Genomic DNA, 54,812 nt, shown 5'->3' with positions numbered 1-54,812 from the left:
GCTCATATTATGGCAAAATTCCAATGCATCGCGTTCAGTTGCTTATTTATTTTTTATCATATACCAGAAGTCTATAGTGTGGATAATTCACAAGATTGAAAATCTGCGTATTGCCACCGGTTTCTTATAAATATTTCTTGTTATCTTATTTCCGTCACATATACGAAAGCCTATCAAATCAGAAATTTAAGAATGCATCTTCGCATGCTCATCCCGAAGATTCTCATACAATTTCCGAGAATCCCACTTCTGATTCTCTTCTGTTAAAATCGCTTTCAAAGGAATTCCAGCAATGCGCTTCTTATGAAATCCTTTAATTATCTGATCGATCTCAAAACTGGTCAATCCAACTATGATCATCATCTCATCATCAAAAGAAAAATCACCAGAGAGATCTTCGCAGAATTCGAATCCATCAATATCTGCCAGGTATCCAATGGGCTGTCCAAAGTCAGATTCATTAATCTGTTTGATACGAATCTTTAAAGGCATTAAAACCCTGCGGATATCCAGTGCACGTTTTTTGTCTTTGATATTATATAATAAAATCTGTTTTTTCATCACTTAAAAACCTTTCTATCATATTGTTAGAGATTACAGCATAACAACTGTTACACCAAGATCGCCTTCACCATATTCACCATCACGATAACCAGAGATACGTTTCTGTTTCTTTAACTGCTTAAAGTAATTATGCAATCCCTTACGCAGTGCACCAGTACCTTTTCCATGAACAACAGTAATCTGTGCCAGGTTAGCAAGACAGGCATCATCAATATATTTATCAAGCTGTGCGATCGCTTCATCAACTGTCATACCCATTACATTAATTTCAGGACGGATGGAAGCGGATTTGTTGATCGCAGTACGTCCACGGTTGCGGCTTTCATTTCTTTGGTTTTCGCGTTTGACATCTTTTGCAGTCTTTGTGATCTCAAGATCTTTGATATTAACAAGAGAACGCATCATACCCATCTGAACATATAAATCCCCTTTTGCATTTGGAAGGGTGGAGACAGTTCCTGCAAGGGAAAGACTTGTTACATAAACTTCATCTCCTACATGGAAATCGCTTGCTTCATGGCGTTTCTTGCTCTGCTTCTTGGATTTATAAGCCATCTGGCCTTCTAGTTTTGTCATGCGGCCACGAAGATCGCTTCGCATATGTTCCATTTTCTTATTAGCATTTGGATTCTTATTTTGTTTCTTTAACTTGTTATATTCACGGATCGTAGAGTCTGCAACCTCTTTCGCCTCGGAAATGATGTTGTGAGCTTCCTCACGAGCTTCACGAAGCATCTTATCACGTTTTTCTTTGATATTGTCCTGACGGGATTTGAGACTCTTACGAAGTGTTTCAATTTCCTTGCGGTATTCAAGAATCTCTTCTTGTTCTTTCTCAATCGTCTGTTTACTCTTCTCAAGATCAGCTAAGATCGTTTCAAAGTCTTTGACAGATTCATCAATCTGTTCTGCCGCTCCTTCAATGATATGTTCATCTAATCCTAATTTTCTAGAAATTGCAAACGCATTACTCTTTCCAGGAATACCGATCATCAGACGGTAGGTTGGAGAAAGAGTTTCCACATCAAATTCACAGGAAGCATTTTCAATATCATCGGTAGAAAGTGCAAACATCTTAAGTTCACTGTAATGGGTTGTTGCCATTGTCTTGATTCCTCGATCGTGCAGATCACTTAAAATAGAAATCGCAAGTGCGGCACCTTCGATTGGGTCTGTACCACCACATAACTCATCAAGTAAGACTAAAGAATCTCTGTGAGCCTGCTGAACGATGGATACGATATTTGTCATATGAGAGGAGAACGTACTTAAATTTTGTTCAATACTCTGTTCATCCCCGATATCTGCAAAAATCTCACGGAAGATACCAAGAGAAGAACCCTGGAATGCAGGAATATGAAGCCCAGCCTGTCCCATTAAAGATAATAATCCAACGGTTTTTAAAGATACCGTTTTACCACCAGTGTTTGGTCCGGTAACGATCAGCATGGAAAAATCTTTTCCAAGAGAAACGTTGATCGGGACAACTTTTTTACGATCTAATAAAGGATGACATCCCTGTTTGATATTGATGATTCCATCTTCACGGAAAATAGGTTTGGATGCATCAAGATCCTTGGCATATTTGGCTTTCGCGAAAATAAAATCTAACAGGACAAGTGTTTTCTGATCATGTGCAAGATCGTCAACAACATAAGAAGCCTGTTCACTTAGCATAGAAAGGATATGTTCAATTTCAGACTGTTCTTTTCCTTCTAATTCTTTTAATTCATTATTTAATGTTACAACAGACATCGGTTCGATAAATAATGTATTTCCAGAAGCAGACTGATCATGGATCATTCCTTGGAAAGAACTTCTGTATTCCTGTTTGACAGGGATACAATAACGACCATTTCTCATCGTAACGATCGCATCCTGCAGTTTATCCTGATTGGAAGCAGAACTTACCAAAGCAGTTAACTGTGTATGAATCTTCTGATTTGTCTGTTTCATAGCACGGCGGATGTGCTTTAAAGTAGAAGAAGCATCGTCACTGATCTCTTCCTCGGAAATGATACAGCGGCGGATTTCGTGTAATAGATCATCTAAAGGCACTAGACTTTCAAAAAGTTCATCGAGAGAATCAGCCTCAATATCATCCTCCGTGCGGACCCCGTAAGAAACAGCGTTCTTTACAGATTCCAGAACACGGGCGATATCAAGAAGTTCTCCGGTTCCAAGAGTACCTCTCATCTTTAATCGTGCAAGAGAAGGGGAAAGATCACTTACCCCAAAAAAAGATACATTTCCACGTTTGTAGATACGTGTCAATGCATCCTGTGTCTGATCCTGAGCATTTAAGATATCAGCTTCTTCAGTCATCGGTTTTAAGTTGGCACACATCAACTTCCCAAGCTCGGTTGTCGCGTATCCGGTTAAAATATTTATGATCTTATCAAATTCAAGTGTTTGTAATACTTTTTGATTCATGAAAAATTCCTCATTTACATTAAATTATTGCAACTCATTTTACATATATAAAATAAGTTTATCATAGATTGTTTTTGCTGTAAACATAAGGAAAATGGGAAAGATATGGTTAATTTACAAGAACTTAACATAACAAGATATTTGATTTTACATTGAACCAGTACAATGAAAATGTATATAAAATAATTGGAGGAAAAGATGAAAACACAGCAAAAGATTTTTATGAACCGGGAACTATCCTGGCTCAAATTTAATGAAAGAGTATTAGAAGAAGCTGAGAATAAAGAAGTACCACTGTGTGAGAGACTGACATTCGCATCTATTTACCAGAGCAATTTAGACGAATTTTTCATGGTAAGGGTTGGATCACTGATCGATCAGATCCTGCTAGATAAAAATATGAAAGAAAACAAGACAAAAATGACACCAAAAGAGCAGCTGGATGCGATCATGCCGCAGGTTCGAAAGCTTAATAGAAGAAAAGATAATGTATATGAGGAGATGATGGATTCTCTCAAAGAACATAATATTCATTTTGTCAATTTTCAGAAAATATCCAAAAAAGAAAGTGAATATTTAAGAGCTTATTTTCAGGCAGAAATCGCACCATTGATTTCTCCAACGATCATCGGAAAGAGACAGCCATTTCCATTTTTAAAAAATAAAGAAATTTACGCAGTAGCTGTATTAGAAACTAAAAATGGAAAAGAAAAATTAGGAATTATTCCATGTGGAAATGAAGTGTTTGAGCGTCTGATCAATATTCCAGGAAAAGATGCCTATATGTTATCTGAAGAAATGATCCTTCACTATGTGCCAAGAATCTTTAAAGGATATCATGTCAAAGCAAAAACATTAATCCGCATTACAAGAAATGCAGATATTGATGCAGATGCTATGTATGATGAAGATCTTGATTATCGTGACTTTATGGTAGAATTGATTAAGAAACGAAAAAAATTAGCACCTGTAAGAATGGAACTTTCAAAAGAAATGGATGGAGAGATCATTGATCTTTTATGCGGGTATCTAGACCTTGATCCAGAATATGTATTTTATAATTACACACCATTAGATCTTTCTTTCATATTTACGATTCAGGATATTTTAAGAAGAGAGACAGATCTTTTCTTTGACAAAAGAGTTCCGCAGAGATCGCCTCAATTTAATGAAGATGAATCGATCATGGATCAGATTGCGAAGAAAGACAAACTATTGTCTTATCCATATGAAAGTATGCGTCCGTTTTTAAAATTACTTCAGGAAGCTGCAGAAGATAAAGATGTAGTATCAATTAAAATGACATTATATCGTGTAGCAAAACAAAGTAAGATCATCGCATCTTTGATCGAAGCGGCTGAAAATGGAAAAGATGTCACAATTCTTGTGGAGTTAAAAGCAAGATTTGATGAGGAAAATAATATCGAATGGTCCAGACAGTTAGAAGATGCAGGGTGTAGGGTTATTTATGGATTGGACGGTTATAAGGTACATTCAAAACTTTGTCTGATCACAAGAAAGAAACAGGGAAAAGTTGGATACATAACACAGATCGGAACTGGAAACTATAATGAAAAAACAAGCCGTCTGTATACAGATTTATCTCTGATGACAGCGAATGTTGATATTGCGATGGAGGCAGCAGAAGTATTTCAGGCGCTATCTATGGGAGAGACTGTGGAATCCGTGGATCACTTGCTTGTTGCACCACATTGTCTGCAAAATAAAGTGATTCATATGATCGATCGGGAAATTGAACATGCGAAGATCGGAGAGTCAGCCTACATTGGATTAAAAATGAATTCTCTGACAGATAAAAAGATCATGCAAAAATTAGTGGAAGCTTCAAAAGCGGGAGTTAAAATTGATATGGTGATCAGAGGAATCTGTTGTCTGATTCCTGAAATCAAAGGAGAGACAGAGAACATCCATGTAAGAAGTATTGTTGGAAGATATTTAGAGCATTCAAGAATCTATATTTTTGGAACACGAGGAAGAGAAAAAGTATATATTGCGTCCGCCGATTTTATGACGAGAAATACACTGAGAAGAGTGGAGGTGGCAACTCCGATTTATGATCCAGATATTAAAATGCAGTTGATCGAAATGTTCATAACAATGCTTTCTGATAATCAAAAAGCAAGGGAAGAAGACAACAAAGGGAATTATAAAATTCCGAAAAATCAGGATACACCATTAAATTCACAGGAGTTCTTTTATGAACAGGCATATAGAAGTGCTGGGAATGTAAATCTTTAAAATATTGAAAGACTGCCTAGAATCTAAATGAAATTCCCCTAGATTTTACAAGCAAACTATGGCATAATAACATAGGTAAAAAAACAGAGGATTTAAAAACGCCAGAAAAGAAGTTGGCGGAAACGAATTAGAAAGGCACAATAACATGAGATATATTAGTGATTTACATGAAGGAGATCAGGTTTCCGAGATTTATTTATGCAAGACAAAATCCCCGGGAACATCCAAATTTGGAAAATCATATTATTCCCTGACATTACAGGACAAGACAGGAATGATCGATGGAAAGGTATGGGAACTTACCAATGCGATCGGACATTTTGAAGCGATGGATTACATTTTAGTCAGAGGACAGGTAACAAGCTATCAGGGTTCTAACCAGTTAAACATCCAGCAGATCAGAAAAGCTCAGGAAGGTGAATTTGACATGGCAGATTATATGCCAAGTACGAAGAAAGATATTGATGGGATGTTTAAAGAACTTCTTGCAATGATCAATAAGACAAAGAACCAGTATTTAAAACAGTTAGCAGAAAAGATTTTTATTGAAGACAAAAATTTTGCAAGAGAATTCAAAGTACATTCAGCAGCAAAAAGCGTACATCATGGATATATCGGAGGACTGTTAGAGCACAGTTTATCTGTAGCAAAGATCTGTGAAAGCTATGCAAGTCTGTATCCACAGTTAAACAGAGATCTGATCGTGATGTGTGCATTATGGCATGATATGGGAAAAGTCGAAGAATTATCAAGTTTCCCAGAGAACGATTATACAGATGAAGGACAGTTAGTTGGACACATCGTAATGGGAGCGATCAAATTAGATCGTCTGATCCGCGAGATTCCAGGTTTCCCACCAAAACTTGCGAATGAAGTAAAACATTGCATGTTGGCACATCACGGAGAATTAGAATTCGGATCTCCAAAGAAACCTGCATTATTAGAAGCAATCGCTTTGAGCCAGGCTGATAACTTAGATGCCAAGATGGAAACATTTGCAGAGATCATGGAGAAACAGAAAGAAGATCAGGAATGGTCAGGATTCCAGCGTCTCCTAGACACAAGAATCCGTAAAACATCAATCTAATAAACAGACATCAGTTAACCGATCACAAAGATACAGAGGTGCGTATGGAATTTAAGAAAAATCAGATCGTAGAACTCTATATCGATGACATTGGAAACGAAGGAGAGGGCATCGGCCATATAGATGGTTATGCCCTCTTTTTAAAAGATGCGGTCATCGGAGACAAAGTTCGAGCAAAGATCATCAAAACAAAGAAAAATTACGGCTTCGCAAGAGTGGAAGAAGTCTTAGAAGCATCCAAAGACAGAGTAACTCCACGATGCCCAAAGGCAAGACAATGCGGAGGCTGCACATTACAGCATTTAGCTTATGAAAAGCAGTTAGAATATAAATTTAACAAAGTAAAAAACTGTTTAGAAAGAATCGGAGGTTTAGAAAACATCGAAGAAAAAATGGAACCGATCCTTGGAATGGAAGAACCATTTTACTATCGAAATAAAGCCCAGTTTCCAGTCGGATATGACAAAGAAGGAAATCTGATCACAGGATTTTATGCAGGAAGAACACATCATATTATTGACTGTACACATTGTATGATCCAGCATCCAGTTAACGAACAGATTTTACTAAAGGTCTTAGACTACATGAAGAAGAATAACATTACAGCCTATGATGAAAAGACTCATAAAGGCCTTGTTCGCCATATCGTAACAAGAGTCGGATTCAAAACAGGCCAGATCATGGTCTGTCTTGTTGTAAATGGAAGTAAAAAGAATTTAAAAAATTTAGATAAGCTCGTCGATTCCTTGACTGAAATCAAAGGAATGACAAGCATCTGTGTAAATATCAATAAAGAAAAGACAAACAGAATTCTGGGAAGCAGGATTGAAGAAGTCTATGGTAAACCATATATTTACGATTACATCGGTAATGTAAAATATCAGATCGGACCATTATCCTTCTTCCAGGTTAATCCAACACAGACAAAAGTGCTATATGAAAAAGCAATGGAATATGCAGACTTAAAAGGCGAAGAAACGGTATGGGATCTTTACTGCGGAATCGGAACAATCTCATTATTCCTAGCTCAGAGAGCAAAGAAAGTCTACGGAGTAGAAATCGTCAAAGAAGCCATCGACGATGCAAAATTAAATGCCAAGATGAATGGCTTTGACAATGCAGAATTTTTCGTAGGAAAAGCAGAAGAAGTACTACCAAGAGAATACGAGAAAAATGGAGTTTATGCAGACACGATTGTTGTCGATCCTCCAAGAAAAGGATGCGATGGGAAGCTGTTAGAGACAATGGTGAAAATGGCACCAAAACGCATTGTATATGTAAGCTGCGATCCGGCAACTTTGGCAAGAGATCTGAAGGTATTGTCAGGGGAAGGATATGAAGTTGAGAAGGTTTGTGCAGTGGATCAGTTTAGCCATAGTTCACATGTTGAGACGGTTGTTCTTTTGTCCCAACAAAAGCCGGATGACACGATAGAGATCGACTTAGACTTGGACGAGCTGGATGCTACAAGTGCCGAGTTGAAAGCAACCTATCAGGAAATCAAAGATTATGTGCTGAAAGAATTTGGCTTGAAGGTTTCAAATTTATATATTTCTCAAATCAAAAGGAAATGTGGAATCGAAGTAGGAGAGAACTATAATCTGCCAAAGACAGAAAATCCAAAAGTGCCACAGTGTCCGAAAGAGAAAGAAGAAGCAATTAAGGCTGCCCTGAAATATTTTGCGATGATCTAAGGACATTGCTGATTTCAAGGAGGAATAACACATGAAAAGCACATTTGAAAAAATGGGTGGAACCTACACACTTGGCGCAGACGGAATTTACTATCCGAATCTTGTCAGTACAGATGAAGAACCGCATTATGGGAAATATGGAATGATGCGAAAAACGTATCTGAAAGAGCATCGTCCGGCAATGTATTCACTGTATATGTTGGAAGACAGACTGACAGAACATCTGAATACTGTGGACGATGAAGCACAGGAGAGAATGGATATTCTGGTGCGTCAGATGATGGAGAGGCAGGGCATTACGGAAGAATTGAAAGCTTGTGACCAGATGGAATGGGTCAGAGCGGTAAATGGTATTCGTAATATGGTAGAAGAGATTGTGTTAAAAGAATTGGTCTATATTTAAAGTGTGGAAAGCTCCTTCGGGAGCTTTTTGCTGTTTATAAAATAAATTCTGTCGGAGATTTTGATTTAATGATTTGATTTATAAAACTGGCAATGATACAATTAGCGTAATTTGTAAGAAAGCAGAGAAAATATGAGTGAAAAGTTACTGATTGTTGAAGATGACAAAAAATTAAATGATGGAATCCGTCTGGCTTTAAAGAATGATGCTTATTTCTTTTATCAGTGCAGAACTTTGCAGGAAGCGAGAGCGATTCTAAACAGGGAAGACATTACATTAGTTTTATTAGATGTGAACTTGCCGGATGGGAATGGGATTGATTTTGTAAGAGAAATAAGGAAAAACAGTCAGGTGCCGATTATTCTGCTTACAGTAAATAACATGGAAGTGGATATTGTGACAGGATTGGAAGCAGGGGCAAATGATTATATTACGAAACCGTTTAGTTTGATGGTTTTGCGTGCAAGAGTGTCTGTGCAGCTTAGAAATAAAGAGGCAGCAGCTAAGAATTCTATGGAGCTTGATGGATTTGAGTTCTATTTCGATAAAATGGAATTTTTCAAAGATGGAGAACCTATTGAACTTAGTAAGACAGAACAAAAGCTCCTTAGAGTGCTGTGTGAAAACAGAGGAAAAGTATTGAAACGGGAATATCTGATTGACGAGGTATGGCAGGGAGATACAGAGTTTGTGGATGCCCATGCCTTGACTGTTGCAATCAAACGCCTCAGAGACAAATTAGAAGATGATACGCAGAAGCCTGAATATATCAAGACGGTTTATGGAATTGGTTATACATGGGCGGTGAATGGATGATAGAAACAATTATGTTGATTGTAGTTATATTTGTCCTGAGCGGAGTTTTTTGGTACAGCTTTTTTTATCAGAAAGAAAAAAAGCTTTTGAACCGGCTGCAGCAAATGCTGGACTGTGCAATAGATGGAGAACTGGAACGGACAGAAATATCAGAAGAAAAGTATTCTGCTCTTGAAAACAGCATGAAACAATATATAGACAGTAGCTTTCTGGCAGGAAAAAATCAACAGGAACAGAAAGAAGTGATACAAAAACTTATTTCAGATATTGCGCATCAGACACTGACTCCTATTTCAAATCTGAAAATCTATGGAGAAATACTCTCTGAAGTGAGTAATGAAAATCAGGAGGAAATAGCTACCATTTTGGAGCAAACAGAGAAATTAGATTTTTTGATACAATCATTGGTCAAATTATCACGGATGGAGAGTGGAATTATCGCAGTACATTCGGAGGATACTACTATTAAGCAGATGCTTGAATCTATACAGCAACAGTTTAACGTAAAAGTAAGGGAGAAGAATATTACTCTGAGCCTATGTGACACGGATTTGCATATTCGATGTGATTCAAAATGGACTGTGGAGGCACTCGGAAATATTGTAGACAATGCGATTAAATACACAGCATGTGGGGGAAATGTTCAGATAAAAGTCGAGCAGTATTCTTTTTTTGTAAAGATTGATATCATTGATGATGGCATTGGAATAGAAAAAGAAGAAATACCAAAGATATTTGGAAGGTTTTATCGGAGTCTGTCAGTGGCAGACCAGCCAGGAGTAGGAATTGGCTTATTCCTTGCAAGAGAGATCATTCAGGCACAAAAGGGGTATATAAAAGTGACATCAAAGAGAGGAAAGGGTTCTACATTTTCTGTGTTTCTTCCGATAGCAAAGAAGGAATAGTATCAAAACTGTGATATTTCAGAAACCAGATGGAGACATTGTTATGATAAAGTCTGTATTGTAAAGATCAATACAGGCTTTTTTGACGGGAGGATGGCATGAATATATTAAAAGCAGTAAATTTACGAAAAATATATGGGCAGGGAGAAACAGAAGTCAGGGCTCTTGATGGTATAAACCTGGAAGTAGAAAAAGGGGAGTTTGTAGCGATTGTTGGAACCTCTGGAAGTGGAAAGTCTACATTGCTTCATATCATTGGTGGTTTGGATAATCCAACATCCGGTCAGGTCATTGTTGACGGACAGAATTTAAGCCATATGACAGATGAAGAGCTTACTATTTTTAGGCGTAGAAATATTGGATTTGTATTTCAACAGTATAATCTGGTTCCGATGCTGAATGTATGGGAAAATATTGTTCTTCCTGTAAAACTGGATGGAAAAAAGATTGAAAAAGGCTATGTAAATGAAATCATAGATACACTGGGCATTCGGACAAAACTGGAAAATCTTCCAAGTGCACTGTCAGGGGGTCAGCAGCAAAGGGTGGCAATCGCAAGAGCATTAGCGGCAAAACCTGCTATTTTGCTGGCAGATGAACCGACAGGCAATCTGGACTCAAAAACGAGTCAGGATGTATTGGGACTTTTAAAAGTCACCAGTAAGCGTTTTCATCAAACGATTGTAATGATTACTCACAATGAGGAGATTGCCCAGATGGCTGACAGGATTTTACAGATTGAAGACGGAAAAATTGTTTCAGACAGTGGTTTGGTATAGTGAGGGCGTTTATATGGTAAAAGTAGAGAATAAAGAAACGTTACGATTATTGACGAAACGTTTTATGAAAATGAACCGAGCAAGAAATATTATTGCTGTTATTGCAATCATGTTGACATCACTGTTATTTACAAGCCTCTTTGTGGGGAGCGTATCCATGATACTTTCCAAAAGAGCAACGGAAATTAAGCAATTTATGGATTCATCCCATGCTATTGCGCAGAATTTGTCAGAAGAAGATGCGGAGAGATTGCAAAAAACAATAGAACAAAGTGATGAGGTGGAACGATATGGAACAGGCATTTTTCTGGGAGCAGGAAGAGATAAACATTTTGGCTTTTCAGTAGAAGTTAGATATGCAGATAAAAATATGGCAGAAAGCTTTAATTGTCTGCCAACTACAGGAAGACTGCCAGAGAAGGAAAATGAAGTAGCAGTCAGCAGCTTGGTACTGGAAGCATTGGGAGTTACACCAAAGATTGGGGAAGAAGTCACGCTGACGTGGGAAGTAAATCCAATGCTGAAACAATACAAAACAGATACATTCCAGATATGTGGATTTTGGCAGGGTGATAAGGCTGTTTTAGGTCAGATGGTCTGGGTATCTGAAGCCTATGCGAAGGAGAATTGTTATCCTGTTACACAGAAAGAATTAGAAAATGGTATCTATAATGGGGGAAAGGAGTATTCTGTCTGGTACAAGAATCTTTGGAATCTGGAAAAGAAAACAGAAAATATATCTAAGACAGCAGGATTTACGAAAGCAGGGACAGGATTGGAGATCAATCCGGCATATAATCTTTTTGAAGAAGATTCATTTTCATTCACTTCCCTTATTGTAATGGTACTGTTTGTGATATTGGCTGGTTACTTAATTATTTATAATATTTTTAATATATCCGTGAAAACGGATATTAGAGCCTATGGATTATTGAAGAACGTGGGAACAACAGGAAAACAATTGAAAAAAATTGTACGTATGCAGGCATGGAAATTGTCAGCAGTGGGGATTCCAATCGGATTGATTTTCGGTTATCTTGCAGGTTTTTGTATGTCGCCGTCTCTGACAGCAGATGCCCAAATCAGTGCACAGGCAGGAAAGACTGCACAGACAGTAGTATCAACTAATCCTTTGATTTTTTTTGCAGCAGCACTTCTGACACTTTTAACGGTGTATTTATCCAGTCTACAGGCTTGTAAAATGGTGGAAAGAGTTTCGCCTGTGGAAGCCCTACATTTGGCAGAAGGAGAGCAGTCACAGAAGAAAATAAAAAAGAATACTTCTGTAACCTGGTGGGGAATGGCAGTTCAAAATGTGTTCCATAACTGGAAAAAGGGATTGATTGTTATGTTTTCTATCGCTCTTTCTATGGTAGTGGTCAACTGTATTGTGATGTTGGTGCAGGGATATGATTTTGAGTCTTACCGGAATATATTTTTAGCATCTGATTTTCAACTGGATCAGATGACCGACACTTTATCGAATACAAATTTCAATGGTATTACACCTGAAATCAAAGAGATTCTGAATAAGTGTCCGGAAAGTGAGAAAACAGGATATGTGTATTATTCGGAAGAAAGACATAAGATGGAACCGGCACTTTTGAAAACGTGGGAGACATTGGCAGAAAAAAACAAAGAAAACTGGACAGATTATGAAAAGCAAATCTGGGAGGAAACAAAAGCGGATAATACTGTAAAGGTTCATTTCCTCGGAATTAGTGAAGCGGTGTTTGATATGTTAGAATGGAAAGGGGAAAAATGTTCCTGGGATACGTTTAAAAGTGGGGATTATGTGATTGTGGACTATAGTGATAAATATACAGAACAACCAGTTTCTTATTATCAGTCTGGCGAAACTTTTAAAATGGAGTACGGAAACGGAAAACAGAAAGATTATGGGGTGATCGGAGAAGCTATGATGCCATATTCCCTGGATTATCCGTATGCAGATTCTGTTTATGTTACAGTAATGGTCCCAGAAGAAGAGTATATCACCCAGACAGAAAATCAATCAGCAATGTATGCTACTATTGATGCCAAGAAGGGCGAGGATAAGCAAGTAAAAGAATACATTGATAAAAATGTTTTGAAAGAAAATGATATGATAAATGTTTTTTCTGTATTGGATATGAAGGCGAGCTTTAGGCGGTTTGTCAGTAAATATTATATGATCGGTAGTTTTCTTGTCGTTATTTTAGCCTTTATTGGCATTATGAATTTCTTTAATACAACAGCAACTTCTGTAATTAGCAGAAAAAAAGAACTGGCACTTTTGGAAGTTGTTGGAATGACGAAAAAACAGATATCGAAAATGCTAGTGGCTGAGGGATTCCTATATTTGGGAGGCGCATTTATGATTGCAGTATTGTTAGTTGTGGTTGGAGCAAAGCAGATTTTAATAAATACGCTCGGTACGGCATTTTTCTTCCGGCTACATCTTACGATAGTGCCATGTGTGCTTATGATTCCAATTTTGGTTGGGATTGCGTATGTGATACCAAAGTATCAGTTTGAAAAGATGAGTCGGGAAAGTGTTGTTGAAAGAATTCGCAAGGAATAGAAACAAGGTATCAATTAGGCGTATGGATTTGCTGATCCATGCGCCTCTTTTTAAAGGAAATTATAATTCCATATCATATGACCTTTTCTTAGATCGAACAGGCTGATTTCGTCGCATCTCTTGTTTCCTCTGATATTCAAGTTCCCATGCACGATGGGAGAAAACATCAGGATCTTCCACATTGAGATAATCCACCTCATTGGCTGCAATATCACGACGGTGATAGTCGTAATATTTACCGAAAGTACCTTTGAGTTGTTCAATCAGCTTATCCCGGAAATCAGGACGTATCTGGATTCTGGTATCCAGTAATTTGGTATATTGTTCTGGCTCAGGACGAAATTTTTCTTCCCGGAAAGCAGTGGCGTCTTTTTCAAGCTGTTTTTTGAGCGAGGTGTCCTGAGAATCCAGGACATCCAGATTTTTATTCATCTGGTCGTATTTCTTGGATAGATTCATCATATCTTTATCGGTAGTGCATTGTGCCTGGAAGATTAGCTGCTCTTTCCGTGATTTCAGTTCTTCAATTTCTTCGGTAACAGTGGTAAGCTGTTGATTCAATTTTATATGCTGGATGGGATTCAAAATACTGGTTTTATCCTTTTGCACATTCAGTTCTTTCCGTTCCGAAACTTTCGCTTTGAGTTTCTTCTTAACAGCATTATATTTATTCAGTATTGGATTAAAATGATTCATCCAATCATGAATTACTTCTTTTTGCATCTCATTATGAAGTAAATGATATTGTGTAAAAATCATATGATTTCGGATAGTTTCCATTGTTTCTGCAATTACAGGAATAGAATTTTTGACAGCTTGAGCCAGTTTCGATATCTGAGTTTTTAATTCCCGGAGCATTTGATTATCTGCACGAATCTGACGGTTGATTTCACAGCGGTCAGCTATCATTCCTTTCTTTTCCATATTCTGGGCAATGTAGCCTTCGTGGATGGTCGGCTGTTCGGTGATTCCCTGATCTGCAAAGCTGCGGTGATCAATGGATGCATTTATCTGATTGCGGGCAAGCATTTCATTTACAGTATCTGCCCAGTTTGCTCTCCAGATACAGAGTTGTTCATCACTGTTCCATTGTTCAGAAATAGGATTCTGCCTGCCGTAGCGGCTACTTTTAGGATGTTTGTCGATGCGGTCATAGCCCTTTTCCTGTGCGTCAGATGCGGTCATATAAATCTTCTTTTTTCCAACTTTATATCTGTATTGCTTTTCCCAGCCATCTTTTTGTGCAGTTTTGAATTCAGTAGCTGTAAATCCTTTTTCTTCCCCATTTTTTATACAGAGATATTCTTTTTCTGTTTTATACTGCCATGTTCCATTTTCATTCAGTGGACGGACGGTAAGCAGAATGTGTGCATGAGGATTGTGTCCATCTGTATCGTGAATAGCAAAGTCAGCACACATGCCCATATCCACAAAATTCTTTTGAATAAAATCCTGAAGAAGAGAAATATTGCTGTTTTTATCTAACTCGACGGGGAGTGCGACAACAAATTCTCTTGCCAGTCGGCTGTCTTTGGTCTTTTCGGTTTCTTCCACAGCATTCCAGAGTTGTTCCCGGTCATTCCATTCCGATGGAGCCATTGGAGGAAGCATCACTTCCTGATAGATCAGACCCTGCTTTCTAGTATAGTCATGCTGAATGCCGTCATAATCATTGTACATGCGGCTACAGCTCATATAAGCAGAAGCAGCAACAGCAGACCGACCGGAACCACGGCTGACGACTTTGGCTTGCATATGATAAATTGCCATATCTGGCACCTCCTTTCGATGTTGCCTGCAACAGCGGATAAAGCCCTCGGCAGAGCGCACGAGCCCCGAAGGGGATACCACTGCCTGATTTATCAGGTGGTGAGTAAGTGCGCCCTTCGGGAGTAGAACTTGTGCGTTTACATTCCCCGTAGCCGGATCATCAGCTCCCGTTTCAGGGAATCTAAATCCATTTCTTTAATATGGGGAACAATACTTTCCAGAATGGCTCCTTCCTGGACTAATCGGTGTGTTCTGGCATCACGTTCTTTTTTGCGATTTCTTGCTTCGGCTTCTTCCTGGCGGTGTCTTGCCTGTAAAAGTGCTTTTTCTTCCGGTGTCATGATTCTTTTATCTGCCATATCTGGCACCTCCTTTTTATGCCCGTATCCGGGCAGTTTTGGTTTTAAAATCTTTTGGTTTGGTACTATGGTTTTAGATAACTGACAGTGGCATATTTCTGGTAATAAATGAGGAAAGAAAGTAGTACCACTGTCAGTGAAAAGTAATCATTGTGTTATACTTCTTCGAGTCAATTCTGGTTCGGAGCATGATTGTTCAACAGGATTTTTTTCGCCTGTTTTAAATTAGCTGTTGCATTGTCCTGACGGATATTCCGGTTATTGATACGGACAGGAATACATCTCTCCAGAATACGGTCATAAATTCGTTTGTGTGCGATATCAGCTGCGTTATTCAGCTCTGATAAAGTGAGATTGGTCGTTATGATCAGGGGCTTTTTACTGCGGTAACGACTGTCGATCACATTGAATACCTGTTCCAGTGCAAAGTCAGAGTTCCGCTCAATTCCGAGATCATCAATAATCAGAAGACTGTAGCGGTTTAAGCTGTTGATGAACTGGTTTCTGTCTTCAAAATGCATTCCGGTAAGGGTATTTAGAATCCGGGAAAAGTTGGTCATCAGTACAGGAACGCCTTTTTCCAGAAGGGCATTGGCAATGCAGCCTGCAAAAAAAGATTTTCCAGTACCGACATCACCCCAGATGAGAAGTCCGGAAGCGTTTGCTTTCATCTCTTCCCAGTTGCTTACATAATTGTGTGCCAGTTTTATTTCCGGATTGATGCCGTTATCCCTGGCAAAAGTGTAGTCATAGAGTGCTTTGTCCTGTAAGCCGCTGGTTTTAAGATGCTCTATTTCCATTTGTTTTTCATGAAGTTTTCTCTGGGCCTCTTCCTGCTCAAAGATTTCCTGCTGGCATTTACAGCGGATGGAAGGAATAAGAACCTTTCCCTGTAATTCATGCCGGCATTGTCTTGGCGTATTGCATTTGGAACAGTAGATCAGGTGGTCTGTTTCGTTAAAATATTCATCAGGCTGAAGTTCTCTGTTTGGTGTTATAGCATTTGCTTTTTCTGTAAATCTTGTCATAGTGTTTCGTATTCCTCACTTTCGTAATTCCTTTGCCGGGAAGCAGGATGATCCTGTCTTGCCCAACTGATGATGGTAGCTGCATGGTTCTGGTATTGCTTTCCGGTAGAAGCCATATAACCGGATAAGCGTTCAATATAATCCTGCCAGTCAGGGATTGTCTGCCGGATATCTTCCAGCTCTTTTTCCGACAGAAAAACATTTTGAAATTTTCCATAGGGTGAGAGTAGATCCTTACTCCCTCTTTTTTTTAAATTGTTCTTTTTTATCTCTTTCTTATTACCAGACAGTTTTCTGTCTGTATCAGGGAAAGAATCCTGTCTGTCAATAGGACAGTTTTCTGTCTGTCTTAGGGAAAGAAATCTGTCTGTATAGTGGATGGTTTCTTTTGGGAGTTTTACATAAATCCGATTAGGTTGTCCGGGTCCCTGCCGTTTTCGGAAGATAAGCTCCTGTTTTTCCAGTACTGCCAGAGCAGTTTTAACAGTCATCTGGCTTTTGTGGAGAACTTCTGCCAGTGCTTCAATCGTAAAGTAAATGAACACATGACCATCTGTATCTGACCAGCCCTCATTTTTCTGGGAAAGCCTTGCCCGGTCGAGCAGGATAATATAAAGCATTTTGGCAGTTTCGTTTATTTTCATATCCAGAAGAAAACGAGGAAACATCATATAAGATGGCAGGTTGGTGTCTGCTGTCAGAAAGTCCGTCATGTGTTCACCTCCAATCAGTTATTCGCCAAGAAAATCCCAGTCTACATCACTATCTGGCTGTGAATTTTCAGGTGTTGGAAAGGACGCCCTGATTTGGGGCTCCCTTTGCACCATGCCTGCAGTCAGTCCGGAAAGAAAAAGTGGCAATGCCTGTTTCAGATTGTTTTCCACTGCATCTACAATCTGTTTCACAAAAAGTTCTTCCCGTTCTCTTGTTTCCAGATAAGGATCAGCCTGTGTGCGGTAGTAGCGGTCAAAATAATCTACCAGTGCAAGAGAGATTACCTGACTGTAAGATTTAAAATCCTGTCTGTCCATCGTCTGTAAATATTCCCAGGCTTTCCGCTGTTGAGCTTTGTCCAGATTAAATCGCAGGTTTGTGTTGCGGATATTGTTCTGCATGGTTTATCCCCTCCTTTTCAGGCTCATATAAGCCAGAGATTCGTAACCTTTGGCAGTGGCGCAGATGTCATCAATGATGGTGACTCGTGATTTGTCATAAGTTCCGAAGTTACGGATCAGGCATCCACCGCCGCCAACCACATACAGGCGCATCAGGTCAGGATTGTATTCATATTTGCGGAGCGTGGAAAAAAGTTCTGCCACATACTGTCTGGCAATAGAACTGATACAATCCAGATATGGCGCTGAAATGTCAGCTGTTCTAAACCGCAGAATCTGTTCTACCGTGGATTCTTCAATCTTCACTCCAAATTTGTCCAGAACAGCGTTCTTTGCAGCAATCATGCATTGGTTTACACCAAGTTTTTCTGTCCAGCATTGGTTTTCCTGTGCTTTCTTATTGTTGATATACAGAATGTTCATGGTTCCGTTTCCGATATCTGCAAGGAGATTGGTTCCCTTGAAATCTCTAATCTGGTTTACGATAGCAGGATATCCCTGTGGGTAAAGGCTGCATCCCACAAAGCGGAGATGATACTCTTTGCTGTTAAAACGGTAATGGACTTCTGGATTCTGGAGCAGATAGGAACGAAAAGCTTCTCTTTGATTTCTGATCCATGTCAGAGGAAGTCCGGCAGCCAGATGAACATCTGCTTCACGGATGGAAAAGACATTCAGTTCCCTTGCAATAGCCATTAGCGTCAGAAGATAATATTCTTCGTCCATAGCCTTATCCGGAATAAATTCTTTGTGTCCTTCGCCAATCCGGTAGTAAATGCCGTTATATTCCAGAATATTCCCGGTGAAGATTGGTTCTGTTTCATAGGCTTTGATTCCAGTTGGTGTGACGGTGTTTGCTGTTTTCATATTGCCGTAGCCATGATCTACAGCAATGATTTTTGTGTTTCTGAGTTCTCGCATAAAAAATACCTCCGTTTTCGTATTGATTGATTCAGCAGGTCGTACCGGTGTGGTACTGCTCTGCTGTGGGATAAGCATACGAAAATCGGAGGAAAAAGGCATTGAGGGGAAATTGAGCTGGAATTGAGAAAAAATAAACTTTTTATTGATAAATAAGTTTAGATACTAACTCTTTTGTCGTTTTGGTTGTTAATTATATTAAAAGTAGAAATATTTTGATAATGAAAGTGTGGGAGAGAAAATGAACAAAAGAAGATACAGCAATCGTAGAAGAAAGAATATTTTACGAGTATTCATTCTTTTAATGACTATCATAATAACCGTTGTAATGTGGAGAACAATAAAAATCGATGTGCAGGTTGGAGAATTAACATTACCGAAAATTTTGCAGTCAGAAAAGTCCTTTGCAGACACTTCGGGTGAATGGAATCTTATTTTGGTCGATCGAAATCATTATATTCCAAATAATTATCAAGTAGAATTGACAGAATTATCGAATGGTAAAAAAGTAGATTCACGGATTTATCCAGAATTACAACAAATGTTTAATGATGCAAGAGCTGAGGGGCTGGCACTGTTTGTTAGAGAAGGATATCGAACAACAGAAGAACAACAAAAAATTATGGACGAGAAAATCAATGAATATGAAAAACAAGGATATTCTGCGAAAGAAGCAAAAAAAAGAGCCGAGAAATATGTCGCAATTCCCGATACAAGCGAACACCAATTAGGACTGAGTGTTGATATTAATGCGGATACCGACAAATTTTCTTCTGAAAAAGTATATCAATGGTTAGACGAAAATGCATATAAATATGGGTTTGTAAAACGTTACCCGGAAGATAAAACGGATATAACAGGAATTAGTAATGAACCATGGCATTACCGTTATGTTGGAACGACTGTCGCTAAAATAATGAAAGAAGAAAATTTATGTTTGGAAGAATATTTAGAAAAATATAAATAAAAACAAAAGAAAATCCTAACTTTTTTTATAGTAGGATTGTTATATTATTTAGAAAACAGAGGGAGGCAAATTTGCGAATGGAATACAAAACTGATTCTTTGTTAGTACATCTAGCAAGAGCAGGAGATGAAGATGCGTGTGAAAAACTGGTCAAAAAATATTACTCAAGTATATATCAATATTGTTTGCTACATATCAATGATCCCTATGAGGCAGAGGATTTGACACAAGAAGTGTTTACACGTTTCTTTTCCAATTTATATAGATATAAAGAATATGGAAAAGTTAAGAATTATCTTTATACAATTGCCGGAAATACCGTTAAAAATTATTACAAAAAGAAAAAAGATATTCCATCAGAGGAACTGCTAAAATCAGAGGACTGTAGTAAAAATCATGTAGAAGAGCTAGGAGTCCGATTAACTATTGAACAGGCAGTGAGAAAGTTACCGGAAGAAATTAGAGAAACGGCAGTTTTATATTTTTTTCAGGAATTGAAGCAAAGAGAAATTGCAGAATTACTTCATATCAAACTTTCTCTTGTAAAATATCGAATCGGAAGAGCAAAAGAACTTTTAATGAAAGAGTTGGAGGTGAAAAAAGATGAAGAATTATAAGCAACAAATAAAGGAATATAAAGAGGAGATTGAAGAAAAGTATGTAAGGGCTGAAGCAGAGAACAAAACAGTAAAAGCATGTCAGAATATTTTGTCAGAGTCGGTTTTATCGAAACAATCGCATAGAACATCTTATTTTGAATTTTTGTATGAGCAGACAAAATTCATAAAAAAAAGATGGTGGATTTTACAAGGTTGTGTTCTTATGTGTCTATGGATATGGTTGAGTAATTATACGTCAGACATAAAAGATATGATGAGGATTATGGGAATATCTGCCACAATATTTGTGGTTCTGATTATCCCGGAAATTTGGAAAAACAGAAGAAATGGTGCGATTGAGATTGAGCAGGCGTCTTATTACACACTGCGTCAGATTTGTACAGCAAGAATGTTAATGTTTGGAGTAGTGGATCTGGTGATCGTTATGGTGTTTTTGGCGATTACATATCAAACAACAATACTCTCGTTAAGTGATTTGGTGGTTAATTTTTTGCTTCCGGTAAATGTTTCATGTTGTATATGTTTTCGTGTATTGTACAGCAGATGGGAAAAATCAGAATATATAGCAGTGCTTTCTTGTCTGGTATGGGTTGGTTTATGGATGATGATTGTTGCAAATGATGTTATTTATCAGAAAATTGTAACTCCGGTATGGGTGGTTATGCTGATATTGACTTTTGTATATTTTATTTTTTGTGTTCAGAAGTCATTGCTATTTGATGAAAAAATTTTGGAGGATTACACGTATGAAATTAGAATTTAAAAATGTAACAAAACAATACGGAGAAGTAAATGCTGTTAATAAAGTGAATTGTGTTATGGAAAAAGGAATTTATGGACTGCTTGGAGTAAATGGAGCAGGAAAGACCACATTAATGCGTATGCTTTGTACGATTGTTCAACCATCAGAAGGACAAATATTATGGAATGGTAAAGATATATGGAAACTAGGAGGTGAATACCGAGAAGTTCTGGGATATTTACCACAGGATTTTGGATATTATCCAGATTTGACCGTATATGATTACATGATGTACATTTCTTCTATAAAAGGGTTAAAAATACCGTTTGCCAGAAAAAAAGTGAAGCAATTATTAAATCAAGTAGGAATGGAAAAATTCAGTAAAAGAAAAATGAAGAATTTGTCTGGAGGAATGGTTAGACGTGTAGGAATAGCACAGGCGATGTTAAACGATCCGCAAATTCTTGTCCTGGACGAACCTACCGCTGGATTAGACCCGAATGAAAGAATACGTTTTCGTAATTTAATTAGTGAATTGTCGGAAGAACGTTTGGTGCTCTTGTCTACACATATTGTATCGGATATTGAGTACATTGCGAATAATATTATGTTAATGAAAGATGGAGAACTTTTTTATGCAGGTACCGCGGAAGAATTAGTATCTTCTATGAAAGAAAAGGTATGGCAATGTAATGTTTCGAGAAGTATGATAGACAAATATATGAGTGAATATTTGGTTGGAAATATAAAAACAACAAAAACCGGAGCAGAGCTTAGAATTATTTCAATAGAAAAGCCAACAGAAGATGCTGTGGCTGTAGAAAAAAATCTGGAAGATGCATTTCTATTTTATTTTGGAGAAAAATCGGAGGAAAAACAAGATGCTTAAATTAGAATTAAAACGAATTTTTTCAAAGAAAATTAATGTATTTGCAATCGGATTGGCATTGATACTTGCTGTCATTTTTAGCGGATTTGCAGTTACAAGTAATCGCTATGTGGATGAGAATGGAAATGCTAGTACTGGAATTATGGCAACAAGAAAACTTACAGATAACAGACGAGCATGGAAAGGTACATTGACAGAAGATGAACTTGGAAAAGTTATAGAACAAAATAAAAATGCGATGACACAATCCTCAGAAGAAAATGCGATTTACGGAACGACATTACAACCGATAGATGATATTAGGGGTTTTATAATATCGGTATTAACACCGGATGCAGAATATGATGAAAGTGTTCTGAATCAAATTACAGAAGAAAATGTGCAAGAGTTCTATGACACTTATCATAAAAATATGGAAAAGATGGCAGAAGAATATGGAAAGACTTCTGTACAGAAAAAATACTTGGAAAAGAAATATAATGAAATAAAATTACCAGTAGAATACGAATCTTATAGTTCATGGGATACTATGATTATGTATGTAGAAACGTATTCTATTATTCTGGCAATCATAGTTGGTTTTATTTGTGCTGGAATATTTGCAGATGATTTTCAGACAAAAGCAGATGCAGTATTTTTCTCTACAAAGTATGGACGTACAAAAGCTGTTAAAACAAAAATACTGGCAGGAATAGCTACGACAGTTATGATTTATTGTATGGGAATTATATTACTTAGTGTGATTTGTTTTGGAATTATGGGAACCAGTGGTATGAATACACCTTATCAAATGTATCAGGCGTATAGTATTTACATTATGTCATATGGACAATACTATTTGTTGACAGTTGTATGTGGATTTATAGCCAGTATGCTGGCGGCTGTAGTGTCTATGTTAGTAGCGGCTAAAATGCATACAATTAGTGTCGCTGTTTGCATTCCGTTCTTTTTATATTGCTTATTGCCATTTATAGGACGGGCACTTTCTGGGTATACAACGCTTTTCAATTTGATACCAACAATTTTGACAAATGTACAGGCAAGTGTAAAAGTCCCACTTATTTATCAGATTGGGAATTGTGTATTTCGACAAATTTCGCTTGTAATGGTAATGTATACAGTGATGGCAATAGCCTTACTGCCTTTTATTTATAAGAGTTTTCGCAGATACGGAAATAAGTAAAAATTGTATTCATACTCATAAAAAACAAAGTAAGTAAAATATTTTCTGGAAAAATCAAAGCATAATTTAAAGATTTACGGCGGGCAAGTTGCCCGCCGTAAATTATGCTTATTTTGTTAAAAGACCGGATAGATTTTTTCCAATGCAAAATCCAATCTGTGGATATAACTCCTGAATTTCCTGATATTTTGCTTCAATCATTTCTGGTTCATCAGCCCAGATCTTTTCATATATTTTGAAAGCTCTTTTAAAATGTGTTTTGGCTTGCGGAAGATTGGCAGTCATCAGATAAATGGTTCCAAGGGTTTCCTGTACTTTGGCATAATCCAGACAGTCATCGGAATGGTATTCCTTGATGATGCCGGATAATTTTTGTAATTCGGAGATTCCTCTTTCGGGTTCCTGCTGTTTTGTCAGGAACATTGCATAATTGGCAATCTGAGGTATGCTGTCATTTATATGAAGCAGGTTAAATTGGTCAAGCAGTGAGATATTTTTTTCCATGTGTTCTCTTGCAAGATCGGGATGAGCGTTCATGCGGTAAAGTCCACCGAGATTGGCATGAAGGTTGGAAACAAGGCGAGCATTGTCAGCAGTGATAGTTTCTATCTGGGCAAGTGCATCCTTTTCTAGTTTTATTGCTTTTTCAGGTTTGGTTTCAAGAGTTGCCTGAAAATCTAGTAATAATGCCCGGTCAGAGTCGGTTCCAATGTTTTTTGTCCTTAACAGCCCCGTCAGTTCCTGAATGATTCCATTCATACCTTTGTGGTAGTTATAGTTATCCATGTATGGAAATGCATTTTCCAGAAAAAGCAGATACTTTGGTATATCATCCTTTTCAATCAATTCTATGATATTTCCGATTGTTTGAAATAGCTTTTTGTAATAAGCTACTTCCATTCCATGCATTAAACATATTTTCTGTAAAGAATCCAGTAATATGTGACAGCTACTTACAGATGGTTTTGTCTCTGAAAGGGCAATTTCCTTAATCATAGGATGCAGGGAGATTGTGTGACGTGTAGTTGTCTGCACAAAACCAGTTTCAATCAAGTCGTTAATTTCATTTAAGGTAGGCAGTTCCAGCCATTTGGCGAATATGCGGGCAGAAATACCAGTGTAAGGAAGAAAACACAAATTGCACATGATATCCTGCTGTTTTCGGGATAAAGCATATAGTGAAAATAGAGTATGGATATGACTATAATAAGTGGCTTTACTGCTTTGACCATCCTTGATTATCTTAATTTTATCTTCATTATCGAGAGATGCTCTTTCTTCCTGAAGTTTTGCTAATAACTGACCTGGAGTTGAAATTCCATTTTCCAAAAGTTTTGCAGCCAGTTCTACAGCAAAAGTATGATAGTGTACGGTCTCTATGATTTTTTCGACGGTCGAACGATACTTGTCTGCTTCTGAATAAAATGCAGATGTCAGTTGGAAAAGAATGTTTATATCCTGTATTTCTTTTAATTGAAAAGTACAGTATTCATTCAGATTACTTCTGGTCGTAAATAAAATCTGGCAGCGATATTTTAATACTACTGACAGAAAGCTGTCCTGTGTGGCAGTGACATTAAAATTATCTATGATAAGCAGAGTATCAGATTTCAGGGAACGCAGGAAACGGTTATGTCTTTGAAACCGTTCCTGTTCAGTGCTTTCCGGAAGATCGTCAATAAAATCCATGTCAGTAATGTCCTGATGAAGATTGCCGGTATATTCTACATAAAGGATATTGGTGTATTGCTTTATGTACCGCTTTGCGTAGGCTTTGGCAAGTTCACTTTTTCCGATTCCGGCGATTCCGCAAAGAAAAACATGACGGTTTTCCTCAAGCATGGTATATAATTCTTCTAGTTCTTTATCTCTTCCGATAAAATGACGGCATGGTTTCGGAACCTCACTGTCCATAATATAATCCAGCACAATAGGGGATAAAGCGCCTCCGGCGAGCAGCTTCTGATTTTTGGTATTACGTTTGATGAATTGGCGTTCCATGCCAAAAGAAATCAGTTTTGCAAGAAACAGCAGTCTTGAACTGGCTGGTTTATATAAGAGAGTCAGATTTTTCTTTTTCGCATCTGAGATGCTGTCATCCTGAATGAATAAAGTGTAAATATCTTGTATAGCCATATTACAGTCAGACATCAGTGGAAGAAGATTCTGGTGGATGGTATGGGCTAATTTTTCCTGATTGGATGGCTTGGAATAGTAAGCGGATATTTTAGGACTGATTTTAGCCTGACCAGTCATCCAGCGGCAAACCAGACCGTTATCCATTGAAAAATCCTGATTTGCCGGATCATCCATAAAATCTTCAAATAATTCGTATAAAAAATCAGGCTGACTCATTTGATTACTTTCGCTGATATGATTTTTTAAGCAAGTGCTAATAGAAGAAAAATCGCATCGATTCAATAGAAATTCCCCTTTCGTAGTTAAGATTGAGTATATCTATCATAACACGAACATATATTCGATTCAAGAAAATACGGATATTTTTAAAGTGATTGTGTCAATTTACAATCAATTTCTATTCAATGTGGTTTTCAGGCAGGTTCTGTAAAATAAGCTCAGAACAAACAATAACGGGAGGAGCTTATGCAACAGAATATTGAATTTGAGCGGTGCATTGATTTTCTGGTACGGATGATTGATAAGTACGGCGAAGAAGTCCTCCGGGAGTTGGAGGAAGAAAAACAGAATAAGGAAGAAAAAGAAGCGGCAGTTTCCTGAAATACAAAATGTAAATCAGACTGTCGCTTTTTTCATGCATTTTTAAATCAAATAAATTTTAAAAGCTGATGCAGAGTGTGTGGCTCATTATTCTGAGAAGCGGTAATACGCGTATCAAATGGCTTGAAATGATTTTGCGTATAAAAGCTCAGAAGAAATTCATTATCTTCGCATTCAAGAAACTCCATAACGCCACCTACGGAATATTTGAGACTGGATATGGTTTCCAGTGCAAATCCCAGTAGAATATTTCCAGGAATTCGTTTTTCCTTTGGAAGAGAATAGTTCTTTCCCAACTGGGCAATCAGGTAAGCTGCGGTAGTATAGGATTGTGTTTCTTCATCCAAAATACTGACACGGGACAGTTTTTTTGCCATTGTCTTGCTGATATTTGAAGCACGGACAGAGATTGGTTTTATTGTAAGTGAAAAATAACCAACCAGTGAAGCATCTTCAGCATCAAATACCAGATAAGTGATAGATTGATCTTTTTTGGTAAACTCAATCGCATTATGTAATAAAAAGTATTCCACATCGGGATTTTTGGGACAAGAAAAATCGGAGAGTAAGTCGTAAAGACTTTCCTCTCCGATATATGTCGGTTCGTCTTTATCCAAATATGCCCGAATATTAACGGTAAAATATTTATCAGACATGTTTTTTCTTCCTTTTTGACATTAAAGCTAAGATTTCCTGTGGGTTCGTTAACTGACGTCCGGGAAGTGTCTGCTTTGGTGTGCGGTCACGGTCGGCTTCGTCAATTGCTGCGACAAAACGCTTTACGCTATTTGGATTGGATACGACAAAATTATGAGTAATACTTGAAGTAGCCATACTAACACCTCCTCTTTTTTGGCTTTTTTGTGTATTTATAGTATATGCAATGTGTGATAAAAACACAATATCAAAAACAGAAATTATTTCTAAATAATTTTCAAGCCGGACATTTATTAGACGCTTCCGGTAAGCGAACAATATTTTCGAGCCAATCATTTATAAGTCGCCAATGGTGGGCGGGCAATATTTTGATAACAGAAATGCTCTGTATCTAACTTAATTATACGATTGGCGAAGAAATGCGTCAATACGGAAAATAAGTATTGAAAATAGTTGGAACAAGTACTAAAATAAGGTTGGGACAATGAAACAGAGTTATACTGCGAGGAAGATTATGAAGAATAAAAAGATTAAATGCGATATATATACCAGAGTATCCACAACCATGCAGGTAGATGGCTACAGTCTGGATGCTCAGAAAGAAAAACTCAAGAGATATGCGGAATTTCAGAATATGGAAATCGTAAATGAGTATTCAGATGAAGGTAAGTCTGGAAAGAGCGTAGAGGGCAGACCGGAATTTCAGAGAATGTTGGATAATATTGAGAATGGAACAGATGAGGTACAGTTTGTACTGGTGTTCAAGCTTTCCAGATTCGGTCGTAATGCGGCAGATGTTTTAAATTCTTTGCAGAGGATGCAGGATTTTGGAGTGAATCTGATCTGTGTTGAAGATGGAATTGACAGCTCAAAAGATAGTGGAAAGCTGATGATTTCTGTTCTGTCTGCGGTGGCAGAGATTGAACGAGAGAATATCCTTGTTCAGACAATGGAGGGACGTAAGCAGAAAGCCAGGGAAGGAAAATGGAACGGTGGATTTGCTCCATATGGCTATGAATTGGTAAATGGAGAATTGCAGATTGCAGAGGACGAAGCAGAGATTATTCGTCTGATCTATGACAAATTTATTCATACCAATATGGGAATCTCTGCGATTGCCGCATGGCTGAACCAGCATGGATATAAAAAGAAAAAACGACAGAATAATACACTGGACGCATTTGCCTCTTCGTTTATAAAAGGCGTTCTGGATAATCCGGTATACTGTGGAAAGTTGGCTTATGGACGAAGGAAGAACGAGAAAGTTTCAGGAACAAGAAATGAATATCGCATTGTAAAACAGGAAAATTATATGCTGCATGATGGTATCCACGAAGGAATTATTTCAGAAACAGATTGGGAGCTGGCACATCAAAAACGGGAAAAAACAGGTGTGAAATATGAAAAGACGCATAGTCTGGATCATGAGCATATCTTATCTGGAATATTGAGATGTCCGTTATGTGGAAGCGGTATGTATGGGAACGTGAACCGAAAGAAAAAGAAAGACGGAACCTTATATAAAGATTATTTCTATTATGCCTGTAAACATCGTCGTCTGGTAGACGGTCATAAATGTGGATATCGTAAACAATGGAGTGAGGAGAAGATTAACAATGCAGTGGAAGAAGTTATTCGGAAGCTGGTGAAGAATCCTAAATTTGAAGAAGCAATTCTGAATAAAATTGGTTCAAGAATAGATACAGAAGAAATAGAAAAAGAGATTGACGGATTGGAAAAGCAGCACAGGCAGCTGACCGGAGCAAAAGCAAGACTTGGACAGCAGATGGACAGTCTGGATATTATGGATAAATTTTATGAGAAGAAATATCAGGATATGGAGACAAGGTTATACCGTCTGTACGATGAGATCGAAGGCGTGGAGAACAGTATAGAGGAAGTTAAGAACCGCCTGCTGAATATCCAGCAACAGAAAATATCAGAAGAAAACGTCTATCAATTTCTTTTATATTTTGATAAACTATATGATAAGTTCACCGACCTGGAGAAGAAAGAATTTCTTAACAGTTTTGTAGAACAGGTGGACATTTATGAGCAGGAGCAGCCAGATGGCAGATTCCTGAAGCACATAAAGTTTCGTTTTCCGGTGTATTTTGGAGACAGGGAGACACAGGAACTTTGTTGGGACAACGAAAGTACCGTTGAAACTGTGGTTAGGTTGAGAAAAAGTAAATTTTAATTTGTGGTTGATGACGGAAATTATTGGTGGAATATTATAAAAAGGGTTATCTGTCTGCGACGCGCTCTCGCTCGACTCACACGCAGCTGTACTAAGCTCCTGAATGGTCTAACGACCATTCAGGAGCTTAGTGCAGGCGTGTTCCTACGGTCGCAAATCACAATTTACTCCCCAAAACTTATCCCAATGGTTTTAGCATCCTTGATCATCTGACACTTCGGATCAACATATTTTAATTTTCCGGCGACATCAGACAAAGGAACTTTCTTTGTATCTCCATCAACAATTCCAACCATATAACCATACTCTTTATTAAGGATCAGTTCAGCAGCATATGCACCAACTCTAGTAGCAAGTACACGATCGTAAGCACAAGGAGATCCGCCACGTTGTGTATGACCTGGAACTGTGACTCGGATCTCACGTCCTGTTTTTTCTTCTAATTGAGCTGCAATCTCATAAGCAACAGAAGGATATCTCCGTTCAGCAAGTTTTGCTTTATACTGTTTCTTCTTTAACTTCGCATCTTCTTTAGAAATTGCACCTTCTGCAACAGCGATAATAGAAAATCTTTTTCCAGCTGCGAAACGATTTTCAACGACTTCTGCTACTTTATTAATATCATAAGGGATCTCCGGCAGCAAAATCACATCGGCTCCACCAGCAATTCCGGCGTGTAAAGTAACGTGTCCAACTTTATGCCCCATAACTTCAATAATGAAAACACGACTGTGTGAAGAAGCAGTTGTATGAATGCGATCAATTGTATCCGTTGCAATATCAACAGCACTCTGAAATCCAAAAGTCATTTCTGTTCCCCAGAGATCGTTGTCGATTGTTTTTGGAAGTGTCACAACATTTAAGCCTTCTTCGCGAAGCATATTTGCAGTTTTGTGAGTTCCATTTCCACCAAGAACCACAAGGCAGTCAAGCTTATATTTACGATAATTCTTTTTCATGGCTTCCACTTTATCAAGACCATTTTCATCAGGAATACGCATTTTCTTAAATGGTTGTCTGGAAGTCCCAAGGATCGTACCTCCGCGGTTTAAGATTCCAGAAAAATCATCTGGAGTCATACGGTCTAAAAGCCCATAGATGAGTCCCTTATATCCATCATGGAAACCATAGATTTCCAGATCATCTCTTTTTGCACTTAAACCTTTTATAACACCGCGCATGGCTGCATTTAATGCCTGACAGTCGCCACCGCTGGTTAAAATTCCTATTCTTAACATGGATTTATCTACCTCCGGGTTCTATATTTTTATTTAAATCATCTAATATTTATTGATTCCTATTTTACCATATAATTATATACAGAAATTATAAAATCTAGTAAATAAAACGTTAAAAAATCGTAAAGTTCTTGCATAAAATAAAATGTTGGCTGACGAGCATAAAAACTTACAATTCCATATTGACGAATAACCATTCCAAGTGTTAAGATAACTTAGTATGATAAAGGCGAAGAAGGAGACAGTACTTCTATCATGAACGCAGGAGCGAGTCCGGGGCGGTGGAAGCCGGATGTTAGTAAGATAGGAAGGAAGATCACTCCCAAGCTGCAGGCTGAACAAAGTAAGCTGTGCCGGTATCCTCCGTTAACGGGATAACATATGATAGTATGTGAAATAGGTGGTTTAGAAGCAACGGTGTTGTCCTATTTTTAGGACTGCACCTTTTTTATTTTATAGGACGGCCTGCTTTATAGGGAAATCCTGTAAAAGTTCCTATTTCATTAGATTTTCTAATTAGTAAAAAGGAGAGATAAAGATGTACAAAAAAGTATCATCTGACATGAACTTTGTCGATCGCGAGAAAGAGACCGTAAAGTTCTGGAAAGAAAACGAAATTTTTGAAAAAAGTATCGAAGAAAGAAAAGACGATCCGACATACACATTCTATGACGGACCACCAACAGCCAATGGTAAACCACATATCGGACACGTTTTAACTCGTGTCATCAAAGATATGATTCCTCGTTATCAGACAATGAAAGGTCACAAGATCATTCGTAAAGCTGGATGGGATACACACGGACTTCCAGTTGAACTTGAAGTTGAGAAGATGTTAGGTCTTGATGGAAAAGAACAGATTGAAGAATATGGTATGGAACCATTCATCAAGAAATGTAAAGAAAGCGTTTGGAAATACAAAGGTATGTGGGAAGATTTCTCAGATACAGTAGGTTTCTGGGCTGACATGGAACATCCATACATCACATATGATAATAACTTTATCGAATCTGTATGGTGGGCATTAAAGCAGATCTGGGATAAGAAATTACTTTATAAAGGATTTAAGATCGTACCTTATTGCCCTCGTTGTGGAACACCATTATCCGCACAGGAAGTAGCACAGGGATATAAAGATGTCAAAGAACGCTCTGCGATCGTACGTTTCAAAGCCGTAGGTGAAGAAGCATATTTCCTTGCATGGACAACAACACCATGGACACTTCCATCCAACATCGGTCTTTGTGTAAATCCAGAAGAGACATACGCAAAAGTAGAAGCTGCAGATGGATATGTATACTACATGGCAGAAGCACTGCTTGATACAGTTCTTGGTAAATTAGCAGACGAAGAATCAGGAAAACCTGCATACAAAGTTTTAGAGACGTTTAAAGGAAAAGAATTAGAATACAAAGAATACGAACCATTATATGACTGTGCAGCAAAAGTTGCTGAAAAACAGCATAAGAAAGCATTCTATGTAACATGCGACGGATATGTAACATTAACAGATGGTACAGGTATTGTTCATATCGCACCAGCATTTGGTGAAGATGATGCCAAAGTTGGACGTAAATATGACATGCCATTTGTACAGTTAGTAGACGAACGCGGTAACATGTCAGAAGAAACACCATTTGCCGGATTATTCGTTAAGAAAGCAGATCCAGAAGTATTAAAGAATCTGGATAAACGTGGATTATTATTCGATGCTCCTAAATTTGAGCATAGCTATCCACACTGCTGGCGTTGTGATACACCACTGATCTATTATGCAAGAGAATCTTGGTTCATCAAGATGACAGAAGTAAAAGATCAGCTGATCGCAAACAACAACACAGTTAACTGGGTACCAAAGAGCATCGGTAAAGGACGTTTCGGTGACTGGTTAGAGAACGTACAGGATTGGGGAATCTCAAGAAACCGTTATTGGGGAACTCCATTAAATATCTGGGAATGTGAATGTGGACATCAGCATTCTATCGGATCTATCGAAGAATTAAAGAGCATGTCTGATAATTGCCCAGACGATATCGAGCTTCACCGCCCATATATCGATCAGGTAACAATTAAGTGCCCACACTGTGGAAAACAGATGCACCGTGTAGAAGAAGTTATCGATTGCTGGTTTGATTCAGGATCAATGCCTTTCGCACAGTGGCATTACCCATTTGAGAATAAAGAGATCTTCGAAGATAACTTCCCAGCAAACTTTATCTCAGAAGCTGTAGACCAGACTCGTGGATGGTTCTACTCCTTAATGGCAATTTCTACTTTATTATTTAATAAAGCACCATATAAAAACGTTGTCGTATTAGGACACGTTCAGGATGAAAATGGACAGAAGATGAGTAAGTCCAAAGGAAATGCAGTTGATCCATTTGAGGCATTAGAAGAACATGGAGCAGATGCGATCCGTTGGTATTTCTATACAAACAGTGCCCCATGGCTTCCAAACCGTTTCCATGCAAAAGCCGTTACAGAAGGACAGCGTAAATTCATGGGAACATTATGGAATACTTACGCATTCTACACATTATATGCAGAGATCGATCAGTTTGATCCAACAAAACATGCGTTAGAATATGATAAATTATCTGTTATGGACAAATGGCTGTTATCTAAGATGAACACAATGGTCAAATCTGTAGATGACAACTTAGGAAATTACAGAATCCCTGAAGCTGCAAGAGCATTACAGGAATTTGTAGATGATATGAGTAACTGGTATGTAAGACGTTGTCGTGACCGTTTCTGGGCAAAAGGAATGGAACAGGATAAGGTAAATGCATATATGACTTTATACACAGCATTAGTAACTGTATGTAAAGCAGCAGCACCAATGATCCCATTCATGACAGAAGAGATCTACCAGAACATCGTAAGAAGTGTTGATCCATCTGTAAAAGAAAGTATTCATTTATGCGACTTCCCTGTATACAATGCAGAACAGGTTGATGAGAAATTAGAAGCAGATATGGATCTCGTCTTAAAGATCGTTGTATTAGGACGTGCATGCCGTAACAGTGCAGCCATCAAGAACCGTCAGCCAATCGGACAGATGTATGTGAAAGCAGATGCAACACTGCCAGATTATGACGAAGCGATCATCTTAGATGAGTTAAATGTGAAGAATATCACATTTACAGATGATGTATCAAACTTCACAACATACAACTTCAAACCACAATTAAAGACTGTAGGACCAAAATACGGTAAATTAGTTGGAGGAATCAGAAACTATTTAGCCGGAGTTGATGGAAATGAAGCGAAAGCTGAATTAGACTCTAAGGGAGCATTAACATTTGAAGTTGATGGAACACCTGTAGAATTAGCCAAAGAAGATCTGTTGATCGAGATGGTAAAACAGGAAGGATTCGTAACAGAAGCAGACAACGGAGTAACAGTTGTCCTTGATACAAACTTATCCGAAGAACTGTTAGAAGAAGGATTCGTCCGTGAAGTAGTCAGCAAGATCCAGTCTATGAGAAAAGAAGCAGGATTCGAAGTAACAGACCATATCACATTCTCATACAAAGGATCAGACAAAGCAGCAGACATCATCGGAAGAAATGAAGCAGCAATTGCTAGTGACGTTTTAGCAGATGAAGTGAAAGCCTCTGAAGTTGTCGGATACGAAAAAGAATGGAACATCAATGGTGAGAAAGTTACTTTAGGTGTTGAGAAAAGATAAAATTTCATAAGAAATATAACAAAAGATCAGCTGAAGACAATATCTTACAGCTGATCTTTTTGTTGTTATTATTATGAATTCTTCTTAGAAAGTGAAATTACATCAAGTCCATGTTCTTCCAGAAAAATATTAATATCGATCAAATTCCATTTTTCATAATTGATAAAGCATCTGAATAGATCAGGGTGTTCTGATCATTAAGCAGCTGTTCTAAAGTTTGACCATGGATATATTCTTCGATCAAGATCAAAGAATCATCATCCAAGATCATATCATAGATTGTTGGAATACCAGAAAGCTGTAAGTCCATCAACTGAGAGAATGTCAAGGTAAGGCTAAAAATAAAACACAATCTTGAAATTATAAAAATATAGTTATATACTGTATTCAGAAAGCAAGGGATCGATATGGAAAAAACAATAAAAAAATTGATGGCAATCTTTCTATCTATATGTATGCTTATGACGATATTTATTCCATATAGAATTGAAGCATCGCAGACAACGACAAAACAGAATAAGACAGAAGTACATCCTCTAGAATTAGACAATTATATTCAAGCAGTGACAATAGAGTATCAATCAGGGGAAGATTGGATCAAGATTACAGATGACACGAAAAATATTCCGGCAGATGCAAGAATTAAGATCACAGTAAACTACAAAAATATAGATGCAAAAGAACTCCTCAACCATAATAAGACATTAAGATACCATCTGCCGGATTTGTTTCAGGATAGTTTTGTAGTGCTTAATTCTATACAAGATGCAAACGGAAATAAGATCGGAACGATTAAAGTTGAGGATGATACACAAGATGTTTTGCTGAGTTTTGAGGAATCATTTCTTCAGCAGGATGAGGAAGAAAATAAAAAAATCAATGGTAATTTTTCTGTATATGCAACTACGGACAGACAACTGATCAAAGGTCAGCCACAGCAAACGATTAAATTCGGAGAGGTCACAAAAAAATTAAACTTCGAAGAAGACAGTGATGCAAGACTAGGAAATCTGGAACTTACAAAAACAGAACCAAGTTATAGTGAAGAAAACGGAAATGGCTACCTGACATACACATTGATCGCAAAAACAGGAGACGATCCAATGCCAGATGTGGTGGTCAAAGATCAGTTTACAAAGAATCAAACCTATATTGATTCTTACATAGGAGTTGATACAACAAAGAAAACAGTAGCACATCAGCCAAATGATAAAAACCTCCCATATGAAGGAAACGGAGAGCAGTTTGAAAGCAAAGTATATTTGCAAGATAGCACCAAACCAGGAACTTTGATCTGGGAGATCGGAGATATGAAAGCGAAGGAAATAAGGACGCTGACATATAAAGTAAAAGTAAAAGATACCTATATCGGTGGAGCAAGCAAAGGTATGATCACAAATACCGCGAAATCATATGCAAAATCGTATGAACACCAGAGTGCATCTTCTAATTTTACACCAAATGCAGGAATGCAGATCAAGAAAACAGCAAGTACATATAAAAAAGATCCATCGGGCAATGGCGGAACGATCACATACACCGTTTATGTGAAAGCAAATGAAAGTAATACTTATACATTAAATAATGTAAAGATTCATGACAATTTCAGTTCTGGAACAAACACAACATTATTACCATATATCAATTACGATGAAAATAGCTTTCAATTATATGAAGGCAATAAAGCAGATGAAACCAAAAAATTAGAAATTCCAGAGAATCCACATAAAGGGCAGGAAAATCCGTACATTGTAAATGATAAGAAAAAAGAATGTAAGATAGATTTCTATCTTGGAAAATTAAAACCTGGAGAAGAACGGACATTAACATATCAGGTAAAGATCAGTGAAGATATTTTTGCCATGAGCAATCAGGAGATCAAAGTAAAGAATACAGCCGCTGCATATTCTGATGACACGGTAAGTGGAGGAAATCAGAAATTTGCATCCGCAACACAGGAAAAATCTCTTGGAAAGAAAGTATGGGATCGAAAATTACAAAGTGATCCGATCACAAAAGAAGAACAGATAAACATTCCAGAGCAAGACAAGGTCTACAACTCAAATATGGAAATATCTCCATTGGCAGTACGCAGCTTTAAAATACCAAAAGGAAGTTATAAATATCAGGTTGTTGTCAATGAAGCAGGCGATTTTGATGTATCTTCCGCAATCTTTGGAGATGCTTTAGCAAATGATTATCTGGCATACACTGGATATCTAAAGATTGAATATTACGATACAGGATTAAAAGAAGATCCAGGCAGTGATAAAGAAGCAGCAACAAAACTTGAAGAGAAAACACCGTCAGAAACGAACTGGGTAGATATCCATGACGGAAAACAATTCTCATTTTCACCAGAGAAATTTGGAAATAAGAAAAAAACAGGAGCCTATCTGTTAACGTATTATGCAACGCCAAAAAATGTTGAAAGTCTGACACAGGTATCCTCAGGAAATTCATTTTCACTAGGAGGAACTGTCATTGGGCCTGGAGGAACCAGTATCAAATTAGCTGGAGTAAAAGTATCCACTTCAATGATCATCGAAGGTGGCAAAAACTTTGAAGCAAGGAAAAGCGGATGGTATTACGACCCAACAAAAGCAAGTCAGGGAGACTGGACACGAGGAAGTTTATATTGGATCATTGATGTTCAGGGAAATGAAATCCCTGCGGGAACAATCTTCAGGGATGTACCGAAAACAGGAAATCTAACCCATTTGGTACGAAAAACTTCGATAGTAGGTGTATACAAAGGAAAGCTTCCAACAGGAAAAAGCTTTAAAGATTGTTATGGAACTGTTCGTGATCTTTCAGGAAATCCTCAATTACAAAAATTGATCGGAAATGAAAATAATCTAGGACAACTTCCACAAAATGCTGACTATCAATGGGAGTCAATAGGAAATAATGCAGGAAAATATGCAGATATCATATTAAAGAAAGATGTACATCTGGAAGAAAATGAACATTTGTATATCATCTTACGAACAGAACCAAGTAACAAAATGAATTCTTTGCGAGATGCTTATACTTACACGAATGAGCTGCAGACAAAAGACAGCACTGCAACAGATTTCGTATCCCAAGGACAGGATAGTTTAGTGGCAGCCGGAGGTGGAAACAACTTCAAAGAAATGGGAGGAATTTATGAGCGTGATGATGCAGGAAAATGGACAACGGTAAGTACCATTAATTGGAACGGTCCGCAGAAAGTCCTTCAAAATAAGATCACAAAAGCGGGAACATATATCGATTGGAGATTGAAAGTTAATTATGTGGGAAATCTTGAAGGAAAAGTTTATGTAGAAGACCAGCTTCCAAAAGGATTAGATCTTACTTATGTCAGATATTTCTGGATCGATCCAGGAATCCGAAATCAAAATGCACCAGTGATGTGTGAGATACCAGAATATGAAAATGATCCACAATGGGAGAAACTTACACTGACCGGAAATCTAGATAGAGATAATAAAAAAGATTATACCAGTATTGCTTATTACAATAAGCAGACAGGAAAGATCTGCATGGCAGTGGACAATTTAAAAAGTGGTGGTGCAAGTGACAAACATTCATTAGAGATTCAGGTTGTAACAAGGGTCAATGACGAAGAAGTCTTACTGGATGGAAAAACAAAAAGTTTCAACAATACAATGACGGTAAAAAACGAAGAAGGAAAAATCATTTCCAATAGCACAGCCACAGCAAACGTCAGCAAAAAAACAATCAAAAAAACAAAGCAGGATATAAGAGATGGAAAACTTCCATTTATGATCACGGTCAATGAATCAGGCGAGGATCTGATCAAAGGGGAAGATACGATCACCTTAGTAGATGAAATGAAATCTCCACTCCAATTTGATACAGATTCGATTGTTGTAAAGGATAAGAATGGAAATCTCATAACAGGAATTTCTCCAAAGATTGAAACAACAGATACTGGACAGAAGATGAGCCTTACGATTCCAGACAATAAGAAACTTACGATCACATACGAGGCAACATTGAATGCAGCGCCAGATACAGATATCACAGTTAACAACAAGGCATACTGGTTTGGACACAGTACGACAGTAGCAATGATTGAAAATACAACAGTAAGATATCATGTAGAAGCATTTGCAGGGACAACGACCAGCCCAGCTGTAAAGGTTAAGAAAGTGGATAAAGAAAATACATCCAAGGCATTAAGTGGAGCGACATTTATGATACAGGAAGTTCAGTATGATGAACTGAAAAAGGCATGGGAAGCACCACAAGATGCAAAAACCTATACAGAAGAGACAGATGATACAGGAGTTGCTTCTTTTGGTAAAAATGATGCTTTATCCTATAACAAAGTATATTGTTTAAGGGAAATGAAGGCACCCGAAGGATATGTACTCGATGCAACACCAAAATATTTTGCGATCGCACAAAAAGAGGGAGAAGCAGGAGAAGAAATCTATCCGGCACAATTAACTCAATGGCAGAAATTAGGTGTTGAAGTGTATTATCTCGGAGCAACGTATAAATGTAATATGTATGATTCGAAAGGGGTTCTAAAAGTAGCCAAACATTTCCTTGATGACAAAGGAAATGCGATCACATCGAAGGAATTACCAGATGGTACATTTTCTTTTGGTTTGTATGAATATAAAAATGCACAGACGGACTACAGCAAAGAGCAAAAACTTCAGATCTTAACGATCACCAATAAAAATGGTACATTATCTTACAAATGCAATGGAAAATCAGTGGATAAGCCACAGTTTACCGGATTATCTGTTGGAGGCAAGTTTAGTGTATTTGAACTTGATGAAAATGAAAATCCGATCATGGACAGTGGTACAAGTTATCAGCCGCAAAAAGGTTTTGCATACGAGGTTACTTATCAAAAAGATAAAGCAGCGTATACGATCAAAGAGGATGGAACATCAGAAACTGTAGAAATTACAAATCGTTATTACACAAACGTCAATCCTTCCGAAGGAGTGTGGACAGAGCATATGAAACTTTATCTGTTCATGGCTGGAGCAGGAATTTTGATGATCCTTTTTATGATCCTAAGAAAAACAAGATTTTGAGGGAGGGATGAAGGATGAGTGATCAAAATTCAACAATTCGGAAAGGATATCTAAGATTGATTGCCCGAACCATTTTATTTTTGTTAGTCATCTACATCTTTTTCACAAAGATCTTATGTTTTCAACGAGTGGAAGGGATGCAGATGTTCCCATCCTTAAAAGATGGTGATCTGACATTATCATATTGCCTGAAACAGACATTTCGTCCAAATGACGTGATCATTTATGAAGTGAATGGAGAAAAAAATTTTGGAAGGATCATAGCAGTTGGAGGGAATGAGATCAACATTGATGGAAGCGGGGATGTAAAGATCAACGGGATTTCAGAATCAGGAGAGATCATTTATCCAAGCTATCATAAAGGAGATATTAAGTATCCATATCAGATACCAGAGGGCAGCGTCTTTGTATTAGGAGATTACCGAACACAGACAAAAGACAGCCGAGAATTTGGTGCGATCAAAGAAAGCCAGATCAAAGGAAAAGTTTTAACGATTCTTCGAAGACGAGGAATTTAACAACATAAAAGGAGTGCTACATATGAAAAAAGGAAGAATACTAGGAGTTTTATTAGCAGCAGCAATGGCATTTGGAGGAGTTACAGGTGCTGTAGGCACAAGATCAGTCAAAGCTGATGACAGTAGTAAATATAAGTTTGACAAACAATATTTGTTAAAAGCTGGAGACAGTGAGACTGCAGAAAGTCCAGCAGAAACATTTTCATTTGGAAAAAATGGAAAAGCAGAACTTTACAAGGTACAGAATACAAAATTTAATACCATTGATGAAAATGGAAAAAGTGATACAAAGTATGCAAGTGATGTTATGGAAAAGGGTATTCCTCAAACGATAACAATTGGAAATGCTTCATTTGAAAAAGGTCAGGCAACAAGCCAAGGAACAAAGAAAGAAGTAACTATCACATCAGTAGATGCAGCAAAATATCCAAGCGCAGGTTACTATTTCTATAAATTCCAGGAAACAGCAGGAGACAGTGTTGGTGTAACTTATAATACAGACCCATACTATATCAGAGTAGCAGTTGCATACAATTCTGTTACAAAAGCATTAGAAATCAATAATGTAACAATGTTTAATAATGCCGGGCAGAAAGTGCAAGGAATTGATAACTTTTATTCTGCTGGTAAATTAACAGTGCAGAAGATTGTAACAGGTAATATGGCGAATAGTGATGATACATTCAATGTAACAGTCAGATTCACACCAAAAGAAGGAAAAAAATTAAAAAGCAAGATTGCAGGAAGAATAATCGATAATAATCTTGGAAATGTAACGATCACAGATGGTGAAGATGAACAAACAGCAACATTTAAAGTAAAAGCTGGGACAACAGTTGTGTTTACAAACATTCCAGAAGGAGTTTCATACGAGGTAGAAGAAACACAGGCAAATGGATATGATGCACCAGCATATAAAGTAAACACAAAAGAAGGTAATACAGGAACGATCGTTGGTGGAAAAACAGACGAAGCAATTATCACAAACAACAAAGGAATACAGATCGATACAGGTGTATTTATGAATAACCTTCCATATTTACTCGTACTGATTTTTGCAGCAGCTTGTGGTGTAGGATTTGTAGTAAGTAAAAAACGTCGCTAAAAAGAGGTTATAAACTATGGCAGAACGGACACTCCGGATCTTAAATAAGATATTAGATACGATCATTGCGATCGTATTGATCTTAGCAGTTTTATACAGTGTATATTCCTTATGGGATAACTATCAGCTTTATCAAGGGATACAAGATCTCCAGGTAAAATTAAAAGATTTAAAGCCGAAAGGGAAGAAACCATCCTTTGAAGAACTGCGAAAGATCAATCCGGATGTCGTTGCCTGGATTACCTTGGATGGAACAAAGATTGATGAACCAGTTGTACAGGGAAAGGATAATCTGGAATATTTAAATAAAGATGTTTATGGAAAATATTCCTTAGGTGGAACCGTTTTTTTAGATAGCAGATGCAACAAAAATTTTCAGGATCCATATTCGATTCTTTATGGACACTATATGGAAAAGCATTTGATGTTTGGAGATTTGGAATTATATAAAAAATCATCGTTTGCTGAGAAACATCATACGGGAATCTTAATGATCCCTGGGAAGAAATATCCATTAAAGATCTTTGCAGTTCTGGTCGTAAGATCGACAGATTCCTATATTTTTGATCCATCGCAATATAAGAATAACAGACAGCAGTTTTTAAATTATGTAAAAATGAAAGCCAACTGGATGCAAAATGATAAAATAGAAATATTGAATTCACAAAGTGGGAACTATAGTGTTTTGGCACTCGGAACCTGTTCTACAGATCAGGTAGATGATCGAACCGTGGTTCTTGCGATGTACAAAAAATAAGAAGGGAGAGATGAAAGGTGAAAAAAATATTTGTGATTGTGATCACAGCATTTTTATTTGCAATCAATGCAGGGAATCTTGAATATACATATGCGGCACAACATTCTGTTAATTTTTCTCTTCCTTTGAAATTTAAATGGGGACATGGAGGACTCGTTCGAGGACAAAAATATAAAATAAAATTAAAAGCATTACAGAAAAACACGCCAATGCCAGGAAAAAGTCAGAAAGAAGAATATATAGAAAGGGTCAAAGAAGGTGAAACGAAAGAAATATTTCCATCCATCACCTATACAAGCCCCGGAGATTATAAATATGAATTAGAACTTATTCGTGGAAGAAATAAAGTATTGAAGAAATACTATTTACATATACAAGTATTAAATCAGGGAAATGGAGAATTGTTTGTTACAACGGCAATCCACAAAAATACACAGGCAGGAGCAAAAGTAACAGAAATTCGTTTTATGGACCTCGTCGATGATGAAAATTTATATGATAAAGATCATAATAGCAACAGCGAGCATAACAAAAATGAACGATGTGATGAATATCTAAATGAAAAAAATAAGAACAGATCCGATTCAGGGACGAAAACAAAAACCAGCGAAAGCAGCAAGGCAAAAAGTAGAACTGGGGATGATAAAAAAGTGGAAATGTATCTATGGATGAGCATTATTTCATTAGGAATCTTACTTGTGATCGGGTGTAAAAAAATCAGTGGTAGAAGATGATTCTGCCACTGATTTTTTTGTAAAATACAAATTAAAGTGATAAAATAAAAAAATGATCATGAAATGAGCGGGGGAGCAAATGAAAAAGAATATAAGAAAAGTATTAGCACTAATGTTAGTATTATGTGCAAGTATTTCTGGCTGTGGAACTAAGAAACAAACGACACAAGAGAAAACAACATCACAAAAAACAGCAGCGAAGGAAGTTATGACAATAACATCGAGCAAGAAACAGGAAACAAGAAAATTAAAAAAATCAAATTGGATCATAGAATTAGATCCAGGACATGGTGGTAATGACAGTGGTGCTGTAGGAGAAACAAATGATCAGCCGCAAGAAAAAGATATCAACTTAAAAATAGCGAAATATATCAAACAGGAACTTTCAAAAAATTCAAACATCAAAGTTTATCTAACAAGAACAGGAGACACAAAACCTGAATTAGGAGAGAGAGTACCGAAAGCAGTTCAGGATAAGGCAGATTTGTTCGTCAGCCTGCACAATAATGCAAAAGGTGAGATCGTAGACTATGACCATGGCTGTACAGTACTTGTGCCAACAGGGAATTATAACAAAGAAGTGTCCCAACAGGCACAGCTTCTTGGATTTTATTTTTTGAAGTATTTAGAGAAGACAGGTGTTGAGAATCAAGGATTATTGATGCGAACATCAGAGAAAAATGAGAAATATCCAAATGGAAAAATAAGAGATTACTATAGGGTTATTCATAACAGCATAGAAAAAGGAATTCCAGGCGTCATTGTGGAACATAGTTTTGTGGATAACGATAATGATGTGGAGCAGTTTTTAAAAGATGATTCTAAGATTAAGAAATTAGCCCAGGCAGATGCAAAGGCGATCAGAGATTATTGTCTTGGGACTGTGAAAGCGGAAAAAGAGGAGAAACAAAAAGTGACACTTATCAGGGATTCTAAGGGGAAGAATAATAAGTATTCAAGTAAAAAGTTTAAATTATATTATATAAATTAAGCGGTTATAAGAATATTAATTGCGTAAGCAGTGAAGAAGTTTTTGTGTTGGATATTCCTTGTGGAAAATGTTACAATAAAGCCAAAGGAAGTGATGCACGATGGAATACTACGGAACTCTAGGTCCAACATGTTGCGAACCAATAATATTAAAGAAGATGTTTGATGCAGGAATGACAGGTATCCGGTTAAACTTATCACATAGTTCATTAGAAACAAGCCAGTCATGGATTCAGCATTATTTTGATGCGGCCAGTCAAACAGGAAAAGAAAAGAAGCTTATGATCGATCTGATCGGTCCAGAATTAAGAATAGGAAATCTGGAAGGAAACAAGGGACTTTCCAATGGTGCCCATGTGATTCTTGGACATGGAGGTATTTCGGCACCGAAGGAGATTTTCCCGTACATTAAAAAGAATCAGGAAATCTTACTTGATGACGGAAAGATCAAGCTGACAGCAGAACAGAAAATATCAGAATCCTCATGGAGATGTAAGATTATTTGTGGAGGAGTATTGACAGCACATAAAAGTATTGCAATGCCAGGATGCAGTATTAACAATCCAACGTTAACAGAGGCGGATTTAAGGAATCTTGCAGTGGCAAAGCAGTATAAAGTAACGGATGTCATGCTTCCATTTGTACGGAATAAAGCAGACTTGATCATACTAAGAGAAGCATTAAGAGAATATGGCTGCGAAGACATCAGAATTTTTGCAAAGATAGAAAATATGACAGGTGTCGAGCATTTGGAAGAACTGATTCCATATTGTGATTACATCGTGATCGCAAGAGGAGATCTTGGGAATGCAATGCCATTATCACAACTTCCAAGAATTCAGGCACATATTGCAAGAGTGTGCAGAAAGCACAACAAGGATTTCATGATTGTAACCCAGATGTTAGATTCCATGATAAAGAATCCATATCCAACAAGGGCAGAGGTAAATGATATCTATCATGCAGTTACACAAGGAGCCAGTACATTGATGCTGACAGGGGAAACTGCACACGGTAAATATCCTGTGGAAGCAATGAAAATGCTTGTGGACACAGCGGAGGAATCAATCCTATGATCAAAGAACATATAATAAAATAAGCTATAAAAATCCCGGAAATAACTCTCCGGGATTTTTAAGCTCATGATATTAAAATTATTTTCCAAGTGCAGGAATGACAGTTTTCATATATCTGGAAGCAAACTTTGGACAATAAACTTCAAGATAATTTTTGTTGATTTCTGAAGGAATCATAAAATCAGAATAGATACCGTAAACACCTAATTTCATATATTCTTTTGTGAAATAAGAGTTATTTACCGTATGAGTGAAACCATAAATTCCTTCTTTAGCTAAAATCTCCATACGATAATCGTTGATATCATTCTGTGGGCTTGTGACACCCTCAAACCCATTCTTTTTACAGAATTTTACCATCTTATAGAATGCGACATCACGCTGCTTGTATGTGGTATACACAAAATGTTTGAATGGGTAGATTTTCTTTATTGTGTAATACATATTTTCGTTATAAATCTGTACGATCAAACGATCCAGATATTCAGTCTTTCCAGCCCTTTTTGCAGTCTGGACCAGAGTAGAGAATTCCTTTTGGACAGTTGGTGTGTCTGTAGATTTCGAATCAGTCATCAGATAAAAATCTTTATAACGTTCCATTGCATTCAGCATATCAAGAAAAGAAGTAGGCTTGTAACGGCCGTATAATTTGGTATTCTTAAATTCACGATAGCTAGCAGGATCACCATGTTTACTTAAAGGATCTGAAAGATTATCTCCCCAGGTATGTCTTCCGACAAGCACATTATCTGATGTAAGCTGAAGATCCATTTCAAAAATGCGGTATCCTTTTTGATAGTTTGAATAAAAACCATCAATGGAATTTAAATACTGTTTTCCATTAAGACCACCTAAGGCGTGTGCAATGCCATGATAGGTATACCATGGTTTTAAGGAAGTCTTTTCTTTTTCGGCTTCTTTTTTTGCTTTTTTATATTCATTTTCCATTTTCTGCTGTGCCTTTGCAGTGGCATTTTTTTTCGCCTTTTGCTGAGCGTAGTATGAATGAAAGCACACAGAAACGATCAGGATCAGAAATAGTACAATAAAAGCAAATATAAATTTTTTGTAACGAGACTTTCGAACACGATCTCTGACTTCTTTTGTTTTTATTTGTGAAAGTTTCATGATTCAAGCTCCTATCTTAATATAAATGTAATAATTGACACAAATAATTAATAACTCAACAATTATATCATAAACTTGTGGTGAAAAAAAGAACGAAATAAGATACAAAGCAAACTTCCTGACAGGATCAGCAAAATGATCATGACTGCACATTGAAGAAAAAATGTATCAGGAAGGATTGTGATTACAGGATCGAGAGCTTCATCAAAGAGCCAGTAGTCATTACGAAACATGATCTTATGAAACATAATAAATACAGCTTCCCAGTTAACAGCAGTCATGATGCCAGCGATCGTTGGAAGTAATATCGTAATGATCGAAGATATTTTTAAAAACCTGAGATCACGTTTTCGGATTTGTGTGGTAACGAGATAACAGGATAAGATTAATGTAATGATACAGGCAATCTCAATTGTATCAAAGATACGTTTTACATCTTCAAAATGAATTCGTCCTTCTCTGGACATCGGCATAGTAAGTTTTAGCTTTCCAGAATGAAAAAACTGATTATAATCGATCAATTCGTCATAATTTTTTTTAATGATATTTTTGGAAAATCCAGAAGTTTCTTCTATTTTCAAAGCGGAAATATCATGATAATATAAAGGTCGGAAGTTTAATGTTATCGTAACAGATGCACTGATGATAAAAAGTGCAAGACATAAGGAAGTCATGATATTTTTCATAAGTGTTGTCATCCTTTCTGCAAAATAATAATATCGGTTAATGATAACAATATTAACATAAAGAAAAGAATAAATTCAATAAATTTAAAAATAAGTGAAAAAGCGTAGAGATATAATAAGAAAGGAATAGATTATGAGGAAGGAACTTTGCTGTCCGCAGATCATAAAAGATGGCAGGATCATTGGATATGGAGGAGATCAGGAATGGTTCCCGGGAGATTTCCAGCGGTTAGCAGGATGTGGAAGCGTGACAGGAAGTAATATTGCAGTGATTTATGCCATGAATAAGGATGAATTCAAATCATTATATCAGCCAGAAGAAGGACAAGATGCGAAAGAACAGGAACAATATCTGAAACTGATGCAGACAATGTATCAATATATGAAGCCAGGATTTATGGGATATCCATTGATCGGAAGATTTGCAAAAGATTTTAAAAGATATGCGGCAGATAGAGGAATAGAATTTAAATCTGAACAATTATTTTTGCCAAAGAGTAAAGAGCAGGCACTGGATTTCATTTTGCCTTCATTGAAAGAGGAAAATCCAGTTGCATTTTTGATCTTAAGGCATCCGGCATATGAGCTTCGAGAAGATAACTGGCATTGGGTAACGATCACAGGGTTTGATGAAGAAAAAGAACTACTGATCTGGTCAAACTGTGGAGAACGCGAAGAAATCGACTGGAATATGTTATTTGATACAGATAAGAAATATTATGTTGGAATGGTTAAGTTTCAATGAAACAGGAGGGAAGAATATGTATGATTTTATCTTAAAGAATGGAAATGTCATTGATGTAAAGAATGAAAAGATTGACCAGGCTGATATTGCAGTGAAAGATGGAAAAATCACAGGAGTTGGTCATTTTTCAGGGGAAAATGAAATAGATTGTACAGGAAAATACATTGCACCAGGATTTATTGATGCACATGTGCATATTGAATCAAGTATGGCAACGCCAATGGAATTTTCAAAGGCGGTTATGCCGCATGGAACGACAACAGTGATCGCAGACCCACATGAGCTGGTGAATGTTAAAGGAAATGAAGCGATGGAATATATTCTTGATGCAGCAGGTGATGCTCCGCTTGGCATATATGTTATGATGCCATCTTCTATTCCGGCAACTCCATTTGAGACAAATGGAGCTGATTTCACAGCAGAAGATATGAAACAGTGGAAAGATCATCCGCTTGTACTTGGGCTTGGGGAGGTTATGTGTTACCCAGCAGTTTTAAGCAAAGAAGAACAGATCATGAAGAAGCTTGAATTATGCAAAGGAATGATCATTGACGGCCATGCACCAGGGCTTACTGGTGACGATCTCAAGGCTTATGTAGAAGCCGGAGTTATGACAGAACATGAATGTACATCGTTTGAAGAAGCGAAAGAAAAATGTCTTGCTGGAATGAAAATCCTTGTCAGAGAAGGAAGTGCAGCAAGAAATGTAGAAAATATTGTTCCAGGTCTTGTTAAAGAGCCAGAATATATTGAAAAATTTATGTTTTGTACTGACGATAAACACCTTGATACTATTGAAAATGAAGGTCATATTAGTTACAATATAAAGAAGAGTATCGAGCTTGGAATGGAACCTGTACAGGCAGTAAAGATGGCAACTTACAATGCAGCTAAGACTTATGGTTTAGATGATATTGGAACATTGGAAGAAGGTAAGGATGCAGATATTGTGATCCTTGATGCCTTAGAAGATGTAAAGATATCTTCTGTATATAAACAAGGACAGCCAGTGAACAGTGAATTCTTCTCAAAGGAAGCAAAACCAGTGAAAGAATCTATGCTTCACACAGTGGTCTTAAAAGACATTTCCAAAGATAAGATTCAGGTGAAAGCAGATGGAGAGATTCCAGTGATCGGAATGATTCCGGGACAGATCGTTACAACATTTTTGCATGAGGAAGTTCCGAATGATCATGGATGGTTCACACCAGATAGTGAATACTCCAAACTATGTGTATTTGAACGCCATCGTGGAACAGGGAATGTATCTGCAGCACCGATCAAAGGATATGGTATTACAAATGGTGCGATCGCAACATCTGTGGCACATGATTCTCATAATATCATTGCAGCAGGAGATAACGATGAAGATATCATCAAAGCAGTACAGACGATAGAAGAGATACAGGGCGGATACGCATTGGTATCTGAAGGCAAAGTTTTAGGTACACTACCGCTTACGGTTGCGGGACTTTTAAGTCAGGAACCGGCAAAAGACATCCAGAAAGGAATTGATGATCTGTTACAGAAGGCATGGAAACTTGGAATATCCAGAGATATTGATCCATTTATCACATTATCATTTATGGCTCTTCCAGTGATTCCATCATTAAGACTTACAGATCTTGGTTTAGTGGATGTAGATACATTTAAATTATTATAAGGAAAGAAGAAGGGTACAATGGCCAGAAGAAGAAAAAGAAGACGGTTGAATGTAGGAAGAATTGTGGGACTAGTAGTGATCATTGCAGTGATCGCAGTCGGAGCATTCTTTGTAACAACAAGATTAGGACGAACAAGTTATGCATCTGTTAATAAATCCATGGGAGAATACATGGTAAAGGCAAATGATAACCTACTCGGCAAAGGAACAGATAAAGAATTTAAGAAATCACTCTATGTTCCAAGAAAGATTGATAAAACGAAGAAACTGATCGCATTTACATTTGATGACGGTCCATTAAAGGGAAATACAGAACGAGTTATTGCAGCATTAGAGAAGAACGATGCAAGAGCAACATTTTTCATGTTAGGGCAGAATGCAAATTACTATCCAGAGACAGTTAAGAAAGTCTTAGAATCTGGTAATGAAGTATCAAGTCATACATGGAATCATACATACCTTCCAAAATTAAGTGCAGCACAGGTAAGAGCACAGGAAGACAAAACAGCTAATGTGATCTACAAAGCATGTGGAAGCAAACCAGTCAGTGTAAGACCTCCATACGGAGCAATTAACGAGAATGTGAAACAGGGAATTGACACGGCCTTGATTCTTTGGAGTGTTGACACATTAGACTGGAAGACAAAGAACACAGACGCAACAGTAAAGACAATCTTAAAACATGCAAAAGACGGAGATATCGTGTTAATGCATGACATTCATAAGCCAACAGTTGCGGCAGTAGAGAAAGTATTACCAATCCTTAAGAAGAAAGGATATGAAGTTTGTACAGTTTCTGAACTGTTAGAGGCAAAAGGTGTGAAAGTTCAAAAAGGCGATAAAGTCTTTAGTGCAACTGATATTATTAGAAAATAATAAGATTTAGAATCATCAAAAACACATCCAAGGAGAATACAAAATAATGGAAGAAAGATGGGACATCTACGATAAAAACAAACAACCAACCGGTCGTACAATGAAGAGAAATAACTGGACATTAAAAGACGACGAATATCATTTAACTGTTCTTGGAGTTATTAGAAGACCAGATGGAAAGTTCCTGATCACAAAGAGAGTCATGACCAAGGCATGGGCACCAGGATGGTGGGAAGTGTCTGGAGGAGCTGCACAGGCTGGAGAGGCTTCTTATGATGCAGTGCTTCGTGAAGTAAAAGAAGAAACAGGACTTGATGTCAAAGGCGCAGAAGGCGGATACATGTTTACCTATAAGAGAGAGAATCCAGGAGAGGGAGATAACTATTTTGTAGATGTTTACCGCTTTACATTGGATATTGATGACAGTGATGTAAACTTTCAGGAAGCCGAGATTGATGGGTATATGTTTGCAACAACGGATGAGATCAAAGCTTTTGCAGAAGAAGGCATTTTCTTACATTACGACAGCATAAAAAAAGTATTTGAATAAATGGAAAGAATCGACGAAAAAGATGCAAGATAAGTCCATTTGATGGCAAAGTTGTTTATCAGAGAGTGTTTAATACGATTAAATTATATGCCAAACAAAGAAGATTAATCTCCATAGTGTCAGATCAGATTCATGAAAAAGAAAAAAGCAATCAGATGTGTATGATGCACTTGTCAGCGAACGGGTATACAAGATGATATTCTGGAAAAGATTCATTATAAATAATAAGAAGAGGATGAATTATGAGTTCAATAACAAAACGCAGTAAATATGAAATTGATATGTGCAATGGGACGATCATGGACAAACTAATATCATTTTCGTTACCATTGATGTTATCAGGAATCCTGCAATTGATGTTTAATGCAGTCGATATTATCGTAATTGGAAGATTTAGTGGAAGCCAGTCATTGGCAGCAGTTGGTTCTACGACAGCCCTGATCAATATGTTTACCAATTTGTTTATTGGAATCTCATTGGGAGCAAATGTATTATCAGCGAGATTTTATGCAGCGGGTAAGGACAAAGAGATGTCAGAGACTGTACATACGGCGATCACACTTGCATTGATCAGCGGGATTATAATGGTATTTGTAGGTTTGATCTTTGCAAAACCAGTGTTAGAACTGATGGATACACCAGATGATGTAATCAATCTTTCAACACTTTATATGAGAATTTATTTTATGGGAATGCCATTTTTTATGCTTTATAATTATGGTGCATCAATCTTAAGAGCCGTTGGAGATACAAAACGTCCGTTATTTTTCCTGATCATAGCAGGAATCGCGAATGCAGGACTTAATATGTGTCTGGTGATCATTTTTCATCTTGGAGTAGCTGGAGTAGCGATCGGAACTGTGATCTCGCAGTTTATTTCAAGTGTTCTTGTATTACGCTGCCTGTATCAGTCACAGACAAGTTATCAGTTGCGATTTTCAAAATTAAAGATTAACGTAGAGTATTTAGAACAAATCTTCCAAGTAGGAATTCCAGCAGGAATCCAGAGCACAGTCATTAACTTTTCAAATGTACTGCTTCAGTCATCTGTAAACTCATTTGGTTCGATCGCAATGGCTGGATATACCGCGGCGAATAATATTTTTGGCTTCTTATATGTGACAGTCAATGCGGTAACTCAGGCATGTATGAGCTTTACAAGCCAGAATTATGGCGTTGGAAAATGGAAACGAATGGACAGAGTATTGATTGATTGTTTGATTTTATCATTTATAGCAATGATGATTCTTGGAAATAGTGCATATTTCTTTGGACCAAAACTTTTGACGATCTATACAAGCAATCCAAAGGTTATTCAGTGTGGAATGGAAATCTTATTATATACAACAGTAACCTATTTCCTATGTGGATTCATGGATCTGTTTCCAGGTGCGTTGCGTGGAATGGGGCGTTCTGGTGTGCCGATGATCCTTTCGATCATTGGAACGGTTGGAACAAGAATCGTATGGATCTTCTGGATCTTCCCAAGTCACAGGTCGTTAGATATTTTATTTATTTCATATCCGGCATCATGGATTATAACGATCATCTTACAGGTTATCTGCTATTACTTTGTGAGAAAACAATTGTACGGAAAAAAGATTGCACAAGCATAAATATCAAATAATATATAAAAATGTCGTATGTCAGTAAATTATTTTGACATACGACATTTTTGATTCATAGTTGATTTAAATAAAATCTAAGACTTGATCATTTTTTCTTTTTGTGGAGATGAACTTCAGGAATTGCTACATTATCATAAAGAATAGAATGTTCTTCTTCTTTTTCAACTTCCTGTTCATCAATTTGTTCTTCTATCTCATCAAAATCCTTTGTGTGGATCTCTGGGATAGCAACATTCTCGCTTTTCATTTTATAGTCTAGTTTTTCTCTGAGGTTTTTTTTGATCTCATCACGTTTCTTTTTTCTCTTTCCAAACATTTTCATTGACTCCCTTTAAGATTATAGAAAATTGATAAAAAATGTAATTACCAGACTGTTTAAGAAGTCTGCAAATAAACTACCGATCAAAGGCACCAGAAGGTAAGCTTTGACAGATGGAACATAACGTTCACAGATGGCCTGCATATTCGCCATGGCGTTTGGAGTGGCTCCCATTCCGAAACCACAGACACCAGAAGATAATACAGCAGCATCATAGTCTCTTCCCATGATATTAAATATTACGAAATATGTAAAGAAGAACATTAAGATTGTCTGACCTGCAAGTAATGTGATCAGTGGAAGTGCAAGGTCTGCAAGCTGCCATAATTTTAATGTGATCATGGCGATTCCCAAAAACAGGGATAAGCTGATACCACCGATGTCGTTGATCTCACCCATATAAATTGTAAATTTTCCAGAATACTCACCGATGTTACGCATACATGCAGCAGCGATCATAGCACCAATATAAATTGGGAATGTCATTCCTGTCATGGATAGGAACTTGGAAATGATCGTTCCAATACCAATAGCAATGATCAGCTGAAATACAGCAGCTGGATACATGCTGGTGTGACGTTCATGTTTCTTTTCTTCTTCTACCAAAAGGCTGTCATCTTCAGGAATAGCAGTTTTTAATAGATCTTTTTTCTCGATCAGTCGTTTGCCGACAGGTCCACCCATGATACTTCCTGCGATCAGACCGAAGGTTGCGGCAGCAGTACATAGTGTGCTTGCTCCTTTTACACCAAAGTCTTCAAGAACAGGGCCGAAAGCACCGGCAGTTCCATGACCACCGATCATAGGAATAGAACCAGTACACAGACCAACCAAAGGACTGATATGAAGTACTTTGGCAAGGCCGACTGCAAGGAAGTTCTGACTTACGATCAGAGCGATCACAAGCATAAGGAAAATGATCAAAGATTTTCCACCGCTTTTTAATACCTTTAAGTTTGCCTGAAATCCAACAGAAGTAAAGAAGAATACCATACATACTTCTTTCAAAATATCATCAAATGAAAATTCGGCGATTCCTGTTACAAAGCAGATACATGTAAAAACTGCAAAGATAACACCACCGATAACAGGTGCAGGAATGCAAAATCGTTCTAAGATTGCAATTCTGTGTTTTAAAAAGTTTCCTAACATCAAAACGACTACGGCGACCGCGATCGTCTGATACATATCTAGTTGTATTGTCATTTATTTATACCGCAGCGGATTAATTGCTTCCTTTCTCTGTATTTACCGTGATTCCATATTGTTTGTAGTAAGCAGCTGCACCATCATGGAATGGAATCGTGATTCCCTCTACAGCAGTTTTCTCATCAAGAGAAATATCTACAGGGAGTGCATACTGAATCTTCTGTTCATTTGCAAACAGAATCTTTGTGATTTGTTTAACCGTATCTTCAGACAACTTGTCACTTGCAAGAAGTACCGCTTTAACACCGACAGTTTTTACAGGCTGAGTCTGATCAGTATAAGTATTTTCAGGAATTGAGTATTCTGTGTAAAACTTATAAGACTTCTTCAGACGATCAATACCTTTCTGGTCAAGGCTGATAAGACGGATCTTACGTTGCTTTGCTAATTCGTTGATCACAGTTGTCTGTACTCCAGCGGTACAGAAAAGAGCATCAATATCACCAGAATTCAATTTCTTTGCGGCCTTTGTGTAATCAAGATTTACTTCATCAACAAGCTTTTCATTTAATCCGTAAGCACTTAAGATCTGTATAGCATTCTGTTCTGTTCCAGATTCTTCCTCACCAATACTGACTTTCTTTCCTTCCAGATCTTCAATAGAATGGATTGATGAATCAGCAGGTACGACAATCTGACACGCTTCAGTATAAAGCGAAGCAATGGCACTATATCCTTGATATTTTTTATCATTTTCAAAAATACCAGTGCGCTCATATGCATCATTGATCAAATCCATTTGGGCAACTGCCATCTGGATATAATCTTTTGACAACAGACGAAGGTTCGCCGCAGAACCAGCAGTTGTTTTTACTTCGATATTATAGTTTTTGCTTTTGGATGTGACAAGGTTTGCAAAAGTATCACCAAAAATCTGATAAGTACCACCAATACCAGCAGACCCAAAACGGATCTTCCCGGCATTAACCCCACATCCAGTCAGGCATGTGCAGATCATGACTGCAACAGCACAAAGGATTGTAAGTTTTTTCTTCAAAGTATCACCTCTTATTATTTATTTGCTCAGTGTATGTTATTATTTTAACATTAAATTACTATTTCGAAAAGATAAAAAATCTTGACTTAGAGTGTACTCCAACTTATATAATAAAAAAACGAATAAAAATCAGATAAGGAGAAAGAGCATGTATATTGAAAATATCAATGGACCAGAAGATGTCAAAAAATTATCCGATGAGCAGTTAAATGTCCTTGCCGAAGAGATTCGTAAGGCGTTATTAGAAAAATTAAGTAAGCATGGAGGCCACTTTGGGCCAAACTTTGGTATGGTAGAAGCAACGATCGCTATGCATTATGTATTTGAATCACCAAAAGATAAGATCGTATATGACGTTTCTCATCAGTCTTACCCACACAAGATGTTAACTGGTCGTAAAGATGCATTCTTATACGAAGAACATTATGATGATGTATCAGGATACAGTAATCCAGGAGAAAGTGAACATGATCATTTTACGATCGGCCATACATCAACTTCTGTAAGTCTTGCATTAGGACTTGCCAAAGCAAGAGATTTAAAAGAAGAAGATGAAAATGTGATCGCAGTGATCGGTGATGGATCTTTAAGTGGAGGGGAAGCTTTAGAAGGACTTGATTACGCAGCAGAATTAGGTGGAAATCTAATTATCATAGTCAATGACAATGATATGTCGATCGCAGAAAACCATGGTGGATTATATGAAAATTTAAAAGAACTTCGTGAAACAAATGGGGAAGCAGAATGCAATCTTTTCAAAGCCATGGGATTAGATTACATTTATGTCAAAGAAGGAAATAAAATTGCTGATCTGATCAAAGCATTCAAACAGGTCAAAGATACAAAAAAAGCAGTCGTCGTTCATATTAATACGCAAAAAGGAAAAGGATATAAATTAGCCGAAGAACATAAAGAAGACTGGCATTACTGTGCTCCATTTGATGTGGAAACAGGAAAACCTTTATATTCATTTGAAGGAGAAGATTTCTCAAGTGTAACAGCAGATTATCTCTTAAAGAAAATGAGAGAAGACAAAAAGGTAGTAGCCATCACATCAGCAACACCAACCGTTATGGGATTCACAGAAGACAAACGTAAGGAAGCTGGAAAACAGTTTATTGATGTTGGAATCGCAGAAGA

At 37.3% G+C, this 54,812-nt stretch carries 47 protein-coding genes (1 of these 47 only partly in view); 29 read left to right on the top strand and 18 right to left on the bottom strand.

The window, feature by feature from the left end; translation table 11 throughout:
* Nucleotides 1-186 precede the first annotated feature (186 nt).
* Nucleotides 187-561, bottom strand: a complete 375-nt coding sequence (locus KE503_RS04800; RefSeq protein ID WP_055196422.1) for a DUF3783 domain-containing protein — start codon at nucleotides 559-561, stop codon at nucleotides 187-189.
* A 33-nt stretch (nucleotides 562-594) separates the two neighbouring features.
* Nucleotides 595-2,997 (bottom strand): endonuclease MutS2, encoded by a 2,403-nt coding sequence (locus tag KE503_RS04795; RefSeq protein WP_212384610.1) that lies wholly within the window; start codon nucleotides 2,995-2,997, stop codon nucleotides 595-597.
* 198 nt (nucleotides 2,998-3,195) lie between these two features.
* Between KE503_RS04795 and ppk1 the strand changes: the two genes are divergently transcribed.
* From ppk1 to KE503_RS04755, 8 genes are all read left to right on the top strand, one after another.
* Nucleotides 3,196-5,256, top strand: coding sequence for a polyphosphate kinase 1 (gene ppk1 / locus KE503_RS04790; RefSeq protein ID WP_022374926.1), 2,061 nt, complete (start codon nucleotides 3,196-3,198; stop codon nucleotides 5,254-5,256).
* Nucleotides 5,257-5,401: 145 nt separating this feature from the next.
* Nucleotides 5,402-6,343, top strand: coding sequence for a 3'-5' exoribonuclease YhaM family protein (locus KE503_RS04785; protein ID WP_022374925.1), 942 nt, complete (start codon nucleotides 5,402-5,404; stop codon nucleotides 6,341-6,343).
* A 44-nt stretch (nucleotides 6,344-6,387) separates the two neighbouring features.
* Entirely contained in the window at nucleotides 6,388-8,037 is a 1,650-nt protein-coding gene (gene rlmD, locus KE503_RS04780) for a 23S rRNA (uracil(1939)-C(5))-methyltransferase RlmD (RefSeq protein ID WP_212384609.1), read from the top strand.
* Nucleotides 8,038-8,068: 31 nt separating this feature from the next.
* A complete protein-coding gene (locus KE503_RS04775; protein ID WP_119637245.1) occupies nucleotides 8,069-8,440 on the top strand; it encodes a TnpV protein in 372 nt (123 codons plus the stop codon).
* Nucleotides 8,441-8,572: 132 nt separating this feature from the next.
* Nucleotides 8,573-9,256 carry a response regulator transcription factor gene (locus tag KE503_RS04770; RefSeq protein ID WP_005362343.1) on the top strand — a complete coding sequence of 228 codons (684 nt, stop codon included), beginning with the start codon at nucleotides 8,573-8,575 and terminating at the stop codon, nucleotides 9,254-9,256.
* Nucleotides 9,253-10,161 (top strand): sensor histidine kinase, encoded by a 909-nt coding sequence (locus KE503_RS04765; RefSeq protein WP_005362341.1) that lies wholly within the window; start codon nucleotides 9,253-9,255, stop codon nucleotides 10,159-10,161. Before KE503_RS04770 ends, KE503_RS04765 begins: the two co-directional genes overlap by 4 nt.
* Before the next feature lie 98 nt (nucleotides 10,162-10,259).
* Nucleotides 10,260-10,940, top strand: a complete 681-nt coding sequence (locus KE503_RS04760) for an ABC transporter ATP-binding protein (protein ID WP_005362338.1) — start codon at nucleotides 10,260-10,262, stop codon at nucleotides 10,938-10,940.
* A gap of 13 nt (nucleotides 10,941-10,953) precedes the next feature.
* Entirely contained in the window at nucleotides 10,954-13,503 is a 2,550-nt protein-coding gene (locus KE503_RS04755) for an ABC transporter permease (protein ID WP_212384608.1), read from the top strand.
* Nucleotides 13,504-13,563: 60 nt separating this feature from the next.
* On the opposite strand, the gene mobQ is transcribed toward KE503_RS04755, so the two are convergent.
* The 6 genes from mobQ to KE503_RS04725 all read right to left on the bottom strand — a co-directional run bounded on the left by mobQ (nucleotide 13,564) and on the right by KE503_RS04725 (nucleotide 18,696).
* Nucleotides 13,564-15,273, bottom strand: a complete 1,710-nt coding sequence (mobQ, locus tag KE503_RS04750; protein ID WP_005362333.1) for a MobQ family relaxase — start codon at nucleotides 15,271-15,273, stop codon at nucleotides 13,564-13,566.
* A 137-nt stretch (nucleotides 15,274-15,410) separates the two neighbouring features.
* Nucleotides 15,411-15,632, bottom strand: coding sequence for a DUF3847 domain-containing protein (locus KE503_RS04745; RefSeq protein WP_005362330.1), 222 nt, complete (start codon nucleotides 15,630-15,632; stop codon nucleotides 15,411-15,413).
* Nucleotides 15,633-15,802: 170 nt separating this feature from the next.
* On the bottom strand, nucleotides 15,803-16,660 hold the full coding sequence (locus KE503_RS04740; RefSeq protein ID WP_118673842.1) for an ATP-binding protein: 858 nt from the start codon (nucleotides 16,658-16,660) through the stop codon (nucleotides 15,803-15,805).
* Nucleotides 16,657-17,373: a replication initiator protein A gene (locus tag KE503_RS04735; RefSeq protein WP_212384607.1), complete on the bottom strand. Its 717-nt coding sequence runs from the start codon at nucleotides 17,371-17,373 to the stop codon at nucleotides 16,657-16,659. Before KE503_RS04735 ends, KE503_RS04740 begins: the two co-directional genes overlap by 4 nt.
* Nucleotides 17,374-17,391: 18 nt before the next feature.
* Complete coding sequence (locus KE503_RS04730; protein WP_212384606.1) at nucleotides 17,392-17,775, bottom strand: adenylate cyclase; 384 nt, start codon at nucleotides 17,773-17,775, stop codon at nucleotides 17,392-17,394.
* Between the two features lie 3 nt (nucleotides 17,776-17,778).
* Nucleotides 17,779-18,696: a ParM/StbA family protein gene (locus tag KE503_RS04725; protein ID WP_212384605.1), complete on the bottom strand. Its 918-nt coding sequence runs from the start codon at nucleotides 18,694-18,696 to the stop codon at nucleotides 17,779-17,781.
* A 241-nt stretch (nucleotides 18,697-18,937) separates the two neighbouring features.
* Between KE503_RS04725 and KE503_RS04720 the strand changes: the two genes are divergently transcribed.
* From KE503_RS04720 to KE503_RS04700, 5 genes are all read left to right on the top strand, one after another.
* Nucleotides 18,938-19,663 carry a M15 family metallopeptidase gene (locus tag KE503_RS04720; RefSeq protein WP_249182963.1) on the top strand — a complete coding sequence of 242 codons (726 nt, stop codon included), beginning with the start codon at nucleotides 18,938-18,940 and terminating at the stop codon, nucleotides 19,661-19,663.
* A gap of 77 nt (nucleotides 19,664-19,740) precedes the next feature.
* Nucleotides 19,741-20,280, top strand: a complete 540-nt coding sequence (locus tag KE503_RS04715; protein ID WP_005348545.1) for an RNA polymerase sigma factor — start codon at nucleotides 19,741-19,743, stop codon at nucleotides 20,278-20,280.
* On the top strand, nucleotides 20,267-21,046 hold the full coding sequence (locus tag KE503_RS04710; protein WP_117602491.1) for a hypothetical protein: 780 nt from the start codon (nucleotides 20,267-20,269) through the stop codon (nucleotides 21,044-21,046). The genes KE503_RS04715 and KE503_RS04710 overlap by 14 nt, the downstream gene beginning before the upstream one ends.
* The gene (locus tag KE503_RS04705) at nucleotides 21,030-21,914 is read left to right on the top strand and encodes an ABC transporter ATP-binding protein (protein WP_117549563.1); all 885 of its coding nucleotides are present in this window, start codon (nucleotides 21,030-21,032) and stop codon (nucleotides 21,912-21,914) included. The genes KE503_RS04710 and KE503_RS04705 overlap by 17 nt, the downstream gene beginning before the upstream one ends.
* Nucleotides 21,907-23,097: an ABC transporter permease gene (locus KE503_RS04700; protein WP_117549561.1), complete on the top strand. Its 1,191-nt coding sequence runs from the start codon at nucleotides 21,907-21,909 to the stop codon at nucleotides 23,095-23,097. Before KE503_RS04705 ends, KE503_RS04700 begins: the two co-directional genes overlap by 8 nt.
* A gap of 108 nt (nucleotides 23,098-23,205) precedes the next feature.
* Here KE503_RS04700 and KE503_RS04695 read toward each other — a convergent pair whose 3' ends face one another.
* The gene (locus KE503_RS04695) at nucleotides 23,206-25,452 is read right to left on the bottom strand and encodes a tetratricopeptide repeat protein (protein WP_212384604.1); all 2,247 of its coding nucleotides are present in this window, start codon (nucleotides 25,450-25,452) and stop codon (nucleotides 23,206-23,208) included.
* Nucleotides 25,453-25,701: 249 nt separating this feature from the next.
* On the opposite strand from KE503_RS04695, the gene KE503_RS14675 reads away from it, so the two are divergent.
* Complete coding sequence (locus KE503_RS14675) at nucleotides 25,702-25,836, top strand: hypothetical protein (protein ID WP_004844681.1); 135 nt, start codon at nucleotides 25,702-25,704, stop codon at nucleotides 25,834-25,836.
* Between the two features lie 47 nt (nucleotides 25,837-25,883).
* Here the strand turns inward: KE503_RS14675 and KE503_RS04690 are convergent, their stop codons facing one another.
* Nucleotides 25,884-26,492 carry a hypothetical protein gene (locus KE503_RS04690; RefSeq protein ID WP_005348504.1) on the bottom strand — a complete coding sequence of 203 codons (609 nt, stop codon included), beginning with the start codon at nucleotides 26,490-26,492 and terminating at the stop codon, nucleotides 25,884-25,886.
* Nucleotides 26,485-26,670: a hypothetical protein gene (locus KE503_RS14450; protein WP_014080774.1), complete on the bottom strand. Its 186-nt coding sequence runs from the start codon at nucleotides 26,668-26,670 to the stop codon at nucleotides 26,485-26,487. Before KE503_RS14450 ends, KE503_RS04690 begins: the two co-directional genes overlap by 8 nt.
* Before the next feature lie 337 nt (nucleotides 26,671-27,007).
* On the opposite strand from KE503_RS14450, the gene KE503_RS04680 reads away from it, so the two are divergent.
* Nucleotides 27,008-28,693: a recombinase family protein gene (locus tag KE503_RS04680; protein ID WP_212384603.1), complete on the top strand. Its 1,686-nt coding sequence runs from the start codon at nucleotides 27,008-27,010 to the stop codon at nucleotides 28,691-28,693.
* Nucleotides 28,694-28,857: 164 nt separating this feature from the next.
* Here the strand turns inward: KE503_RS04680 and KE503_RS04675 are convergent, their stop codons facing one another.
* Nucleotides 28,858-29,931 carry a 6-phosphofructokinase gene (locus tag KE503_RS04675; protein WP_212384602.1) on the bottom strand — a complete coding sequence of 358 codons (1,074 nt, stop codon included), beginning with the start codon at nucleotides 29,929-29,931 and terminating at the stop codon, nucleotides 28,858-28,860.
* 538 nt (nucleotides 29,932-30,469) lie between these two features.
* Between KE503_RS04675 and ileS the strand changes: the two genes are divergently transcribed.
* Nucleotides 30,470-33,625: an isoleucine--tRNA ligase gene (ileS, locus tag KE503_RS04670; RefSeq protein WP_055196414.1), complete on the top strand. Its 3,156-nt coding sequence runs from the start codon at nucleotides 30,470-30,472 to the stop codon at nucleotides 33,623-33,625.
* 139 nt (nucleotides 33,626-33,764) lie between these two features.
* Here ileS and KE503_RS04665 read toward each other — a convergent pair whose 3' ends face one another.
* Nucleotides 33,765-33,938 (bottom strand): hypothetical protein, encoded by a 174-nt coding sequence (locus tag KE503_RS04665; RefSeq protein WP_249182962.1) that lies wholly within the window; start codon nucleotides 33,936-33,938, stop codon nucleotides 33,765-33,767.
* A 94-nt stretch (nucleotides 33,939-34,032) separates the two neighbouring features.
* Here KE503_RS04665 and KE503_RS04660 point away from each other — a divergent pair, with 94 nt between their 5' ends.
* The 7 genes from KE503_RS04660 (at nucleotide 34,033) to pyk (ending at nucleotide 43,871) form a co-directional block, all read left to right on the top strand.
* Nucleotides 34,033-38,691, top strand: coding sequence for a SpaA isopeptide-forming pilin-related protein (locus KE503_RS04660; protein WP_212384601.1), 4,659 nt, complete (start codon nucleotides 34,033-34,035; stop codon nucleotides 38,689-38,691).
* 14 nt (nucleotides 38,692-38,705) lie between these two features.
* Entirely contained in the window at nucleotides 38,706-39,209 is a 504-nt protein-coding gene (gene lepB / locus KE503_RS04655) for a signal peptidase I (RefSeq protein WP_022375547.1), read from the top strand.
* Nucleotides 39,210-39,231: 22 nt separating this feature from the next.
* Complete coding sequence (locus KE503_RS04650) at nucleotides 39,232-40,314, top strand: DUF7601 domain-containing protein (protein ID WP_212384600.1); 1,083 nt, start codon at nucleotides 39,232-39,234, stop codon at nucleotides 40,312-40,314.
* Nucleotides 40,315-40,330: 16 nt separating this feature from the next.
* A complete protein-coding gene (gene srtB / locus KE503_RS04645) occupies nucleotides 40,331-41,071 on the top strand; it encodes a class B sortase (protein ID WP_022375545.1) in 741 nt (246 codons plus the stop codon).
* A 17-nt stretch (nucleotides 41,072-41,088) separates the two neighbouring features.
* A complete protein-coding gene (locus KE503_RS04640) occupies nucleotides 41,089-41,805 on the top strand; it encodes a Spy0128 family protein (protein ID WP_212384599.1) in 717 nt (238 codons plus the stop codon).
* 79 nt (nucleotides 41,806-41,884) lie between these two features.
* A complete protein-coding gene (locus KE503_RS04635) occupies nucleotides 41,885-42,796 on the top strand; it encodes an N-acetylmuramoyl-L-alanine amidase family protein (protein WP_212384598.1) in 912 nt (303 codons plus the stop codon).
* Nucleotides 42,797-42,896: 100 nt separating this feature from the next.
* Nucleotides 42,897-43,871: a pyruvate kinase gene (pyk, locus tag KE503_RS04630; RefSeq protein ID WP_212384597.1), complete on the top strand. Its 975-nt coding sequence runs from the start codon at nucleotides 42,897-42,899 to the stop codon at nucleotides 43,869-43,871.
* Between the two features lie 78 nt (nucleotides 43,872-43,949).
* On the opposite strand, the gene KE503_RS04625 is transcribed toward pyk, so the two are convergent.
* A complete protein-coding gene (locus KE503_RS04625; protein ID WP_212384596.1) occupies nucleotides 43,950-44,999 on the bottom strand; it encodes a phosphatidylinositol-specific phospholipase C/glycerophosphodiester phosphodiesterase family protein in 1,050 nt (349 codons plus the stop codon).
* A gap of 62 nt (nucleotides 45,000-45,061) precedes the next feature.
* Nucleotides 45,062-45,685: a TIGR01906 family membrane protein gene (locus tag KE503_RS04620; RefSeq protein WP_022375540.1), complete on the bottom strand. Its 624-nt coding sequence runs from the start codon at nucleotides 45,683-45,685 to the stop codon at nucleotides 45,062-45,064.
* A gap of 133 nt (nucleotides 45,686-45,818) precedes the next feature.
* Between KE503_RS04620 and KE503_RS04615 the strand changes: the two genes are divergently transcribed.
* From KE503_RS04615 to KE503_RS04595, 5 genes are all read left to right on the top strand, one after another.
* Nucleotides 45,819-46,430 (top strand): hypothetical protein, encoded by a 612-nt coding sequence (locus KE503_RS04615; RefSeq protein ID WP_055196408.1) that lies wholly within the window; start codon nucleotides 45,819-45,821, stop codon nucleotides 46,428-46,430.
* A gap of 16 nt (nucleotides 46,431-46,446) precedes the next feature.
* Nucleotides 46,447-48,093 (top strand): adenine deaminase, encoded by a 1,647-nt coding sequence (gene ade / locus KE503_RS04610; protein ID WP_212384595.1) that lies wholly within the window; start codon nucleotides 46,447-46,449, stop codon nucleotides 48,091-48,093.
* A gap of 18 nt (nucleotides 48,094-48,111) precedes the next feature.
* Nucleotides 48,112-48,969 carry a polysaccharide deacetylase family protein gene (locus tag KE503_RS04605; protein WP_212384594.1) on the top strand — a complete coding sequence of 286 codons (858 nt, stop codon included), beginning with the start codon at nucleotides 48,112-48,114 and terminating at the stop codon, nucleotides 48,967-48,969.
* A 46-nt stretch (nucleotides 48,970-49,015) separates the two neighbouring features.
* Complete coding sequence (locus tag KE503_RS04600; RefSeq protein WP_212384593.1) at nucleotides 49,016-49,519, top strand: NUDIX hydrolase; 504 nt, start codon at nucleotides 49,016-49,018, stop codon at nucleotides 49,517-49,519.
* Between the two features lie 242 nt (nucleotides 49,520-49,761).
* Nucleotides 49,762-51,135, top strand: coding sequence for an MATE family efflux transporter (locus KE503_RS04595; protein WP_022375535.1), 1,374 nt, complete (start codon nucleotides 49,762-49,764; stop codon nucleotides 51,133-51,135).
* Nucleotides 51,136-51,232: 97 nt separating this feature from the next.
* On the opposite strand, the gene KE503_RS04590 is transcribed toward KE503_RS04595, so the two are convergent.
* From KE503_RS04590 to KE503_RS04580, 3 genes are read right to left on the bottom strand one after another with little or no spacing between them, the layout of a single operon-like run.
* Nucleotides 51,233-51,463: a hypothetical protein gene (locus KE503_RS04590; RefSeq protein WP_055196403.1), complete on the bottom strand. Its 231-nt coding sequence runs from the start codon at nucleotides 51,461-51,463 to the stop codon at nucleotides 51,233-51,235.
* A gap of 21 nt (nucleotides 51,464-51,484) precedes the next feature.
* On the bottom strand, nucleotides 51,485-52,672 hold the full coding sequence (gene gltS, locus KE503_RS04585) for a sodium/glutamate symporter (protein WP_022375533.1): 1,188 nt from the start codon (nucleotides 52,670-52,672) through the stop codon (nucleotides 51,485-51,487).
* 19 nt (nucleotides 52,673-52,691) lie between these two features.
* Nucleotides 52,692-53,687 carry a TAXI family TRAP transporter solute-binding subunit gene (locus tag KE503_RS04580; RefSeq protein ID WP_212384612.1) on the bottom strand — a complete coding sequence of 332 codons (996 nt, stop codon included), beginning with the start codon at nucleotides 53,685-53,687 and terminating at the stop codon, nucleotides 52,692-52,694.
* Between the two features lie 133 nt (nucleotides 53,688-53,820).
* Here KE503_RS04580 and KE503_RS04575 point away from each other — a divergent pair, with 133 nt between their 5' ends.
* Nucleotides 53,821-54,812 carry the 5' portion of a 1-deoxy-D-xylulose-5-phosphate synthase gene (locus KE503_RS04575; protein ID WP_212384592.1) on the top strand. It continues 751 nt past the right edge of the window, so 992 of the gene's 1,743 nt are visible here — the first part of the coding sequence; its start codon is at nucleotides 53,821-53,823; the stop codon falls past the right edge of the window.

The sequence above is a fragment of the Anaerostipes sp. Marseille-Q3525 genome (genome assembly GCF_018223505.1).
Taxonomy (GTDB): Bacteria; Bacillota; Clostridia; order Lachnospirales; family Lachnospiraceae; genus Anaerostipes; species Anaerostipes amylophilus.
Note: the sequence above shows the minus strand (reverse complement) of the source record. Positions and strands in the feature narration are given on the sequence as shown.

Coding starts and splice junctions, on each gene's coding strand:
- KE503_RS04800 (WP_055196422.1), bottom strand. CDS start 561: ATGAAAAAACAGATTTTATTATATAATATCAAAGACAAAAAACGTGCA.
- KE503_RS04795 (WP_212384610.1), bottom strand. CDS start 2,997: ATGAATCAAAAAGTATTACAAACACTTGAATTTGATAAGATCATAAAT.
- ppk1 (WP_022374926.1), top strand. CDS start 3,196: ATGAAAACACAGCAAAAGATTTTTATGAACCGGGAACTATCCTGGCTC.
- KE503_RS04785 (WP_022374925.1), top strand. CDS start 5,402: ATGAGATATATTAGTGATTTACATGAAGGAGATCAGGTTTCCGAGATT.
- rlmD (WP_212384609.1), top strand. CDS start 6,388: ATGGAATTTAAGAAAAATCAGATCGTAGAACTCTATATCGATGACATT.
- KE503_RS04775 (WP_119637245.1), top strand. CDS start 8,069: ATGAAAAGCACATTTGAAAAAATGGGTGGAACCTACACACTTGGCGCA.
- KE503_RS04770 (WP_005362343.1), top strand. CDS start 8,573: ATGAGTGAAAAGTTACTGATTGTTGAAGATGACAAAAAATTAAATGAT.
- KE503_RS04765 (WP_005362341.1), top strand. CDS start 9,253: ATGATAGAAACAATTATGTTGATTGTAGTTATATTTGTCCTGAGCGGA.
- KE503_RS04760 (WP_005362338.1), top strand. CDS start 10,260: ATGAATATATTAAAAGCAGTAAATTTACGAAAAATATATGGGCAGGGA.
- KE503_RS04755 (WP_212384608.1), top strand. CDS start 10,954: ATGGTAAAAGTAGAGAATAAAGAAACGTTACGATTATTGACGAAACGT.
- mobQ (WP_005362333.1), bottom strand. CDS start 15,273: ATGGCAATTTATCATATGCAAGCCAAAGTCGTCAGCCGTGGTTCCGGT.
- KE503_RS04745 (WP_005362330.1), bottom strand. CDS start 15,632: ATGGCAGATAAAAGAATCATGACACCGGAAGAAAAAGCACTTTTACAG.
- KE503_RS04740 (WP_118673842.1), bottom strand. CDS start 16,660: ATGACAAGATTTACAGAAAAAGCAAATGCTATAACACCAAACAGAGAA.
- KE503_RS04735 (WP_212384607.1), bottom strand. CDS start 17,373: ATGACGGACTTTCTGACAGCAGACACCAACCTGCCATCTTATATGATG.
- KE503_RS04730 (WP_212384606.1), bottom strand. CDS start 17,775: ATGCAGAACAATATCCGCAACACAAACCTGCGATTTAATCTGGACAAA.
- KE503_RS04725 (WP_212384605.1), bottom strand. CDS start 18,696: ATGCGAGAACTCAGAAACACAAAAATCATTGCTGTAGATCATGGCTAC.
- KE503_RS04720 (WP_249182963.1), top strand. CDS start 18,938: ATGAACAAAAGAAGATACAGCAATCGTAGAAGAAAGAATATTTTACGA.
- KE503_RS04715 (WP_005348545.1), top strand. CDS start 19,741: ATGGAATACAAAACTGATTCTTTGTTAGTACATCTAGCAAGAGCAGGA.
- KE503_RS04710 (WP_117602491.1), top strand. CDS start 20,267: ATGAAGAATTATAAGCAACAAATAAAGGAATATAAAGAGGAGATTGAA.
- KE503_RS04705 (WP_117549563.1), top strand. CDS start 21,030: ATGAAATTAGAATTTAAAAATGTAACAAAACAATACGGAGAAGTAAAT.
- KE503_RS04700 (WP_117549561.1), top strand. CDS start 21,907: ATGCTTAAATTAGAATTAAAACGAATTTTTTCAAAGAAAATTAATGTA.
- KE503_RS04695 (WP_212384604.1), bottom strand. CDS start 25,452: ATGAGTCAGCCTGATTTTTTATACGAATTATTTGAAGATTTTATGGAT.
- KE503_RS14675 (WP_004844681.1), top strand. CDS start 25,702: ATGCAACAGAATATTGAATTTGAGCGGTGCATTGATTTTCTGGTACGG.
- KE503_RS04690 (WP_005348504.1), bottom strand. CDS start 26,492: ATGTCTGATAAATATTTTACCGTTAATATTCGGGCATATTTGGATAAA.
- KE503_RS14450 (WP_014080774.1), bottom strand. CDS start 26,670: ATGGCTACTTCAAGTATTACTCATAATTTTGTCGTATCCAATCCAAAT.
- KE503_RS04680 (WP_212384603.1), top strand. CDS start 27,008: ATGAAGAATAAAAAGATTAAATGCGATATATATACCAGAGTATCCACA.
- KE503_RS04675 (WP_212384602.1), bottom strand. CDS start 29,931: ATGTTAAGAATAGGAATTTTAACCAGCGGTGGCGACTGTCAGGCATTA.
- ileS (WP_055196414.1), top strand. CDS start 30,470: ATGTACAAAAAAGTATCATCTGACATGAACTTTGTCGATCGCGAGAAA.
- KE503_RS04660 (WP_212384601.1), top strand. CDS start 34,033: ATGGAAAAAACAATAAAAAAATTGATGGCAATCTTTCTATCTATATGT.
- lepB (WP_022375547.1), top strand. CDS start 38,706: ATGAGTGATCAAAATTCAACAATTCGGAAAGGATATCTAAGATTGATT.
- KE503_RS04650 (WP_212384600.1), top strand. CDS start 39,232: ATGAAAAAAGGAAGAATACTAGGAGTTTTATTAGCAGCAGCAATGGCA.
- srtB (WP_022375545.1), top strand. CDS start 40,331: ATGGCAGAACGGACACTCCGGATCTTAAATAAGATATTAGATACGATC.
- KE503_RS04635 (WP_212384598.1), top strand. CDS start 41,885: ATGAAAAAGAATATAAGAAAAGTATTAGCACTAATGTTAGTATTATGT.
- pyk (WP_212384597.1), top strand. CDS start 42,897: ATGGAATACTACGGAACTCTAGGTCCAACATGTTGCGAACCAATAATA.
- KE503_RS04625 (WP_212384596.1), bottom strand. CDS start 44,999: ATGAAACTTTCACAAATAAAAACAAAAGAAGTCAGAGATCGTGTTCGA.
- KE503_RS04620 (WP_022375540.1), bottom strand. CDS start 45,685: ATGAAAAATATCATGACTTCCTTATGTCTTGCACTTTTTATCATCAGT.
- KE503_RS04615 (WP_055196408.1), top strand. CDS start 45,819: ATGAGGAAGGAACTTTGCTGTCCGCAGATCATAAAAGATGGCAGGATC.
- ade (WP_212384595.1), top strand. CDS start 46,447: ATGTATGATTTTATCTTAAAGAATGGAAATGTCATTGATGTAAAGAAT.
- KE503_RS04605 (WP_212384594.1), top strand. CDS start 48,112: ATGGCCAGAAGAAGAAAAAGAAGACGGTTGAATGTAGGAAGAATTGTG.
- KE503_RS04600 (WP_212384593.1), top strand. CDS start 49,016: ATGGAAGAAAGATGGGACATCTACGATAAAAACAAACAACCAACCGGT.
- KE503_RS04595 (WP_022375535.1), top strand. CDS start 49,762: ATGAGTTCAATAACAAAACGCAGTAAATATGAAATTGATATGTGCAAT.
- KE503_RS04590 (WP_055196403.1), bottom strand. CDS start 51,463: ATGTTTGGAAAGAGAAAAAAGAAACGTGATGAGATCAAAAAAAACCTC.
- gltS (WP_022375533.1), bottom strand. CDS start 52,672: ATGACAATACAACTAGATATGTATCAGACGATCGCGGTCGCCGTAGTC.